This window comes from Streptomyces sp. NPDC001070, from assembly GCF_053598835.1.
In genome coordinates this window covers 1-53,829 of record NZ_JBSFLB010000011.1, presented here as the reverse complement: position 1 = coordinate 53,829, position 53,829 = coordinate 1, and the positions used below count along the sequence as shown (strand labels likewise).

59 protein-coding genes and 1 pseudogene (1 of these 60 only partly in view) are annotated in these 53,829 nt (G+C 72.6%); 41 read left to right on the top strand and 19 right to left on the bottom strand.

The window, feature by feature from the left end:
- From ACWDAS_RS15490 to ACWDAS_RS15440, 11 genes are all read left to right on the top strand, one after another.
- Nucleotides 1-366, top strand: partial view of a hypothetical protein gene (locus tag ACWDAS_RS15490; protein WP_450390227.1) — the 3' portion only. Its footprint begins 996 nt before the window's first position; only the last 366 of its 1,362 coding nucleotides appear in the window; the start codon falls outside the window, past its left edge; the stop codon is at nt 364-366.
- Nucleotides 363-902, top strand: a complete 540-nt coding sequence (locus ACWDAS_RS15485; RefSeq protein WP_450390224.1) for a hydrogenase maturation protease — start codon at nt 363-365, stop codon at nt 900-902. Before ACWDAS_RS15490 ends, ACWDAS_RS15485 begins: the two co-directional genes overlap by 4 nt.
- Before the next feature lie 30 nt (nt 903-932).
- The gene (locus tag ACWDAS_RS15480; protein ID WP_450390223.1) at nt 933-1,037 is read left to right on the top strand and encodes a DUF6893 family small protein; all 105 of its coding nucleotides are present in this window, start codon (nt 933-935) and stop codon (nt 1,035-1,037) included.
- A 148-nt stretch (nt 1,038-1,185) separates the two neighbouring features.
- Complete coding sequence (locus ACWDAS_RS15475) at nt 1,186-1,584, top strand: hydrogenase maturation nickel metallochaperone HypA/HybF (RefSeq protein ID WP_450390220.1); 399 nt, start codon at nt 1,186-1,188, stop codon at nt 1,582-1,584.
- Between the two features lie 5 nt (nt 1,585-1,589).
- A complete protein-coding gene (gene hypB, locus ACWDAS_RS15470; protein WP_450390218.1) occupies nt 1,590-2,396 on the top strand; it encodes a hydrogenase nickel incorporation protein HypB in 807 nt (268 codons plus the stop codon).
- On the top strand, nt 2,396-4,771 hold the full coding sequence (gene hypF / locus ACWDAS_RS15465; RefSeq protein ID WP_450390215.1) for a carbamoyltransferase HypF: 2,376 nt from the start codon (nt 2,396-2,398) through the stop codon (nt 4,769-4,771). The genes hypB and hypF overlap by 1 nt, the downstream gene beginning before the upstream one ends.
- Nucleotides 4,771-5,085, top strand: a complete 315-nt coding sequence (locus tag ACWDAS_RS15460; RefSeq protein WP_450390212.1) for a HypC/HybG/HupF family hydrogenase formation chaperone — start codon at nt 4,771-4,773, stop codon at nt 5,083-5,085. Before hypF ends, ACWDAS_RS15460 begins: the two co-directional genes overlap by 1 nt.
- Nucleotides 5,082-6,206, top strand: a complete 1,125-nt coding sequence (gene hypD / locus ACWDAS_RS15455; protein WP_450390209.1) for a hydrogenase formation protein HypD — start codon at nt 5,082-5,084, stop codon at nt 6,204-6,206. Before ACWDAS_RS15460 ends, hypD begins: the two co-directional genes overlap by 4 nt.
- 79 nt (nt 6,207-6,285) lie before the next feature.
- Entirely contained in the window at nt 6,286-7,275 is a 990-nt protein-coding gene (hypE, locus tag ACWDAS_RS15450) for a hydrogenase expression/formation protein HypE (protein ID WP_450390646.1), read from the top strand.
- Nucleotides 7,276-7,495: 220 nt separating this feature from the next.
- Entirely contained in the window at nt 7,496-7,867 is a 372-nt protein-coding gene (locus ACWDAS_RS15445; protein ID WP_450390207.1) for a low affinity iron permease family protein, read from the top strand.
- Between the two features lie 287 nt (nt 7,868-8,154).
- Nucleotides 8,155-8,580, top strand: a complete 426-nt coding sequence (locus tag ACWDAS_RS15440) for a sortase (protein WP_450390205.1) — start codon at nt 8,155-8,157, stop codon at nt 8,578-8,580.
- Here ACWDAS_RS15440 and ACWDAS_RS15435 read toward each other — a convergent pair.
- The gene (locus ACWDAS_RS15435) at nt 8,570-8,917 is read right to left on the bottom strand and encodes a phospholipase domain-containing protein (protein ID WP_450390202.1); all 348 of its coding nucleotides are present in this window, start codon (nt 8,915-8,917) and stop codon (nt 8,570-8,572) included. The genes ACWDAS_RS15440 and ACWDAS_RS15435 overlap by 11 nt on opposite strands.
- 321 nt (nt 8,918-9,238) lie before the next feature.
- On the opposite strand from ACWDAS_RS15435, the gene ACWDAS_RS15430 reads away from it, so the two are divergent.
- Nucleotides 9,239-9,700 (top strand): DUF5709 domain-containing protein, encoded by a 462-nt coding sequence (locus ACWDAS_RS15430; protein WP_450390199.1) that lies wholly within the window; start codon nt 9,239-9,241, stop codon nt 9,698-9,700.
- A gap of 33 nt (nt 9,701-9,733) precedes the next feature.
- On the opposite strand, the gene ACWDAS_RS15425 is transcribed toward ACWDAS_RS15430, so the two are convergent.
- Nucleotides 9,734-11,302 carry an MFS transporter gene (locus ACWDAS_RS15425; protein ID WP_450390197.1) on the bottom strand — a complete coding sequence of 523 codons (1,569 nt, stop codon included), beginning with the start codon at nt 11,300-11,302 and terminating at the stop codon, nt 9,734-9,736.
- A 167-nt stretch (nt 11,303-11,469) separates the two neighbouring features.
- Here ACWDAS_RS15425 and ACWDAS_RS15420 point away from each other — a divergent pair, with 167 nt between their 5' ends.
- Entirely contained in the window at nt 11,470-12,501 is a 1,032-nt protein-coding gene (locus ACWDAS_RS15420; protein ID WP_450390194.1) for an MsnO8 family LLM class oxidoreductase, read from the top strand.
- 113 nt (nt 12,502-12,614) lie between these two features.
- Here ACWDAS_RS15420 and ACWDAS_RS15415 read toward each other — a convergent pair whose 3' ends face one another.
- A complete protein-coding gene (locus ACWDAS_RS15415; RefSeq protein WP_450390191.1) occupies nt 12,615-12,812 on the bottom strand; it encodes a hypothetical protein in 198 nt (65 codons plus the stop codon).
- A 140-nt stretch (nt 12,813-12,952) separates the two neighbouring features.
- On the opposite strand from ACWDAS_RS15415, the gene ACWDAS_RS15410 reads away from it, so the two are divergent.
- Nucleotides 12,953-14,095: a glutathione-independent formaldehyde dehydrogenase gene (locus ACWDAS_RS15410; protein WP_450390189.1), complete on the top strand. Its 1,143-nt coding sequence runs from the start codon at nt 12,953-12,955 to the stop codon at nt 14,093-14,095.
- 16 nt (nt 14,096-14,111) lie between these two features.
- On the opposite strand, the gene ACWDAS_RS15405 is transcribed toward ACWDAS_RS15410, so the two are convergent.
- From ACWDAS_RS15405 to ACWDAS_RS15395, 3 genes are all read right to left on the bottom strand, one after another.
- On the bottom strand, nt 14,112-14,348 hold the full coding sequence (locus ACWDAS_RS15405) for a hypothetical protein (RefSeq protein WP_450390186.1): 237 nt from the start codon (nt 14,346-14,348) through the stop codon (nt 14,112-14,114).
- 108 nt (nt 14,349-14,456) lie between these two features.
- Nucleotides 14,457-14,696 carry a DUF397 domain-containing protein gene (locus tag ACWDAS_RS15400; RefSeq protein ID WP_450390184.1) on the bottom strand — a complete coding sequence of 80 codons (240 nt, stop codon included), beginning with the start codon at nt 14,694-14,696 and terminating at the stop codon, nt 14,457-14,459.
- A 5-nt stretch (nt 14,697-14,701) separates the two neighbouring features.
- Complete coding sequence (locus ACWDAS_RS15395) at nt 14,702-15,565, bottom strand: helix-turn-helix domain-containing protein (protein ID WP_450390182.1); 864 nt, start codon at nt 15,563-15,565, stop codon at nt 14,702-14,704.
- A 125-nt stretch (nt 15,566-15,690) separates the two neighbouring features.
- Here ACWDAS_RS15395 and ACWDAS_RS15390 point away from each other — a divergent pair, with 125 nt between their 5' ends.
- On the top strand, nt 15,691-16,125 hold the full coding sequence (locus ACWDAS_RS15390) for an ATP-binding protein (protein ID WP_450390180.1): 435 nt from the start codon (nt 15,691-15,693) through the stop codon (nt 16,123-16,125).
- A gap of 289 nt (nt 16,126-16,414) precedes the next feature.
- On the top strand, nt 16,415-16,585 hold the full coding sequence (locus ACWDAS_RS15385; RefSeq protein ID WP_450390177.1) for a hypothetical protein: 171 nt from the start codon (nt 16,415-16,417) through the stop codon (nt 16,583-16,585).
- Nucleotides 16,586-16,661: 76 nt separating this feature from the next.
- Here ACWDAS_RS15385 and ACWDAS_RS15380 read toward each other — a convergent pair whose 3' ends face one another.
- Genes ACWDAS_RS15380 through ACWDAS_RS15370 form a run of 3 tightly spaced genes read right to left on the bottom strand, consistent with a single transcriptional unit; the run spans nt 16,662 to nt 17,944 of the window.
- Nucleotides 16,662-17,051: a (2Fe-2S) ferredoxin domain-containing protein gene (locus tag ACWDAS_RS15380; RefSeq protein ID WP_450390175.1), complete on the bottom strand. Its 390-nt coding sequence runs from the start codon at nt 17,049-17,051 to the stop codon at nt 16,662-16,664.
- On the bottom strand, nt 17,048-17,434 hold the full coding sequence (locus ACWDAS_RS15375; protein WP_450390172.1) for a PPOX class F420-dependent oxidoreductase: 387 nt from the start codon (nt 17,432-17,434) through the stop codon (nt 17,048-17,050). Before ACWDAS_RS15375 ends, ACWDAS_RS15380 begins: the two co-directional genes overlap by 4 nt.
- Nucleotides 17,435-17,443: 9 nt before the next feature.
- Nucleotides 17,444-17,944 (bottom strand): GNAT family N-acetyltransferase, encoded by a 501-nt coding sequence (locus ACWDAS_RS15370; protein WP_450390169.1) that lies wholly within the window; start codon nt 17,942-17,944, stop codon nt 17,444-17,446.
- 71 nt (nt 17,945-18,015) lie between these two features.
- On the opposite strand from ACWDAS_RS15370, the gene ACWDAS_RS15365 reads away from it, so the two are divergent.
- The 6 genes from ACWDAS_RS15365 to ACWDAS_RS15340 all read left to right on the top strand — a co-directional run bounded on the left by ACWDAS_RS15365 (nt 18,016) and on the right by ACWDAS_RS15340 (nt 26,420).
- The gene (locus ACWDAS_RS15365; RefSeq protein WP_450390166.1) at nt 18,016-18,813 is read left to right on the top strand and encodes an exodeoxyribonuclease III; all 798 of its coding nucleotides are present in this window, start codon (nt 18,016-18,018) and stop codon (nt 18,811-18,813) included.
- An 86-nt stretch (nt 18,814-18,899) separates the two neighbouring features.
- Entirely contained in the window at nt 18,900-19,526 is a 627-nt protein-coding gene (locus ACWDAS_RS15360) for a GntR family transcriptional regulator (protein ID WP_450390164.1), read from the top strand.
- Between the two features lie 133 nt (nt 19,527-19,659).
- Entirely contained in the window at nt 19,660-22,335 is a 2,676-nt protein-coding gene (gene aceE, locus ACWDAS_RS15355; protein ID WP_450390163.1) for a pyruvate dehydrogenase (acetyl-transferring), homodimeric type, read from the top strand.
- Between the two features lie 171 nt (nt 22,336-22,506).
- Nucleotides 22,507-22,986, top strand: a complete 480-nt coding sequence (locus ACWDAS_RS15350) for a MarR family winged helix-turn-helix transcriptional regulator (protein WP_450390161.1) — start codon at nt 22,507-22,509, stop codon at nt 22,984-22,986.
- A gap of 31 nt (nt 22,987-23,017) precedes the next feature.
- On the top strand, nt 23,018-24,754 hold the full coding sequence (locus ACWDAS_RS15345; protein WP_450390159.1) for an MFS transporter: 1,737 nt from the start codon (nt 23,018-23,020) through the stop codon (nt 24,752-24,754).
- A gap of 139 nt (nt 24,755-24,893) precedes the next feature.
- Entirely contained in the window at nt 24,894-26,420 is a 1,527-nt protein-coding gene (locus ACWDAS_RS15340; RefSeq protein ID WP_450390643.1) for a glutamate synthase subunit beta, read from the top strand.
- On the opposite strand, the gene ACWDAS_RS15335 is transcribed toward ACWDAS_RS15340, so the two are convergent.
- The 4 genes from ACWDAS_RS15335 to ACWDAS_RS15320 all read right to left on the bottom strand — a co-directional run bounded on the left by ACWDAS_RS15335 (nt 26,389) and on the right by ACWDAS_RS15320 (nt 30,499).
- Complete coding sequence (locus ACWDAS_RS15335) at nt 26,389-27,426, bottom strand: Gfo/Idh/MocA family protein (protein ID WP_450390156.1); 1,038 nt, start codon at nt 27,424-27,426, stop codon at nt 26,389-26,391. The genes ACWDAS_RS15340 and ACWDAS_RS15335 overlap by 32 nt on opposite strands.
- Nucleotides 27,423-28,427 (bottom strand): Gfo/Idh/MocA family protein, encoded by a 1,005-nt coding sequence (locus ACWDAS_RS15330; protein ID WP_450390154.1) that lies wholly within the window; start codon nt 28,425-28,427, stop codon nt 27,423-27,425. Before ACWDAS_RS15330 ends, ACWDAS_RS15335 begins: the two co-directional genes overlap by 4 nt.
- Nucleotides 28,428-28,458: 31 nt before the next feature.
- Nucleotides 28,459-29,235 carry an SDR family oxidoreductase gene (locus ACWDAS_RS15325; protein ID WP_450390151.1) on the bottom strand — a complete coding sequence of 259 codons (777 nt, stop codon included), beginning with the start codon at nt 29,233-29,235 and terminating at the stop codon, nt 28,459-28,461.
- Between the two features lie 82 nt (nt 29,236-29,317).
- A complete protein-coding gene (locus tag ACWDAS_RS15320; protein ID WP_450390149.1) occupies nt 29,318-30,499 on the bottom strand; it encodes a phytanoyl-CoA dioxygenase family protein in 1,182 nt (393 codons plus the stop codon).
- 216 nt (nt 30,500-30,715) lie between these two features.
- On the opposite strand from ACWDAS_RS15320, the gene ACWDAS_RS15315 reads away from it, so the two are divergent.
- From ACWDAS_RS15315 to ACWDAS_RS15295, 5 genes are read left to right on the top strand one after another with little or no spacing between them, the layout of a single operon-like run.
- Entirely contained in the window at nt 30,716-31,765 is a 1,050-nt protein-coding gene (locus ACWDAS_RS15315; protein ID WP_450390146.1) for a LacI family DNA-binding transcriptional regulator, read from the top strand.
- A gap of 47 nt (nt 31,766-31,812) precedes the next feature.
- Nucleotides 31,813-31,977, top strand: a complete 165-nt coding sequence (locus ACWDAS_RS15310) for a hypothetical protein (RefSeq protein WP_450390143.1) — start codon at nt 31,813-31,815, stop codon at nt 31,975-31,977.
- Between the two features lie 14 nt (nt 31,978-31,991).
- Complete coding sequence (locus tag ACWDAS_RS15305; RefSeq protein ID WP_450390140.1) at nt 31,992-32,768, top strand: HAD-IIA family hydrolase; 777 nt, start codon at nt 31,992-31,994, stop codon at nt 32,766-32,768.
- 43 nt (nt 32,769-32,811) lie between these two features.
- Nucleotides 32,812-33,390, top strand: a complete 579-nt coding sequence (locus ACWDAS_RS15300; protein ID WP_450390139.1) for a helix-turn-helix domain-containing protein — start codon at nt 32,812-32,814, stop codon at nt 33,388-33,390.
- A 47-nt stretch (nt 33,391-33,437) separates the two neighbouring features.
- Complete coding sequence (locus ACWDAS_RS15295) at nt 33,438-33,977, top strand: GNAT family N-acetyltransferase (RefSeq protein WP_450390136.1); 540 nt, start codon at nt 33,438-33,440, stop codon at nt 33,975-33,977.
- Nucleotides 33,978-34,164: 187 nt separating this feature from the next.
- Here ACWDAS_RS15295 and ACWDAS_RS15290 read toward each other — a convergent pair whose 3' ends face one another.
- Together ACWDAS_RS15290 and ACWDAS_RS15285 are read right to left on the bottom strand one after the other, a co-directional pair.
- Nucleotides 34,165-35,439: a heparan-alpha-glucosaminide N-acetyltransferase domain-containing protein gene (locus ACWDAS_RS15290; protein ID WP_450390134.1), complete on the bottom strand. Its 1,275-nt coding sequence runs from the start codon at nt 35,437-35,439 to the stop codon at nt 34,165-34,167.
- Between the two features lie 161 nt (nt 35,440-35,600).
- Complete coding sequence (locus ACWDAS_RS15285; protein ID WP_450390131.1) at nt 35,601-36,452, bottom strand: GNAT family N-acetyltransferase; 852 nt, start codon at nt 36,450-36,452, stop codon at nt 35,601-35,603.
- Nucleotides 36,453-36,843: 391 nt separating this feature from the next.
- Between ACWDAS_RS15285 and ACWDAS_RS15280 the strand changes: the two genes are divergently transcribed.
- From ACWDAS_RS15280 to ACWDAS_RS15240, 9 genes and pseudogenes are all read left to right on the top strand, one after another.
- On the top strand, nt 36,844-37,338 hold the full coding sequence (locus ACWDAS_RS15280; RefSeq protein WP_450390130.1) for a hypothetical protein: 495 nt from the start codon (nt 36,844-36,846) through the stop codon (nt 37,336-37,338).
- 99 nt (nt 37,339-37,437) lie between these two features.
- Nucleotides 37,438-37,779, top strand: coding sequence for an ArsR/SmtB family transcription factor (locus ACWDAS_RS15275; RefSeq protein ID WP_450390129.1), 342 nt, complete (start codon nt 37,438-37,440; stop codon nt 37,777-37,779).
- 141 nt (nt 37,780-37,920) lie between these two features.
- Nucleotides 37,921-38,493: a hypothetical protein gene (locus ACWDAS_RS15270; protein ID WP_450390126.1), complete on the top strand. Its 573-nt coding sequence runs from the start codon at nt 37,921-37,923 to the stop codon at nt 38,491-38,493.
- 225 nt (nt 38,494-38,718) lie between these two features.
- Nucleotides 38,719-38,907 carry a hypothetical protein gene (locus tag ACWDAS_RS15265; protein WP_450390123.1) on the top strand — a complete coding sequence of 63 codons (189 nt, stop codon included), beginning with the start codon at nt 38,719-38,721 and terminating at the stop codon, nt 38,905-38,907.
- A gap of 66 nt (nt 38,908-38,973) precedes the next feature.
- Nucleotides 38,974-39,930 (top strand): alpha/beta fold hydrolase, encoded by a 957-nt coding sequence (locus tag ACWDAS_RS15260; protein WP_450390120.1) that lies wholly within the window; start codon nt 38,974-38,976, stop codon nt 39,928-39,930.
- Nucleotides 39,931-40,306: 376 nt separating this feature from the next.
- Nucleotides 40,307-41,050, top strand: coding sequence for an SDR family oxidoreductase (locus tag ACWDAS_RS15255; RefSeq protein WP_450390117.1), 744 nt, complete (start codon nt 40,307-40,309; stop codon nt 41,048-41,050).
- A 148-nt stretch (nt 41,051-41,198) separates the two neighbouring features.
- Nucleotides 41,199-43,886 (top strand): pyruvate dehydrogenase (acetyl-transferring), homodimeric type, encoded by a 2,688-nt coding sequence (gene aceE, locus ACWDAS_RS15250; RefSeq protein WP_450390114.1) that lies wholly within the window; start codon nt 41,199-41,201, stop codon nt 43,884-43,886.
- Nucleotides 43,844-45,253, top strand: a pseudogene (locus ACWDAS_RS15245) (2-oxo acid dehydrogenase subunit E2); the annotation flags it as partial. The gene aceE (ACWDAS_RS15250) and the pseudogene ACWDAS_RS15245, both read left to right, overlap by 43 nt.
- Nucleotides 45,254-45,352: 99 nt before the next feature.
- The gene (locus tag ACWDAS_RS15240) at nt 45,353-45,772 is read left to right on the top strand and encodes a hypothetical protein (RefSeq protein WP_450390112.1); all 420 of its coding nucleotides are present in this window, start codon (nt 45,353-45,355) and stop codon (nt 45,770-45,772) included.
- 23 nt (nt 45,773-45,795) lie between these two features.
- Here the strand turns inward: ACWDAS_RS15240 and ACWDAS_RS15235 are convergent, their stop codons facing one another.
- The 3 genes from ACWDAS_RS15235 to fdxA form a co-directional block, all read right to left on the bottom strand.
- Entirely contained in the window at nt 45,796-46,644 is an 849-nt protein-coding gene (locus ACWDAS_RS15235) for a PP2C family protein-serine/threonine phosphatase (protein WP_450390109.1), read from the bottom strand.
- A gap of 19 nt (nt 46,645-46,663) precedes the next feature.
- A complete protein-coding gene (locus ACWDAS_RS15230) occupies nt 46,664-47,074 on the bottom strand; it encodes an N-acetyltransferase family protein (protein ID WP_450390107.1) in 411 nt (136 codons plus the stop codon).
- Between the two features lie 202 nt (nt 47,075-47,276).
- Nucleotides 47,277-47,663, bottom strand: coding sequence for a ferredoxin (gene fdxA, locus ACWDAS_RS15225; RefSeq protein WP_450390104.1), 387 nt, complete (start codon nt 47,661-47,663; stop codon nt 47,277-47,279).
- 245 nt (nt 47,664-47,908) lie between these two features.
- Between fdxA and ACWDAS_RS15220 the strand changes: the two genes are divergently transcribed.
- The 5 genes from ACWDAS_RS15220 (at nt 47,909) to ACWDAS_RS15200 (ending at nt 52,907) form a co-directional block, all read left to right on the top strand.
- The gene (locus tag ACWDAS_RS15220; RefSeq protein ID WP_450390639.1) at nt 47,909-49,120 is read left to right on the top strand and encodes an NAD(P)/FAD-dependent oxidoreductase; all 1,212 of its coding nucleotides are present in this window, start codon (nt 47,909-47,911) and stop codon (nt 49,118-49,120) included.
- A 194-nt stretch (nt 49,121-49,314) separates the two neighbouring features.
- Nucleotides 49,315-51,015: an L-aspartate oxidase gene (locus tag ACWDAS_RS15215; RefSeq protein ID WP_450390637.1), complete on the top strand. Its 1,701-nt coding sequence runs from the start codon at nt 49,315-49,317 to the stop codon at nt 51,013-51,015.
- 197 nt (nt 51,016-51,212) lie between these two features.
- Nucleotides 51,213-51,959 (top strand): SDR family oxidoreductase, encoded by a 747-nt coding sequence (locus tag ACWDAS_RS15210; protein ID WP_450390101.1) that lies wholly within the window; start codon nt 51,213-51,215, stop codon nt 51,957-51,959.
- A gap of 98 nt (nt 51,960-52,057) precedes the next feature.
- A complete protein-coding gene (locus ACWDAS_RS15205; RefSeq protein ID WP_450390098.1) occupies nt 52,058-52,657 on the top strand; it encodes a YceI family protein in 600 nt (199 codons plus the stop codon).
- Between the two features lie 40 nt (nt 52,658-52,697).
- Complete coding sequence (locus ACWDAS_RS15200; protein ID WP_450390095.1) at nt 52,698-52,907, top strand: hypothetical protein; 210 nt, start codon at nt 52,698-52,700, stop codon at nt 52,905-52,907.
- Nucleotides 52,908-52,965: 58 nt separating this feature from the next.
- On the opposite strand, the gene ACWDAS_RS15195 is transcribed toward ACWDAS_RS15200, so the two are convergent.
- Nucleotides 52,966-53,568 carry a GNAT family N-acetyltransferase gene (locus ACWDAS_RS15195; protein ID WP_450390093.1) on the bottom strand — a complete coding sequence of 201 codons (603 nt, stop codon included), beginning with the start codon at nt 53,566-53,568 and terminating at the stop codon, nt 52,966-52,968.
- Nucleotides 53,569-53,829: the final 261 nt, after the last annotated feature.

The window sequence follows — 53,829 nt, the reverse complement described above, 5'->3', positions numbered from 1 at the left end:
GGCGCGGTCCGCGCGCTGCGCGAGGTCACCGGGCCGGACGCCGCACCCGTCGCCCCCGGCACCCCGTGGTGGGATCCGGGTGCCGACGCCGCCGTCGACCCCGGCCGGGACCGCGTCATGGTCGGGGACACCTGGGTGGCGGCCGGCAGCCGGGTCGTGCTGCGCCCCGGGCGACGGCGCACCGACGCCCAGGACCTGTTCCTGCACGGGCGCAGCGCCCAGGTGGAGGCGGTGCTGCACGACGTGGACGGCGGGGTGCACCTCGCGGTCACCGTCGACGGCGATCCCGGCGCCGAGATCCGCCGCGAGCAGGGCCGGTTCCTGTACTTCCAGCCCGACGAACTGGCTCCCCTGGAGGACGCGTGAGCAGCGGAGGCGTGCTGGTCGCCGGCATCGGCAACATCTTCCTGGGCGACGACGGCTTCGGCGTCGAGGTGGTGCGCCGGCTGTCCGGCCACCCGCTGCCCGACGGCGTCCACGTCACCGACACCGGTGTGCGTGGCGTGCATCTGGCCTACCAACTCCTCGACGGGTACCGCAGCGTGGTGCTGGTCGACGCCGTCGCCCGCGGCGGCGCCCCCGGCACGCTGCACCTCATCGAGGCGCCGGCGCCCGGCGCCTCCGACCCGGGCGAGGTGATCGTCGACGGGCACCGGATGACCCCGGACACCGTGCTCGCGCTGCTCGACACCCTCAGCGCCGGGACGGGCGCCCCCAGGCCATCCCGCTTCCTGGTGGTGGGCTGCGAGCCGGCCTCGATCGAGGAGGGCATCGGCCTGAGCGCCCCCGTGGCCGCCGCCGTGGACGAGGCCGTGCGCCTGGTGCTGCGGGTCGTCGCCGAGGAGTGCGGCCGGGCCGCGGACCCGCACGCGGTGGCCCGACCGGCCGCCCGTGCCCAATGAGCACCGACGAGCAGAAAGGAGCACCCCGCCATGTGGAAGATCGCCCTGGGCGCTGTGGGCGCGGCCCTGGCCGCCCTCGCCATGTCCCGCGTCCTGCCCGACGTGAAGCGGTACATGCACATCCGGTCCATGTGAGGCCGAACGGGTAGGCCGCCGCCGGGCCGGCGGCGTGGCGGGCCGGGTGCCCCCGGAACCGGGCCTCTAATGGAGCCGCGTGAGCCCGGGGCACCGCCCGGCGGTAGCCGGGGGCCCGGCCGGCACCCGCACACCGGAGAAGAGACCGATGCACGAGATGTCCATCGCAGTGGCGGTGGTGGAGCAGGTCGAGGAGGCCGCCTCCCGGCTCGCGGACGGCGCCGGGGCGGCTCCCTCCGCGGAATCCGTCCACCTGGAGGTCGGCGAACTCGCCGGTGTCGTGGCCGACGCCCTCGCCTTCAGCTTCGGCCTGGCCTGCACGGGCACCGTCCTGGAGGGCGCGGTCCTCACCACCGAGACCGTCCCCGGCCGGGCCCGCTGCGCGCGCTGCGAGCGGGACTGGCCCACCGGAATGCCCCCGCAGTTGAGCTGTCCCGGCTGCGGAAGCGCGGCGACGGAGCTGCTGTCGGGTCGTGAACTGCGGATCACCGAGGTGCGGTGGGCCGAGCCGCGCCCGCTGGCCGCCACACTCCCCGAGGAGCGCTGAGAGCCATGTGCAAAGTGACCAACCTGCGGCAGGCCGTGCTCGCCCGCAACGACCGCGGGGCGCAGGACCTGCGGGCGGAGCTCGCCGCGCGCGGGACCGTCATGGTGAACCTCCTGTCCAGCCCGGGCAGCGGCAAGACCGCGCTGCTGGAGTCCGAGCTGGGGCTTGCCCGGCTGCGCGGGGTGCCGGTGGCGGCGCTCACGGCCGACCTCGCCACCGAGAACGACGCGACCCGGCTCGCCCGCTCGGGTGCCCCGGTACGGCAGGTGCTCACCGACGGGCTGTGCCATCTGGAGTCGGAGATGGTGCGCTCGCACGTCGACGCCTGGCTGCCCGAGGGGACGCACCTGCTGTTCGTGGAGAACGTCGGCAACCTCGTCTGCCCCGCCTCGTACGACCTCGGCGAGTCGCTGCGCGTGGTGCTGGCCTCGGTCACCGAGGGCGAGGACAAGCCGCTGAAGTACCCGACGGCCTTCGGCCTGGCGCATCTCGTGGTCGTGACGAAGTACGACATCGCGGAGGCGGTCGGCTTCGACGAGTCGGCCTTCCTCGCGGCGGTCGCCCAGGTCAACCCGGGTGTGGAGGTGGTCCGTACGTCCTCGCGGGACGGCGAGGGCGCCGGGATCCTGCTGGAGCGGGCGCTGGCCGTGCACGCCGGGGCAGCGGCGCACCGGCCCGTGATGGCACGCACCGCGGTGGGGCACAGCCACGACGCGCACGCGCACGACGCCGGCCACACGCACGCGGCGGGGCACTCGCACCCGCACCCGCACTCCACCGGGCACACCCACTCCGTGGGCCACACGCACTGATGCCGGATCAGCCGGGACCGGCGGCGGAGGCCGCGCAGCGCCGCAGGGTGCTGGTGCGGGGCGTGGTGCAGGGGGTCGGCTTCCGGCCGTTCGTCTTCGGACTGGCCCGCGAGCTGGGGCTGGCCGGCCATGTCGGCAACACCGGCGACGGCGTCATCGCCGAGGTCGAGGGAGCCCCGGCGGCGGTCGCGGCCTTCTGCGACCGGATCGGCGCGGACGCGCCGCCGCTGGCCGTCGTCGAGTCGGTGTCGCACCGCCTCGTCCCGCTCGCGGGCGGCGCGGACTTCACCATCACAGCGTCCCGCCCCGGCGGCGCCGCCTCCCGCACCCTGGTCTCCCCCGACACGGCCACCTGCGAGGCGTGCCTGGCCGAGCTGCGCGACCCGGCGGACCGCCGTCACCGGCACCCGTTCATCACCTGCACCCACTGCGGGCCGCGCTTCACGATCGTCACCGGCCTGCCCTACGACCGCCCCAACACCACGATGGCCCGCTTCCCGATGTGCGCGAAGTGCCGGGCCGAGTACGAGGATCCCGCCGACCGCCGCTTCCACGCGCAGCCCGTCTCCTGCCACGAATGCGGTCCCCGGCTGCGGCTGGTGGTGCCGGGCGATGGATCCCGGGCGGTGACGGACCCGGTCGGGGAGGCGCGGCGGCTGCTGGGGGCGGGCGGGATCGTCGCGGTGAAGGGGCTCGGCGGCTACCACCTGGCCTGCGACGCGGGCAACGAGGAGAGCGTACGGCTGCTGCGGGCACGCAAGAACCGCGGCGACAAGCCGTTCGCGCTGATGGCCCGGAATGTCGCGGACGTCGAACGGCTGGTCCATGTCGGCCCGGCCGAAAGGGAGTTGCTGGGCGGCGGGCGGCGGCCGATCGTCCTGCTGCGGCGGCTGCGGCCCGCCGCCGAGGTGGCGGAGGCCGTGGCGCCGCGGGTCGCCGACCTCGGGGTCATGCTGCCGTACACGCCGGTCCACCATCTGCTGCTGGGGCTGCCGGGCGACCCCCCGGGACCCCGATTGCTGGTGATGACCAGCGGCAATCTGGGCGGTGAGCCCATCGTCACCGACGACGAGGAGGCACTGGAGCGGCTGGCGGGACTCGCCGACGCGTGGCTGACGCACGACCGGCCCATCCATGTGCCGTGCGACGACTCCGTGGTGCGGATCTGCGACGGCGAGGAGCTGCCGGTGCGGCGCTCGCGCGGATACGCACCGTTCCCGGTGCCGCTGCCCGTACGGGTGCGTCCGGCGCTGGCGGTGGGCGGCGACCTCAAGAACACCTTCTGCGTGGGCGAGGGCCGGCACGCCTGGATGTCGGCCCACGTCGGCGACATGGACGACCTCGCGACACTGGCGGCCTTCGCGGACGCGGAAGGCCAGTTGGAGGACATCACCGGCGTACGGCCCGTACTGCTGGCCGCGGACCGGCACCCTGGCTACCGCTCGGTGGGCTGGGCGCGGCGTTCGGCGGGGGCCCGGCCGCTGCGGCAGGTGCAGCATCATCACGCCCACGTCGCGGCGGCGATGGCCGAGGCCGGGCTGGACGGGACGCGTCCGGTCATCGGTGTCGCCTTCGACGGCACGGGCCATGGCGACGACGGGGCGGTGTGGGGCGGGGAGTTCCTGCTCGCCGACTACGACGGTTTCCGGCGCCCCGCCCACCTGGCGTATGTGCCGCTGCCCGGCGGCGACGCCGCGGTGCGCCGCCCGTACCGCATGGCGCTGGCGCATCTGCGTGCGGCAGGCATCCCCTGGGCTCCGGACCTGCCGTGCGCGGCGGCCTGCCCGGCGGGCGAGCAGCGGGTACTGGCCCGCCAGTTGGAGCGGAACCTGCACTGCGTGCCGACCTCCAGCATGGGCCGGCTCTTCGACGCCGTCGCTTCGCTGGCCGGGGTGTGCCACGAGGCGGGCTACGAGGCGCAGGCCGCGGTCGAACTGGAGGCGGCGGCCCTGACGGCCGGCGAACTTCCTTTGGAAGGGTACGAGTTCGCGCTGCGCGAGGGCGACGGGGCGGGCGGGGCGACCGCCTGCGACCCGGGCCCCGTGCTGGCCGGCGTGGTCGCCGACCTGCGCGCGGGCGTGCCCGCCGCGGTGATCGCGGGGCGCTTCCACCGGGCGGTGGCCGACCTGGTGCGGCGGGTGTGCGCCGCCGTACGGGAACGCGACGGCACCGGCACCGTGGCGCTCAGCGGCGGGGTGTTCGCCAACGCGCTGCTGTCCTCCGCGTGCGCGCGGGACCTGCGCGCGGACGGCTTCACCGTGCTGCGTCACCGCCTCGTGCCGCCCAACGACGGCGGCCTGGCGCTCGGCCAGCTGGTCGTCGCGGCCCGCGGCGGCCCGTCGACCACCCACCCCCCACAGCGAGGAGAGAGCTGATGTGCCTGGCGGTACCCGGCAAGGTGCTGGAGATCGAGGAACGTGACGGCACCAAGATGGCGACAGTCGACTTCGGCGGCGTGGTGAAGGACGTGTGCCTGGAGTACCTGCCCGACCTCCAGGTCGGCGAGTACGCCATCGTCCACGTCGGTTTCGCGCTGCAACGGCTCGACGAGGAGTCGGCGCGGCAGACGCTCGCGCTCTTCGGGAACCTCGGGCTGCTGGAGGAGGAGTTCGGCGACCCCTGGCAGCAGGCGGCGGCCGAGGCGGGAGCGACATCGGAGTCGGGAGCGAAGTCGGAGGCGGAGCGGTGAAGTACATCGACGAGTTCCAGGACCCCGGGCTGGCCCGGCGGCTGCTGGACGACATCCACGCGACCGTCACGCGGCCGTGGGCGCTGATGGAGGTGTGTGGCGGCCAGACCCACACCATCATCCGGCACGGGATCGACCAGTTGCTGCCGAAGGAGGTGGAGCTGATCCACGGCCCGGGCTGCCCGGTCTGCGTGACCCCGCTGGAGGTCATCGACAAGGCCCTGGAGATCGCCTCCCGCCCCGGTGTGATCTTCTGTTCCTTCGGCGACATGCTGCGTGTGCCCGGCACGGGGCGCGACCTGTTCGGCGTCCGCGGCGAGGGCGGTGACGTACGCGTCGTCTACTCCCCGCTGGACGCGCTGCGCATCGCCCGGGAGAACCCCGACCGCGAGGTCGTCTTCTTCGGGATCGGGTTCGAGACCACGGCCCCGCCCAACGCGATGACGGTGTACCAGGCGAGGAAGCTCGGCATCCGCAACTTCAGCCTGCTGGTCTCCCATGTGCGCGTCCCCCCGGCGATCGAGGCGATCATGCGCTCGGCGGAGTGCCGGGTGCAGGGATTCCTGGCGGCCGGTCATGTGTGCAGCGTGATGGGGACGGAGGAGTACCCGGAGCTGGCGGACGGCTTCGGCGTGCCGATCGTCGTCACCGGCTTCGAGCCGCTGGACATCCTGGAGGGCGTGCGCCGCGCGGTGCGCCAGCTGGAACGCGGCGAGTACCGGGTGGAGAACGCCTACCCGCGCGCCGTGCGCCCGGAGGGCAACCCGGCGGCGAAGGCGATGCTCGCGGACGTCTTCGAGGTCACCGACCGCGCCTGGCGCGGTATCGGCGTCATCCCCGACAGCGGCTGGCGGCTGTCGGAGCGGTACCGGGAGTACGACGCCGAGCACCGCTTCTCCGTCACCGGCATCACCACGCGGGAGCCGGCCGCCTGCCGCAGCGGCGAGGTCCTGCAGGGCCTGATCAAGCCCCACGAGTGCGAGGCGTTCGGCGGAGTCTGCACGCCCCGCACCCCTCTCGGCGCCACGATGGTCTCCAGCGAGGGAGCCTGCGCCGCGTACTACCTCTACCGCCGCCTCGGCGGCACCAGCGCACCCCTGGAGGCGAGCCCCGTTGGCTGAGATCGCTGACACCCTTGCCGCGGCGGACTTCGCCGGCTGGACGTGTCCCGCGCCGCTGCGCGACCAGCCGCGGGTGGTGATGGGCCACGGAGGCGGCGGCGCGCTCTCCGCCGAGCTCGTCCGCCACGTCTTCGCCCCCGCCTTCGGCGGCCAGGCGCTCGCCGGGCTCGCCGACTCCGCGGTCGTGACACTGGGCGGTGCCCGGCTGGCCTTCTCCACCGACTCGTACGTGGTGCGGCCGCTGTTCTTCCCGGGCGGCAGCATCGGCGACCTCGCCGTCAACGGCACGGTCAACGACCTGGCGATGAGCGGGGCCGGGGCCGCCTTCCTCTCCTGCGGCTTCATCCTGGAGGAGGGGGTGGAGATGCCGCTGGTGGCCCGGGTCGCCGAGGCGCTCGGCGCGGCCGCGCGCACCGCTGGGGTGGAGATCGTCACCGGCGACACCAAGGTCGTCGAGGCCGGGCACGGGGACGGGGTGTACATCAACACCGCCGGCGTCGGGCTGATCCCCGACGGCGTCGACATCCGGCCGCAGCGCGCCGAGCCGGGCGACGTCGTCATCGTCAGCGGGGAGATCGGGGCGCACGGCGTCGCCGTGATGAGCGTGCGGGAGGGGCTGGAGTTCGGGGTCGAGGTCGAGAGCGACTGCGCGGCGCTCGGCGGTCTCGTCGAGGCGATGCTCCGGGTCACCCCGGACCTGCACGTGCTGCGCGACCCCACACGCGGCGGACTCGCGGCCGCCCTCAACGAGATCGCGGCCGCCTCGGGCGTGGGCGTCGCCCTCCAGGAGCGGGCGGTGCCCGTGCCGTCCGCGGTGGCCAACGCCTGCGCGGTACTGGGCCTGGACCCGATGTACGTCGCCAACGAGGGCAAGCTCGTCGCCTTCGTCCCCCGCGCGGCGGCCGAGGAGGTACTCGCCGCGATGCGCGCTCATCCGCTGGGCGCGGACGCGGCCGTCATCGGCGAGTGCGTGGAGGATCACGCGGGGATGGTCGTCGCCCGCACGGGCCTCGGCGGGACGCGGGTGGTGGATCTGCCCCTCGGCGAGCAACTGCCGCGGATCTGCTGATCAGCCGGCCGGAACGGGCGGCGTACGGTGCGTGCGCCGCCCGCCGGCTGCCGGCAGCGGTCGGCGCTTCGCGGAGAGGAGTTCGCCGTGCCCCGCCCTCACCCGACGCTCCCGAACGGTTCGCCGGCGTGGACGCGGCCCGCCACACCTGCCGCGGCCCCGGCCCGGGAGATCGACGGGCCCGGTACTCCATGAGGCCCCCGTCCACCGGGAGGGTGGCGTGACGTTCCGGCACCCCGTTGAGCGCACCGGCGACGAGGACGGCCGGGGACGGTTCGAGCGGCTGGCCGAGCGGGCGTCCAACTTCACGGCGTCACCGGTCTTCTACGGCGTCTGCCTGCTGCTGGTGATCGCCTTCCTCGTCGTCCACGCTCTCGGCCTGCCCCTGCACTGGCAGCTCTTCACCGCGGATCTGATGACGGCGATCACCCTGCTGCTGCTCGCCCTGCTCAAGAACACCGAGCGCCGTGCCGAGCACGCCGTCCAGCGCAAGCTCGACGCGATCGCCGCCGCCCTGCTGGAGCAGGGCGCCACCTCCCACGAGGCGCGGGACGCGCTGCGCGAGGTGATCGGCCTCCACGAGGACGCCTGATGACCTGGCTCGTCGTCAATTCTGACGTATCGTCAAACATTGTCGGCGACAACGGGGCTGGCGGTGCATCACCTGATCGCCGGTACGCCAGGTCACTTTCGCGGCGCACCGCGCCCACGTCCCCGACCTGCGGTGACTACGGAAGGCGCGGGTGTCCGCGCCGCCGCACACCGCTCCACGCCCCCGCTTCGAGTGGCAGGCCCCGCGGGGTGCTGCTTTGCTCCGCGTGGAGCGGCCCGCCACTGGGACGACTCCCTCTCCCGCCGGTTCGACTCGGAGGCTGCCCCATGCCCACAACACGCGTTCTCGGCGGTGTCGCCGCGGCCGCGGCCGTCATCTGCCTCAACGTCCCCACGGCCGCCGCCACCGACTTCTCCGACACATGGGTGACGCCCTACTACGTCAGTCCCGGGATGCGGGTGACCGTGATCACCGCGGCCTGCGGCCGTGACGCCTATTACTCCAAGGGCCAGTCGGAGGCCGGCGGCCAGGTCAATCTGCTCCCCTCCGGGAGGCGTGGCCTGCTGTCCGGCAGCTTCCGGGTGCCGTACGACACCCCGCCCGGCTGGTACACGGTGACTCTGCGGTGCCCGCCGCGCACGCAGGCCACGGCCTCCTTCAAGGTGGTGCGTCCCCACCGGGGCGGCGGGATGTCCCGCGGGGGCGGCTGCGGTGACTTCGCCCCGGTGGAACGGCGCTCCGTCAGCCGGTGACGCTCGGCGCCCCCGTCTCGATGTGACCGGTGACGCACCGGGCCCATGAGGCGTGGGAGCCGATCGTGACCGTGAAGTCGTACCAGCCGGCGGAGCAGGCGACGGCGTCGAACCAGTCGTCGACGCTGCCGCCGGCCGGTACGGCGTAGGTCCAGGGCCCGTCGGTGCGGTACTGGTTCGCCTTGATCGTGAAGGTGACCGCGGCGGCCGAGGTACTGGTCATGCGGAACCGGACCGCCCGCTTGCGGGAGTCCGGCGCGGCGGCGTACGAGGGGACGGCCTCGCAGTAGTGGTCGAAGCTGCGGTTGTCCTGCATCAGGACCACCACGTGCTTCACATCGGTGATCGTGCCGGTGGCGGCGGTGGCGGCAGCCGACCTCCCCCGGGGCGGCGAGGGCCGGTGCTCCCGTCTGCGCGACGGCGGCTCCCGCGGACGGGGCGACGAATCTCCGGCGGCTGACACCCGTCGTTCACCCATTCCTTGTCGACCCGACGGCGGCGGGGACGGGGACGGCGGGTGAATGTCCGGGGAACGGCCCTCCGCCGACCTTTTTCGCGCTTCCGGGTGGCGATCGGCGTCCGGACGGCAGAGTCTGGAGGGCAGAGGGGGCGCGAGGCGGCGCCGACGGCGGTGGCGGCGCGTGAGCGAGGAGACGACATGCGAGAGAACGAGATGGGTGACGAGGTCTACCAGCCGGACGGGTCAGAGGTGCAGGACGACGCCGGGCTGCTGGAGCCCGAGGACACCCTGGACTACCACGGTGTCGACCAGATACTCGACGAGGGCTACTCACCGCCGGAGCGGCCCTGGGCGGTGAACAAGGCGGCCACCACCGCGGCGGGCCGCCTCCAGGGGGAGACGCTCGACGAACGCCTGGCCGAGGAGCTCCCGGACCTGCCGATCCCCGACGGGGACGGCATCGGGGACGCCTGGGACACCGACGGGGAGCTGATCGACGCCGAGGTCGGAGGGCCGCGCGCCGGGCGGCTGGTCGCCCCCGACGAGGGGGCGCACTACGAGACCGAGGGCATGGTGGCGCACGACATCGGCATCGACGGGGCGGCCGCCTCGGCCGAGGAGGCCGCGATGCATCTCGTTCCGGAGTCCGAGGAGTACTGAGAGTACTGCCGGCGCTGACCGCGTTCTCGCAGCTCACGCGGCCGGGGAATCGCCGGCCGTCCCTTTGTGGCCGCCATCGGCCCCGGACGGGGCCCGGAGGCTGCACTGCAGGGGCGGCGCCCCGATGGCGCAGTAGTGCTTGCACGGGGGCTCCGGCTTGACAGGCTCCTCGGGAGTTTCCTTGAGCACGTCGGAGCGGATGCCGAACCAGGCCAGCAGGGCCCCCACCACCAGCAGCCCGGCGCAGATCACGACCGCGACGTGGAAGCCGCGGCCGAAGGCGGCCGGGTCCTCGTAGTCCTCGCCGGAGAGCCCGGCCATCAGCGGCAGGGCGGCCACCGCCAGCAGGCCCGCCGCGCGGGCCACCGCGTTGTTGACGCCGGAGGCGGTGCCCGCGAGCCGTACGTCGGCGGAACCGAGGACGGTGGCGGTCAGCGGGGCGACGGTCGCGGCCAGGCCCAGGGCGAAGACGGAGACGGCGGGCAGGACGTCGGCGACGTAGGACGCGTCCGCGCCGATCCGCAGCATCAGCAGCAGGCCGACGGCGGAGATCGCCGGGCCCACGGTCATGGGGATGCGCGGGCCGATGCGCTCCGCGAGCCGCCCGGCGCGCTCGGACAGCGCCAGCATGATGACCGTGACGGGCAGCAGCGCCGTACCGGACGCCAGGGCGGAGTACCCGGCCTGGGTCTGCAGTTCCAGCACCAGGAAGAAGAACACGCCGCCGAGCGCCGCGTAGACCGCGAACGTCACCAGGTTCGCGGCGGTGAACTGGCGGTTCGCGAAGAGCCGGGGCGGCAGCATGGGGTGCGGGCTGCGCCGCTCGGTCACGACGAATCCGGCCAGCGCGGCCACGCCCGCCACCCCGGAGACGGCGACGGCCGCGATGTCGGGGTGGCTTCCCCCGGCGGCGATGAGGGCGTAGGTGATCCCGGCGAGCCCGAGGGCGCCCAGGGCGGCGCCCGCCACGTCGAAGCCGCCGGTGACGCTCTCGTCGCGGCTCTCCGGGACGTGCCGCGCCGCGACGGCGATGACCAGGGCCGCGAGCGGCAGGTTGATGAAGAACACCCAGCGCCAGCTGACGGCGTCCACCAGCCAACCGCCGAGCAGCGGCCCGAGCGCGCCCGCGATGCCGCCCAGCCCCGACCAGACGCCGATGGCGCGGGCCCGGTCCTGCGACGCGAAGGACGCCTGGATCAGGGCCAGCGACCCCGGGGTCAGCAGCGCACCGCCGACGCCCTGCAGGGCACGGGCGGCGATCAGCATCTCGATGCTCGGCGCGATGCCGCACAGCAGCGAGGCCAGCGCGAACCACACCGTGCCGATCATGAAGACCTTGCGCCGCCCGAAGCGGTCGCCGAGCGAGCCGCCCAGCAGGATCAGGGCGGCGAGGGTGAGGGTGTAGGCGTTGATCGTCCACTGGAGGCCGGCGAGCGTGGCGCCGAGGTCCTTGCCGATCGTCGGAAGGGCGACGTTGACGACGGTGCCGTCGAGCAGCGTCATCCCGGAGCCCAGGACGACCGCCGCGAGGACCCACCGCCCGGCGGACCCGCCCAGCGTCAGCGTCCCGGCCCGGTCCGTCGCGCGTACGGCTTCCGTCATCGCAGCCTCCGCCATCCCCCGTCGTCCCCGCGGGTCCTCACCGAATCTACCCCGGGGGCCGCGGTATCGCGTGGCGATGGAACAGGCCCGGAACGCCCCCTCGGATCTCCGGTTCCGATCATCGCGGGGCGCGGGAATCCCGCGCCCCGGGAAGCGTTGCATCAAGGGTGACCGCACTTCCGCTGCCCCGGATCCCGTTCTCCCTCCTCGACCGCTCCCCCGTTCGCAAGGGCGCGGAACCCGCGCAGGCGCTCCGCGACACGGTGTGGCTGGCGCGGCACGCCGAGGAGCTGGGCTACCACCGCTTCTGGGTGTCGGAGCACCACGGGGTACCGGGGGTGGCGGGTTCGGCGCCGGCTGTCCTGGCCGCGGCGGTGGCCGCGGCGACCGACCGGATCAGGGTGGGCACGGGCGGGGTGATGCTGCCCAATCACCGGCCGCTGGTCGTTGCGGAGCAGTTCGGGGTGCTGGAGTCACTCTTCCCCGGGCGGATCGACATGGGGCTGGGCCGGTCGGTGGGCTTCACCGACGGGGTCCGGCGGGCACTGGGGCGGGACGCCCGCGCGGCGGACGACTTCGAGGAACTCCTGGCGGAGTTGCTCGGCTACTTCACCGGCCGGCCCGGCGGCGGCACCGCGGTGCACGCGCGGCCTCCGGAGGGCATGCGCGTACCGGCGTTCGTGCTGGCCACCGGGGCGGGTGCGGCGACGGCCGCGGCCTTCGGGCTGCCGCTGGTGATCGCGGCGGTGCGCGGCGAGGAGCGCATGCGGGAGGCGATCGAGGGCTACCGGGCGGCGTTCCGGCCGTCGGCGTGGGCAGAGCGGCCCTATGTCGTGATGTCGACGACGGTTTCCGTCGCGCGGACGACGGAGGCCGCCCGGCGGTTGCTGGTGTCGGAGGCCTGGTCGCTGGCGCACTCGCGTACGCACGGCGAGTTCCCGCCGCTCCTGCCGCCGGACGAGGTGCTGGCGAGGCCGATGACGCCGCGCGAGCGCGATCTGTTCGAGGGCACGCTGTCGGGCGGCGTCCACGGGACCGAGGAGGAGGTGGCCGGCGCGCTGTCCGGCCTGGTGGGCCGCACCGGGGCCGACGAGGTGCTGGTCACCACGGCCGGCTACGACCGGTCCGCGCTGCTGGACTCGCACCGCCGCCTGGCACGGCTGGCGGGGCTCACCGCGGGGGCCGTGGCGGCGCGCTGACGGGCCGTCCGGGACGCCCGCCGCCGCACTTCCTGACGGCAGGTCATGAGGAGCACCTCATGAGAGGGCCCCGGACGCGGTCACGCATCCGGGGCCGGGACGAGGGGGCGCCCTCAGACCGAAGGACCCTCGTACACGTCGTCGTTGCGGCCCTCGGCGAACTCCCACCACGACAGCGGCAGCCAGTCGCCGTCCACGAAGGCGTCGACGGAGGAGCCGAGCCCGCTGATCGCCACGCGGGTGCCGACCGGGTACACCGTGCCGGACAGGCCGGGTACGGGGACGAGCAGCGTTCCTGAGCGCTGGGCCATTTTTCCCGCCTTTCCTCGCGGTCAATCGCAAATCGCCATATTTACCTGAAGAATAGCTGGCTTGTCTCGTACTGCCCAAGGAGGGAGCATGAGAAATAGGTCACATAAGCCACGAATCAGACATCAATCGGAGGTGTCACGTGAAGGCAGTCGTCTACAAAGGACCGTTCGAAGTAGCCGTCGAGGAGGTCACCAACCCCCGCCTGCAGCACCCCAACGACGTGATCGTCCAGGTGACGTCCACCGCGATCTGCGGCTCCGACCTGCACATGTACGAGGGCAGGACGGCCGCGGAACCCGGCATCGTCTTCGGTCACGAGAACCTGGGCATCATCGACCAGGTCGGCGAGGGTGTGACGACCCTCAAGCAGGGCGACCGCGTGGTCATGCCCTTCAATGTCGCCTGCGGATTCTGCAAGAACTGCTCGGCGGGTTTCACCGGCTTCTGCCTCACGGTCAATCCGGGATTCGCCGGAGGCGCCTACGGTTATGTGGCCATGGGCCCCTGGCCGGGCGGTCAGGCCGAATACGTGCGCGTACCGTACGCGGACTTCAACTGTCTGAAACTGCCGGAGGGCACGGCGAACGAGACCGACTTCGTGCTCCTCGCCGACATCTTCCCGACCGGCTACCACGGCTGCGAGCTCGCCCAGGTCTCCCCGGGTGAGAGCGTCTCGGTGTACGGCGGCGGCCCGGTCGGGCTGATGGCCGCGTACTCCGCCATGCTGCGCGGCGCGGCCAAGGTGTTCGTCGTGGACCGCGTGCCGGAGCGGCTGCAGAAGGCCGAGCAGATCGGTGCCATCCCGATCGACTTCACCAAGGGCAACCCGGTGGAGCAGATCAAGGAGCAGATGAACGGCCAGGGCACCGACAAGGGCGTCGACGCGGTCGGCTACCAGGCCCAGGCCGGCGGAGCGGGCCGCGAGGAGCCCGCGGCGGTGCTGAACTCCCTGATCGACACCGTGCGCGCCACCGGGGCGCTCGGCATTCCCGGTCTGTACGTGCCGTCCGACCCCGGGGGCCCGGACGACCAGGCCAAGAGCGGCCGGCTGCTGGTCGCGATCGGCCGGCTCTTCGAGAAGGGCCTGCGGCTGGGCACCGGGCAGTGCAACGTCAAGCGCTACAACCGCCAGCTGCGCGACATGATCATCGAGGGCCGCGCCCGCCCGAGCTTCGTGGTCTCACACGAACTGCCCCTGGCGGACGCGCCTTCGGCGTACGAGAAGTTCGACAAGCGGATCGAGGGCTACACCAAGGTCGTCCTCCACCCCGGGCAGGGGTGACCCGGCCCGCGAGTGGTCAGCAGGCCTCCGGCCCCTGGGCGTCATAGGGGCCGGACGGGCTGGCCTCCAGGGTGTACGTGTACAGGTCGAACTCGACCAACCCGTCCGCACCGGTGGTGACCCGTGGCGGACGGGTTCCGGGATACCGGGAGGCGATCACGTCGGCGACCCTGTGCGCGGTCGCGGCGTCGGCCGCGGCGATGCGCACGTAGGCCACTCCCGGTTCGTACAGCGGTCCGAGCTGTTCGGTCATGCTGCTCCCCTTGTCCCGTCCGTCCGGCGGATTACCGCTGGAGACAGCCCGTTGGTCGTCGCGGTTGCCCGCGCGGGCCGGATTCACTCGAAGATGTCACGCCGGGGCTCAGGACAGCAGGAAGTCGGCCTTCCCGTCCTTGGCGCCCTGGATGAACATCTTGATCTCGTGGTCCGTGTAGATCAGGGCCGGCCCGTCGGGGTCGGTGGACTGCCGCAGCGCGACCCTGCCGTCCGCCAGTTTCATGGCTTCCACGCAACTTCCCCCGTTGCCGCCGCTCCACGGCTTGTGCCAGCCCTCGGTACCGAGGTCGAGGGCGCGCATGCCGTTGTATATGCGGTCGTCCATGTGTGTCAGATCTCCTTGCGGATGCCATCGAGGATGGCTGCGGTGCTGTGTGCGGGCGCGGCTTGCGCGCACATCCGGTCAAGGGCCTCGAGGAAGGCCGAGACGTCGTCGCGGTCGTCGAGGTAGGCGGCGCCCACCAGGCTCTCGGTGAACACGACGTCCGGCAGTTCGCGGACCTGGAACCGGAAGATGTGGAAAGGCCCGTACATCGCCGGGTGCGGCCCGGCGTCGAAGGGCATGATCTGCAGTCTCACCTGCGGCATCGCGCACGCCTCGGCCAGCCGGTCCAGCTGGGCGCGCATGACCTCGGGGCTGCCGATGGGACGGCGCAGCACGGTCTCGTCCATCACCACCCACAGCAGCGGGGCGTCCGGCCTGGCGATCAGCGCCTGCCGCTCCAGCCGGAGTGCGACGAGGCGGTCGATCTCCTCCGCCGGGGCTCCCGGTCGGCCGGCCCTCAGCACGGCTTGTGCGTACTCCTCGGTCTGCAGCAGGCCGGGGACGTAGTGCGGCTCGTAGGCGCGGATGATGACCGCCTCGCCCTCCAGGCTGACGAAGGCGCTGAACCAGGACGGCAGGACGTCGCGGTAGCGGTGCCACCAGCCGGGGCGGTTGCCCTGCCGGGCCAGATCGATGAAGGCCGCGGCCTCGGCGGCGTCGACGCCGTACAGCGCCAGCAGCTTCTCGACATAGGGGATGCGCAGGCCGACCTCGGCCTTCTCCATCCGGCGCACGGTGGCGTGCGTGACGTCCAGCGCCCGCGCGGCCTCCTCGTACGAGTGGCCGGCCTTCTCCCGCAGGTCGTGGAGGCGTTTGCCGAGGATGACGCGGAGAACCGTCGGCGCCCCGCCCGCCCTCGCCTCACCCACGATGCATCTCCCGCATGGCAGCAGTGTGCCATGTCAGGAATGGAACAGACACCCTGTACCGACGATTGTGCAATTTGCAGAATGGCCCCTTGCCTTCTGTGCAAGCAGTGGCCATAGTTGCCTGTGTGCTCTATGCCCTCAGCGCCCGGGACACCTTCCGGCTCCGACTGCCGGCGCAGGCCTCGTCGGTCGGCGTCGCACGCCGCCAGGTGCGCTCCGCGCTGAGCCGGTGGGGTCTGGAGGGGCTGGGCGACGACGCCGGCCTCGTGGTGAGCGAGCTGTTCACCAACGCCGTGGTGCACAGCGGCAGCGACCACGTCGCGTGCCTGCTCTGGACGGCCGCCGGGAAGCTGCACGTCGAGGTCGTCGACGAGGGCCGCGGCCCCGCGGGCCCGCTGGCACGCCGGGCCGCCGACGGCGACGAGAACGGCCGCGGGCTCGCGCTCGTCGCCCATTTGGCCGAAGGCTGGGGAGTACGGCCCCCGGCGCACGGCATCGGTCGCACCGTGTGGGCGATCCTCTCCTGCGCCCGTGCCGAGGCCTCCCGCCGCAGCGGCTGAACACCCGGTGACGCGCGGCCGGCATCCGCGGGAAAGCAGCCGACGGCGAGGCGCACCGTATTGGGATGGTGGCACCCCGCATCCGGGCATAAGGTTGCCCTGACGGAAAGGCCCCCGGGGGAGCACCAACACCCCCTGCCTCCGCCCCGGGAGGAACCGCTCACCGCGGTCCCCGCCCGGTTCCGCAACCGGCGCCACCGCGTCCGCTCAGCCATCAGCCCGACCGGGCGGTCGGCGTCCGGCAGCGGCCGGGCCGGCGTCCGGCTCACCCGACACGAAGGAGTGCGCGGTGACACCCGAGAAGTCAAAGCGGAACCAGCTCGCCAAGGAGCCTGACGATCAGCCCGCGCAACAGCGGGAGGTGCGCAACCTGGACGTCTGGGCCAGGTCCGCGCCGATCCGACTGGCCGGCTACGAGGACGATCTGAACGAACCGCACATCCTGCGCGGTATCGACTGACCCTCCGGCACGGCCGGTTCACGGGCCGTACGGGCAACGAAGCCCGTACGGCCCCTACCGTGTCCGGGGACCGCGTTCAGCCCGCGTCGCCGGCCGGGACGCCCTGCGGGGGCGGCGTGACGGCGTACAGGTCCAGGACGGGGGGCGGCGCGGCGCGGCCCGGTCCCCCGGCGCGCACCCAGGCGGCGATGTCGCCGATGACGTCGGGATCGTTGACCAGACCCAGCCAGACCGGTCGCCCACCGGCCGCGCGACCCTCCGGGGAGGGCTGCACGACGAGGACGTCGGCCTGCTCGCACATGTCGAGACAGGCGGTGACCCGCACCCGGCAGACCCCGGCGAGTTCCTTGCGCAGCCGGTCGAGCTGCGCCTCGTGATCGACGCCGGGGACCTTGTCCGTACCGCAGCAGCAGTCGCGGCAGACGCTCACCGTACAGGCACCCTGCCGCGGCACACCGGCGCTCACGTGAGGGTGATCCGCACGCCCACCGTGCCCTCGCGGCCGCGGCGCAGCCGGCTGCCGAACAGCGTGAGCCGGCCCATCAGCCCGTACTTGCGGGCGACCAGGGAGCGGTAGCGCTCGGTCTCCTCAGGTCCGAGGATCTCGGCGTGCGCGGGCACCTGCTCCCCCGTGGGGTTGCCGCGCACGTCGCAGGGGCCGACCAGCACGTCGGCGCGGTTGCGGATCCGCTTGACCTTGCCGGAGTCCGCCGCCGTCCACGCGCCGAGCGCCTCGCCGTCGCGCACCACCCAGACCGGGGTGGGGACGGTGCGGCCGTCCCGCCGGTAGGTGGTGACCAGCAGATACTTGCCCGCCGCGAGCCGGGCGGACGCGCTGTCCTCGATCATGGACCAAGGCTACGCGGGAAGGGCCTCCACGGCGGGCGCGGTGAGCGATTTGCCGAGGCACACGTTGAGCGGACTGTCCTTGTAGTGACCGAACTTGGTGACCGGGGTGTAGCCGCAGGAGGTGTAGAGGGAGATCGCCTCGGGCTGCATCGTCCCGGTCTCCAGCACCATGCGGGTGCGGCCCGCCGCGGCGGCGCCGGCCTCCAGCTCGGCCAGCACCCGCCGTGCCAGGCCCAGCCCCCGGGCCCGCGGCACCACGTACATGCGCTTGAGCTCAGCGTCGCCGTCCTCGAAGCCCTCGCAGGAGGCGTCCCGCCCGCGCCAGCCGCCGGTCGCCACCGGGGCGCCGTCGAGGTAGCCGACCACGAACTCGCCGTGCGGGGCGTCGAAGTGGTCGGCGTCCACGGCGGTCTCGTCGGGGCCGCCGTACCGCTCGACGTACTCCTGCTGCACCTGCTCGGTCAGCAGCACGGCGTCGGGGTGGTCGTAGCGCGTCATCCGGATCTCCACCGGCACATCGTACGCGTGTACGGCGTACGCCCCGGTCCGGTGCGCTCCGGCGGGCCGGTATCGTCCCGGTCATGCTCACCGTGACCACCGTGAATGTGAACGGGCTGCGTGCCGCGGCCAAGAAGGGCTTCCTCCCCTGGCTGGAGGCGACCGCGGCCGACGTGGTGTGCCTGCAGGAGGTCCGCGCCGAGGCCGCCCAGCTGCCCGAGGAGGTCCGCGCTCCCGAGGGCTGGCACGTCGTCCACGCCCCCGCGGCCGCCAAGGGCCGGGCCGGGGTGTCCGTCTACTCGCGCCGGGAGCCGGCCGCCACCCGGATCGGCTTCGGCTCCGAGGAGTTCGACGGCTCCGGCCGCTACGCGGAGATCGACCTGCCCGGTGTCACGGTCGCCAGCCTCTACCTGCCCTCCGGTGAGGTCGGGACGGAGCGGCAGTCGGAGAAGGAGCGCTTCATGGCGGCGTTCCTCGACCACATGGTCAAGCTCCGGGAGAAGGCCGCAGCCGACGGCCGCGAGGTGCTGATCTGCGGCGACTGGAACATCGCGCACACCGAGCGCGACCTCAGGAACTGGCGGGCCAACCAGAAGAGCGCCGGTTTCCTCCCCGAGGAGCGGGCCTGGCTGTCCCGCGTCTACGACGAGGCCGGCTACACCGACGTCGTACGCCACCTCACCCCCGAGGGCGAGGGCCCCTACACCTGGTGGTCCTACCGCGGCCGCGCCTTCGACAACGACAGCGGCTGGCGCATCGACCTCCACGTCGCCACCCGCGGTCTCGCCGCCCGGGCCGCCTCGGCCCGCGTCGAGCGCGCCGCCACCCACCCCGAGCGCTGGTCCGACCACGCGCCGGTGACGGTCGCGTACGACGTCTGAAACCAGCTCCGGGCTTCCGGATGAGGCCGTCGAACGGCGTCGCGGCCGTATCGTCTAGTCAGCTGCCGTTTCCCGGAGGAGTCCCCATGGCGCCGCCCGTCGTCCGCTCTCTGCGCGAGCAGATCCGCGAGTTCATCGTGGACGGCATCGTCAGCGGGCGGTGGAAGCCCGGGGAGCGGATCGTCGAACGGGGCATCGCCACCGAGCTGGAGGTCAGCCAGACGCCCGTGCGGGAGGCGCTGCGCGAGCTGGAGGTCATGCGGCTGATCGAGTCCGCGCCGAACAAGGGCGTCCGGGTGCGCAGGCTGACCGCGGCGGACCTGGAGGAGATCTACCCGGTGCGGGCCGGCCTGGAGCAGATCGCCGCGGAGCTGGCGGCTCCCCGGCTCCGGGAAGGGCTGTCCGCCCTGGAGGCCGAGGTCGCGCTGCTGCAGAAGGCGGACGCCGAGGGCGACGCCCAGGCGCAGGTGCGGCACACCGTGGCGTTCCACCGCGAGCTGGTGCGGGCCTCGGGCAACAGCGTGCTGCTGCACACCTGGGAGTCGCTGGGCATCGAGGTCTGGACGGCGCTGTCGATCCGCTGGCTGGGCACCCGCCAGCGGTTGTACGCCGAGGAGCACCAGGCGGTCGTGGAGGCCTTTCGCAGGGACGATCCGCGGGTGGGCGAGCTCGTCAAGGAGCACGTGCTGGGCTGCGCGCCGCAACGCGGCTGACGGCGCCCGGGGCACAGGGGTTCACCTCAGGCGTGACCCTCGTCACACTCCATTTGATCGATCATCGATCAGAATTACTCTGTGAGAGACGGGGACACCCTGCCCGCACGGAACCATCTGGAAGGCGTTCACCATGACCGACGCCACGCTGAGCGCACTCGATCACCTGCCGGACCCCGACCCCGAGGAAACCGGTGAATGGGCCGCCTCACTCGACGCGGTCACCCGCGCCGCCGGCCCTGATCGCGCGGCGTACCTGATGCGCCGCACCTTCGACCACGCGCAGACGTCCGGTCTGGCGGTGCCGTCGCTGCTGGAGACCGAGCACATCAACACCATCCCGACCGCCGCGGAGCCCGAGGTCCCCGGTGACGCGGAGATGGAGCGGCGCATCGCCGGGTGGAACCGCTGGAACGCCGCGGCCATGGTGACCCGCGGCAGCCGCCTGGGCCTGGGCGGCCACATCGCCACCTTCGCCTCCGCGGCCTGGCTCTACGAGACGGGCTTCAACCACTTCTTCCACGGCAAGGAGGGCGACGGCTCCGGTGACCAGCTGTACGTCCAGGGCCACGCCTCCCCCGGCATCTACGCCCGCGCGTTCCTCGACGGCCGGCTGACCGAGCGGCAACTGGACAACTTCCGCCAGGAGGCCGGCGGCGACGGCCTGCCGTCCTACCCGCACCCGCGGCGGCTGCCCTGGCTGTGGGAGTTCCCGACCGTGTCGATGGGCCTCGGCCCGCTCGCCGCGATCCAGCAGGCGCGCTTCAACCGCTACCTGACGCACCGCGGCATCAAGGACACCTCCGGCTCGCATGTGTGGGCCTTCCTCGGCGACGGCGAGATGGACGAGCCGGAGTCGACCGCCGCCCTCGGCCTCGCCGGACGCGAGGGGCTGGACAACCTCACCTTCGTGATCAACTGCAACCTCCAGCGCCTCGACGGACCGGTCCGCGCCAACTTCAAGATCGTCCAGGAGCTGGAGGCGAAGTTCCGCGCCGCCGGCTGGAACGTCGTCAAGTCGCTGTGGGGCTCCGCCTGGGACGAGTTGTTCGCCCTCGACACCACCGGCGCGCTCGTCCGGCGGCTGCGCGAGGTACCCGACGGACAGTTCCAGACCTACGCCACCCGCGACGCCGCGTACATCCGCGAGCACTTCTTCGGCGCCGACCCGGCACTGGCCGAGATGGCGAAGCTGCTGACCGACGCCAAGATCACCGAGTGCTTCCACACCTCCCGCGCGGGCCACGAGCCGCGCAAGGTGTACGCCGCCTATCGCGCGGCCACCACGCACAAGGGCGCGCCGACCGTGATCCTCGCGCAGACCGTCAAGGGCTGGACGCTGGGCTCCGGCTTCGAGTCGCGCAACGCCAACCACCAGATGAAGAAGCTCACCCTCCCCGAGTTCCGCGCCATGCGCGACCTGCTCGAACTGCCCATCCCGGACAGCGCGCTCGCCGGCGACCTGGTGCCGTACGCCCACCCGGGCGCCGACTCCCCCGAGGTGCGCTACCTGCAGGAGCGCCGTGCCGAACTGGGCGGCCCCGCCCCGGCGCGCAGGGTGCACCCGGTGGCGCTCCCCGAGCCGTCCGCCAAGCCCTTCGAGGCCCTGGCCAAGGGCTCCGGCAGCCAGGAGATCGCGACCACGATGGCCCTGGTCCGGCTGATGAAGGACCTGATGCGGGAGAAGGAGAGCGGGCGCCGCTGGGTGCCGATCGTGCCTGACGAGGCGCGCACCTTCGGCATGGAGTCGCTCTTCCCCAGCGCGGGCATCTACTCGCCGCTCGGCCAGACCTACGACCCGGTCGACCGCGACATGCTCCTGTACTACCGGGAGGCGGAGAACGGGCAGATCCTCAACGAGGGCATCACGGAGGCCGGTTCGATGGCCTCCTTCACCGCCGCGGCGACCTCGTACGCCACGCACGGCGAGCCGATGATCCCGCTCTACATCTTCTACTCGATGTTCGGCTGGCAGCGGACCGCGGACCAGATGTGGGCCCTCGCCGACCAACTCGGCCGCGGCTTCCTGGTCGGGGCGACCGCGGGCCGCACGACGATGACGGGTGAGGGCCTGCAGCACGCCGACGGCCACTCGCACCTGATCGCCTCCACCAACCCGGCGGCGGTCTCGTACGACCCGGCCTTCGCCTACGAGGTCGGCGTCATCGTCCGCGAGGGCCTGCGCCGCATGTTCGGGCCGGACGCGGAGGACGTCTTCTACTACCTCACGGTCTACAACGAGCCGAAGGTGCAGCCCGCCATGCCCGCGGAGCCGGGTGTCGAGGAGGGCATCGTCAAGGGCCTCTACCGCTTCCGCGCCGCCGACACCGCCGGGCTGGCCGCCGACGCGCCGCGGCTGCAGCTGCTGGCCTCCGGCACGGCGATCCACTGGGCCCTGGAGGCTCAGGCACTGCTGGCGGCCGAGTGGGGCGTGGCGGCGGACGTGTGGTCCGCGACCTCCTGGAGCGAGCTGCGCCGGGGCGGTCTCGCGTACGACGCGGCGCGTCTGCGCGGCGAGGACGCCCCGCTCCCGCACGTCACACGGGTGCTGGACGGCGCCCCCGGTCCCGTCGTGGCGGTGAGCGACTGGATGCGCGCGGTGCCGGACCAGATCAGCCAGTGGGTTCCGCAGGACTGGCACTCGATCGGCACCGACGGCTTCGGCCTGTCGGACACCCGCGAGGCGGCCCGCCGGCACTTCGGCGTCGACCCGCAGTCCGTGGTCGTGGCCGCGCTCGCCGCGCTGGCCGGACGCGGGGAGGTCAAGCGGGAGACCGTCCAGGAGGCCCGCGCCCGCTACGGGCTCTGAGCCCCGCCCCGGGCAGGGGGAGGAGGGCCGGGCGCGCCGTCGAAGGCGCGCCCGGCCCTTTTCCGTGTCCGCTCCCGTTTCCGCCGCCCGTGACCGGCGCCCCGTGACCGGCTCGCTCGCACCCCTGGGGGGCCTCCCGGCAGATACATAAGGCAGTGATATAAATTCCTTATGCATCTTCCCGACGACGACCTGGCAGGCACCCACGCCGTCGAAGTGGCGAGGGCCCTGGAGCGGCTCTACCGCATGCTGCGCAGGCTCAGTCAGCCCAGCGAACTGTCGCTGACCACCGTGGCGACGCTCTCCACACTGGAGCAGTCCGGCCCGCTGCGGCTGACCGAACTGGCGACCCTCGAGGGGGTCACGCAGCCCGCGATGACGCAGGTCGTGTCCCGGCTGACGGATGCGGGGCTGGCCGGGCGCGCGGCGGATCCGGCGGACGGGCGCGTGGTGCTCGTCCACATCACCGACGACGGGCGGGCGGCGCTCGCCCGGCGCCGTGCGGCGCGGGCCGAGCATCTCGGGGAGTTGCTGGAACAGCTGAGCCCGGACGAGCGGGCGGCCCTGGTCGCGGCGCTGCCGGCCGTGGAGGCCCTGACCCGGCTGGGGCCGCCCCCGGCCGGGTCGCGTCTCGCCCAGCGGAGCAAATGATCAGGCATCGGTTCTACGTCGGAGCATCTTCATGACCGCGCACGCGCAATCATCCCGTTCCGTGAATCCGTTCAAACAGCCGAAGGCCGTGTTCGCGGTCGCCTTCGCCTGTGTGGTCTCGTTCATGGGGATCGGTCTGGTCGACCCGATCCTGCCCGCGATATCGGAACAACTGGACGCCACTCCCAGCCAGGTCACGCTGCTGTTCACCAGCTACCTGGTGGTGACCGCGCTCGCCATGCTGATCACCAACTGGGTCTCCAGCCGGATCGGCGCCAAGCGGACGCTGATCGCCGGCCTCGCCCTGATCGTGGTGTTCGCCGCGCTGGCCGGCGCGTCGGGCAGCATCGGCGGCATCGTCGGTTTCCGCGCCGGCTGGGGCGTCGGCAACGCCCTGTTCATCGCGACCTCGCTGGCGGTGATCGTCGCGTCGGCCAGCGGCGGCTTCGCGGGCGCGATCATCCTGTACGAGACGGCGCTGGGCGTCGGCATCGCCGTCGGGCCGCTGCTCGGCGGCCTGCTGGGTGAAGTGAGCTGGCGCGGCCCGTTCTTCGGGGTGGCCGTGCTGATGGCGATCGCGCTGATCGCCACCGTCGTCCTGGTCGAGCCGACACCGCTGCCCGCCCGGAGGACCGGGCTGACCGAGCCGCTGCGCGCCCTGCGCCACCGCGGCCTGCTGACGATGTCGCTGACGGCCCTCTGCTACAACTGGGCGTTCTTCACCGTGCTCGGCTACGCGCCCTTCCCGATGGGGCTCGGCGCGATCCAGCTCGGCCTGGTCTTCACCGGCTGGGGCGCGCTCGTGGCGGTGTTCGCCGTCTTCGGCGCGCCGTGGCTGCAGGCCAGGCTGGGCATCGCGCGGACGCTCTACGCCAACCTGGCGCTGTTCGCCCTCACCGTGCTCGCCATCGCGATCTGGACGAACAACCGGACCGTGCTGATCGTCTGCGTGATCGTCGCCGGTGTCTTCATCGGTGTGAACAACACGGTGACCACACAGGCGGTCATGACGGTGGCGCCGGTGGACCGCGCCGTCGCCTCCGCCTCGTACGGCTTCGTCCGCTTCATCGGCGGCGGCCTGGCACCCTACGCGGCCGGCAAGCTGGTCGAGTCCTTCGGCATCCATGTGCCGTTCTACATCGGTGCCGGCGCGCTCGTGCTGGGCATCGTGATCCTTTCCACCGCCCACAAGCTGCTGGGCCAGGCCGAGCAGGTCCAGGCGGAGCAGGTCCGCTCGGCCCCGGAGGCCGCCCGCGGGTCCGCCGCGGCCCCGTCGCTGGTACGGGTCGCGCACGACGCCGTCGTGCGCGTCGACGCGGCGAAGGGCGCGATCGTCGCCGCCGTGGACAGATCCCCGAACGCCGAGCGGGTCACCGAGGCGGCCGGCCGCCTCGCGACGATCAACGGCCGTACCGTGCACGTGGTCCACGCCGAGGAACCCGCCGTCGCCGGGGACGCGGCGGCCGACGGCGAGGACCTGGAGTCCGCCCGGATCGCCGTCCGCAAGCACCTGGACCGGCTCACCGCCCTCGGCATCCCGGCGGTCGGGCACATCCTGCGGAACGCCACCGGCCACGGGGAGGTGGGCCGGATGGTCGCCGAGCACGCCGAGCACAGCGGGGCCCGGGCCATCGTCGTCGGGGCGCCCACCCACGGCGGGCTGTCCGCGCTGATGGACGCCAGTGCCGGTCAGGCCCTCATGCGGTACGCGACCTGCGACATCGTACTGATCAACCCGCGTTCCGCACCGGTGGGCGCCGCGGCCTGAGTCCTCGAGGGAAGATCACAGTGGCCGCACCATCGAAATCCACACGAACCCGACGTATGGTGGCGAGACGGTGCCATGTGCCGGGGGACCGCGGCCACCGTGACTCCCCATGATCGTGACGGCGGCGCCGGAGGCGGCCATGGCCGATCCCAAGGGCTTTCTCACCACCCCCCGTCGCACCCCCGCGCGGCGCCCCGTCTGCGAGCGCGTGGAGGACTGGCACGAGGTCTACACCGGCCAGAGCCTGCTGCCCATCATCTCCGCGCAGGCCGGCCGGTGCATGGACTGCGGCATCCCGTTCTGCCACGACGCCTGCCCGCTGGGGAACATGATCCCCGACTGGAACGACCTGGTGTACCGCGAGGACTGGGCCGCGGCGTCGGAGCGCCTGCACGCCACCAACAACTTCCCCGAGTTCACCGGCCGGCTGTGCCCGGCGCCCTGCGAGAGCGCCTGCGTCCTGACCATCAACGCGGACCCCGTCACGATCAAGAACGTGGAGGTCGCCATCGCCGACCGGGCGTGGGCGGAGGGCTTCGTCGTCCCCCATCCCCCGGAGCGGCGTTCCGGCCGGACGGTCGCGGTGGTCGGCTCGGGTCCCGCGGGACTCGCCGCGGCCCAGCAGCTCACCCGGGCCGGGCACGAGGTGACGGTGTACGAGCGCGCCGACCGGCTCGGCGGGCTGCTGCGCTACGGCATACCGGAGTTCAAGATGGAGAAGCACCATCTGGACCGGCGCCTGGCGCAGATGCGCGCCGAGGGCACGCACTTCCGCACCGGCGTCGAGGTGGGCGCCGACCTCGACGCGGACCGCGTGGTCGCCGAGCACGACGCGGTGCTCCTGGCGGTGGGCGCCACGGCCTGGCGCGAGCTGCCGGTGCCGGGGCGCGAACTGGCTGGCATCCATCAGGCGATGGAGTACCTTCCGCTGGCCAACCGGGTACGGGAGGGCGATCTGACCGAGTCACCGGTCAGCGCCGAGGGCAAGGACGTGGTCATCGTCGGCGGCGGCGACACCGGCGCCGACTGCCTGGGCACCGTGCTGCGGCAGCACGCCGCCTCCGTCGTGCAGCTCGACATCAACCCGCTGCCCTGCGAGTGCCGCCCCGAGCACGAGCCGTGGCCGGTGTACCCACGCGTCTACCGGGTCTCCCCCGCCCACGAGGAGGCCCGCGAACTGGCCCGGCGTGGGGCCTGGGACCCCGCGGAGCACGGCGGTGTGCCGCTGCCCGGCCCGGAGGGGGACGTACGGGTGTTCTCCGCTTCGACCTTCCGGTTCGAGGGCGACGACGAGGGGCACGTCTGCTCGCTGCACCTGGTCGGCGTGGAACCGCAGCGCCGCCGCCCGCAGCACGGCACGGAGCGGGTGATCCCGGCGCAGCTGGTACTGCTGGCACTGGGGTTCTCGGGCGTGGAGCGCGACTCGGGACTGGTGACCCAGCTGGGCCTGGAGCTGGACCGGCGCGGCCATGTCGTCCGCGACGACGGCTTCGCCACCGGGGTGGAGAAGGTATTCGTCGCGGGCGACGCGGGCCGCGGTCAGTCGCTGATCGTCTGGGCGATCGCCGAGGGCCGTTCCGCCGCGGCCTCCGTGGACCGCCTGCTGACCGGCGGTACCTGCCTGACGGCGCCGATCACGCCGACGACCCGGCCGCTGGTGGTGTGACGGCGGCGGAGCGGGGGCGGGGGGCGAAGCCGGCGGCCCGGTAGCTCGCGTCGATCAGGCGCATCGACTCGACCGCGTCGTCGGCGTCCGTTTGCAGCGGGGTGCCGCCGCGCAGACTCTGTGCGAAGGCCTCCAGCTGGTAGGTGTACGAGGAGCGCCTGCCGAGCTCCTCGACCCGCTCGCCGTCCGAGGTGGAGACCAGGACCCGGTCGTCCAGGTGCGGCAGCACGAAGGAGGGCGCGGTGGCCTCGCCCCGGCTCCCGACGATGCGGCAGCTCATCTCCATGACGTCGGCGTCCATGTGGCAGCGGGCGGAGGCGGTGGCGCCGCCGGGGTACTCCAGGTCGGCGTCCAGCCACTCGTCGACGCCCGGCGCCGCGGCGCGCTCGCCGCCGCGGGCGGCCACCAGGCGCGGGGCGCCGCCGCCCCAGGGCGCGAGGGCCCGGGCCGCGTGCAGGGAGTAGCAGCCCAGGTCCATCAGGGCGCCGCCGGCCAGCGGCAGCGACCACCGGGGGTCGTCGTCCGCGGGGGCGGGGATGTTCACCACGGTCTCCACGTGCCGCAGCTCGCCGAGTTCACCGGACTCCAGCAGCTCGTGGAGGCGCCGGGTGACCGGGTGGTACAGGTAGTGGAACGCCTCCATGACGACCACGCCCGCCTTGGCGGCCGCGTCCCGCACCTCGACGGCCTCCTCCAGGTTGCTCGCGAAGGGCTTCTCGCTCAGCACGTGCTTGCCCGCGGCGACGGCGGCGAGGTTCCAGGGGCCGTGCAGGCCGTTGGCGAGCGGGTTGTAGACCGCCTCCACCTCGGGGTCGGCGATGACGTCGGCATACGAGTCCAGCACGCGCTCGGCGCCGTGCTCGGCCGCGAAGTCCGCCGCCCGCGAGCGGTCGCGGGCGGCGACGGCGACCAGCCGGTGGCCGGTCGTGCGGGCGGGGCCGGCGATGGCGGCCCCGGCGATGCGCGCGGCGCCCAGCACGCCGATGCGCAGCGGTTCGGTGGTCATGCGGTGCGTACCTCTTCCATGCGTACAGGTCGGTGGTCCCTCAGGGACAACGTGCAGGCCTCGGCGATCCATCCGGCCTCGACCGCGTCGGCGACGGTACACGGCGAAGACGAACGGCCCGCGACGACGTCGGTGAAGGCGGCGAGCTCGGCGCGGTAGGCGGCGCGGAAGCGGTCGAGGAAGAAATGGTGCGGCGGCCCGGCGGGGAAGCGGGCGCCCGGCTCGACGGAGCGCAGCGGCAGCCGGTCCTCCAGGCCGACGGCGATGCTGTCCCTGGTGCCGTGCAACTCCATGCGGACGTCGTAACCGCGCGGATTGTGACGGCTGTTGGAGATCAGCACCAGGGTGCCGTCGTCGAGGGTGAGCACGGCGGCCGTGGTGTCCGCGTCCCCGGCGTCGGCGATGTGGTCGGCGCCGCGGTTGCCGCCGACGGCGTACACCTCGGCGACCTCGCGGCCGGTGACCCAGCGGACGATGTCGAGGTCGTGGACGGAGCAGTCGCGGAAGATGCCGCCGGAGACGGCGACGTAGGCGGGCGGTGGCGGCTCGGGGTCGAGGGTGGTGGAGCGCACGGTGTGCAGCAGGCCGAGCTCGCCCGACCGGACGGCAGCCCGGGCGGCGGCGAAGCCCTCGTCGAAGCGGCGGTTGTAGCCGATCTGCACGGGGACGCCGCTGCCCTCCACCGCCCGCAGCACCTCCACGCTCTCCTCGATGGTGCGGGCGACGGGCTTCTCGCAGAAGACCGGCAGTCCGGCCTTGACGGCGTCGAGTATGAGCCGCGGGTGGGCGTCGGTCGCCGCGGCGATCACGACCCCGTCGACACCGGCGGCGAACAACGCCCCGGGCGAGGCGGCGATCTCCGCCGCGTGCCGCGCGGCGACGGCCTCGGCCGCGGCGGGAACGGGGTCGCTGACGACGAGGGACTCGACGGCCGGTGACGCGGCCAGGGTCTCGGCGTGGAGGGAGCCGATCCGGCCGAGGCCCAGGAGGCCGATGCGCATGGGGTGCTCCTTGGGTGGTGGGTGGGAGGGGTCAGTCGAGTCCGCCGAGGACGTTCTGGTCCCAGTCGATGACGGAGCCGGTGACGACCCCGCTGCGGTCGGAGAGCAGCAGGACGACGAAGTCGGCGATCTCGTCGGCCCGGCCGAGCCTGCCCATGGGCAGCCGGCGCCCCGCCTCCTCGCGCCAGCCGTCGTCGGCGGCGTGGAAGGCGCGCTGGGTGGCGTCCTCGCCTTCGGTGTCGGTCCAGCCGATGTTCAGCCCGTTGACGCGGATCCGGTCCCAGCGGTGGGCGTGGGCGACGTTGCGGGTGAGACCGGCGAGCCCCGCCTTCGCGGCGACGTACGGCGCGAGGAAGGGCTGCCCGCCGTGCTCGGAGGAGGAGATGACGTTGACGATCGTGCCGGGCGCCTTGCGGGCGGTCATGTCGGCGACGGCGGCCTGCATCGCGAAGAAGGGACCGCGCAGATTGATCGCGATGTGCGCGTCGAACAGCTCCGGGGTGGTGTCGAGCAGGGTGCCGCGCGCGGTGAGCCCCGCGGAGTTGACCAGGCAGTCGATGCGCCCGTGCGCGGCGACCACGCCCTCCACGGCGCCGCGCGCCTGCGCGGGGTCCGCCACGTCGCAGCCCACGTACGCCGCCTTGGCACCGCCCGCGGTCAGCTCCGCCACCAGGGCCTCGCCCGGTCCGCGGCGGCGTCCCGTCACGGTGACCACGGCCCCCTCGCGGGCGGCGGCACGGGCGACGGCGGCGCCGACGCCCTGGCTGCCGCCGTTGACCAGGACGATCTTGTCCTCCAGCAGTCCCATTCCGGCTCTCCTCGGTCGGCTCTCACGGCTCTCACGGCTGTCACGGATCTGTCGGCTTGTCCGCTTGTCGGCACCGCCGGCGCTACCGGCTCGTACGGCGCTCGGCCCCCGCGCGCAGGGCGCCGCGCAGTGCCTCCGGGTCCCACTCCTCACGGAGTGCGCGGCGCACCGTGTCGGCCTGCGAGGGCGGGGCGAGGCCGTCCACCGGCGGATCGAGGTCGAGGTTGGTGGGGAAGGGGTAGCCCTCGGCGCAGGCGGCGACGACGGTGTGCAGCGTGGCCTCCTCGGCGCCCGCGGCCTTGAGCCGCAGCAGCACCGGATAGACGGCGTTCGCCATGGCCTCGTGGTCGACGCTCTCCATGGCGCGGCCGAAGGCGGAGGAGATCTGCAGCAGGTTGGCCATGCGCCGGATGTCCGCGGAGCGGTTGTGCCCGGCGGCGTGGAAGAGCGCGGGGTTGAAGAAGACGGCGTCGCCCTTGGCGAGCGGCAGTTGGACGTGGTGCTCCTCGAAGTACGCGCGGAACTCCGGCAGCCGCCAGGCCAGATAGCCGGGCTCGTACTTCTGGGAGTGCGGCAGGTAGAGCGTCGGCCCGCTCTCCACCGGCATGTCGCAGTGGGCGACGGCGCCCTGCAGGGTGAGCACCGGCGAGAGCCGGTGGACATGGGCCGGGTAGCGGGCGGCGACCTCGTTGGAGAGGAAGCCGAGGTGGTAGTCGCGGTGCACGGTCTGCGCGGCACCGCCGGGGTTGACCACGTTGATCTGCGAGGTGATCTGGTGGTCCGGGCCGAGCCAGGCGGTCGCGGCCAGGGCGATCATGTCGTTGGCGTAGTACTCGGCGAAGACCTCCGGAGCACCGAGCGCCAGCTTCTCCATGGCGTTCCAGACCCGGTCGTTGGCGCCGGGCTTGGCGAAGTGGTCGCCGGCGGCGGTGCCCGCGGCGCGCTGCTCGCGGATGAGTGCGTCGAAGGCGGCGGTGGCGCGGTCGACGACGTCCGGGGCCGGGAAGGCCCGCTTGAGGACGACAATGCCGGGTCCGCCCATCAGGGCACGGGCCAGCTCGGACCGCACCGCGCGCAGGCCCTCCGCGGTACGGGCCAGGGACCGCAGCCGCTCGCTGTCGTACAGGGGGACGCCGCGCTCCACGGCGTCGGCGTTGGGGTGATCGGCCGGGTCGGTGCCCTGCTCGGTCAGGGCCCGCAACTCGTCGAGGCGGCAGTCGTCCTCGGTCAGCCACATCCGTGGTCCCGCGGCGGTCAGAGACATGGCAGGCCCTTTCGGAAGTCGGGGATTTCCTGAAAGTCTAGGAACCACGAACCCTCAATCAACCGCAGGAACCCATCAAAAACCCCTCAGGAACACCGCACGAATCACCGCACGAACGACCGTACGAAGCATCGCCGGAATCCCCTCTCAAGCCGCCCTGCCGCGCGCCCGGTCGGCGCCGGGAGTCCCTGTGGCGATCCCTCCAGGAAGCCCTCGATGAGCCACCCCTTCCCGATCCGCGAGATCGCCCGCCAGGCCGGGCTGAGCGAGGCCACCGTCGACCGTGTCCTCAACCGGCGCGGAGGGGTCCGCGAGAGCACCGCGCGCGAGGTCCACCAGGCCATCGCCGACCTGCAGCGGCAGCGCTCGCAGATCCGGCTGGGCGGCCGCACCTTCATGATCGACATCGTCATGCAGACCCCGGAGCGCTTCTCCACCGCCGTACGGGGTGCCCTGGAGGCGGAGCTGCCCTCGCTGCGGCCGGCCGTCATGCGCTCGCGCTTCCACTTCCGCGAGTCCGGGCCCGTCGCGGAACTGGCCGCGGCGCTCGACCGGATCGCGGCGCGCGGCTCGCAGGGTGTCATCCTCAAGGCCCCCGACGTACCCGAGACGGCGGCCGCGGTCAGCAGGCTCATCGCCGCCGGGGTCCCCGTGGTGACCCTGGTGACCGACCTCCCGGCCAGCGGCCGCCTGGCGTACATCGGCATCGACAACCGCGCCGCGGGCGCCACGGCGGCGTACCTGACCGGGCAGTGGCTCGGCGACCGGCCCGGCAATGTGCTGGTCACCATCAGCCGGGGCTTCTTCCGCGGCGAGGAGGAACGGGAGATGGGCTTCCGGTCCACGCTGCGCGCCACGGCCCCGCACCGCGAACTGGTCGTGCTCACCGGCAGCGACGGCCTCGACAACACGCAGCGCGACCCCGTGCTCGATGCCTTGCGCCGGGACCCGGACATCCACGCCGTCTACTCCATCGGCGGCGGGAACCTGGCCACCGTCGAGGCCTTCGACGCGCTCGGCCGCGAGTGCCGGGCGTTCGTCGCGCACGACCTGGACCACGACAACACCCGCCTGCTGCGCGCCGGCCGGCTGTCGGCGGTGCTCCACCACGACCTGCGGCAGGACATGCGGCAGGCCTGCCAGATCATCATGCAGGCGCACCGGGCGCTGCCCGGCCCGATCCGCTCCTGGCCGTCCCCGATCCAGGTGATCACCCCGTACAACACCCCGGTGGCGTTCCCGCGCCCCACGAGTGAGCGTGGATAGGGTGCGGTGCAAGCCCAGTGCCCTGCCCAGCCGACGAGGTGGCAGCCATGAGTCCGAGCATCCGCAGCCGGTTCCCAGCCACCGGCGTGGACGTCGCGATCGAGGCCCCGGCGGCGGTCACAGGGGACGCCGCGGACGGATTCGGCATCGCGGCCGGCACGCCGCTCGTGGCGCCGGTGGCGTCCACCGAGGTCGCGCTCGCGACCGTCTGAGGACGGCCCGTCCCGTGCGCGCGGCGCTGATCGACATCGACGGCGTCCTCACCGTCTCCTGGCAGCCGATCGCGGGCGCCGTCACGGCGCTGGAGCGGCTGCGCACGGCCGGGCTCCCGCTCGCGCTGCTGACCAACACCACCTCCCGCACCTGCTCGGCCATCGCCCGCACCCTCGCCGACGCGGGCTTCCCGGTGGACGCCGACGACATCCTGACCGCGCCGGCCGTCACCGGTCGCCATCTCGCCGCGCACCATCCCGGGGCCCGGTGCCTGCTGCTGAACAGCGGGGACATCGCCGAGGACCTCGGGGACGTCCGCCTCGTCGGGCCGGACGAGGACGCGGACGTGGTCGTCGTCGGCGGCGCGGGGCCGGAGTTCGGGTACGCGGCACTCGACGCGGTCTTCCGGCAACTGCAGCGCGGCGCCGACCTGGTGGCCATGCACCGCAACCTGTACTGGCGGACCCGGCACGGCCTCCAGCTGGACACCGGCGCCTTCCTGCTCGGCCTGGAGCGCGCGGCGCGCGTGGAGGCGGAGGTCGTGGGCAAGCCCTCGGCCGCCTTCTTCGCCACCGCGCTGGAGCGGCTCGGGGTTCCCGCCCGGGACGCGGCGATGGTCGGCGACGACATCGAGGCCGACGTCCTCGCCGCGCAGCGGCACGGCGTCACCGGTGTGCTGGTGCGCACGGGGAAGTACCTGCCCGAGACCCACCGGGCCGCCGACCCTCGGCCCGACCATGTGCTGGACTCCTTCGCGGACGTGCCCCGACTGCTCGGCCTGGACGACTGAACGCCGCTTGGCGACGTCCCGGATCTAGGATACTGTCCCAGATATGAGAGATCCCGACCCCGCATCCGTCGACGCCCGGCTCGCCGCGCGCCTCGCCGAACTGCGCGACGAGCGCGGCTGGTCCCTCGACGAACTCGCCGCGCGCACCGGCATCAGCCGCTCGACGCTGTCCCGGCTGGAACGCGCCGAGATCAGCCCCACCGCCACCCTCCTCGGGCGTGTGTGCACCGTGTACGAGCGCACCATGTCCCAGCTGCTGGCCGAGGTCGAGAGCGGGAGCGAGGCCGCGCAGCTCATGCGCGCCGCCGATCAGCGGGTCTGGACCGACACGCCCTCCGGCTTCGAACGGCGCTCCGTCTCGCCCCCGCATCCGGGACTGCGCGCCGAGATCGTCGAGGGGGTGCTGCGAGCGGGCGCGGACATCGCGTACGACGGACCGCCGGTCGCCGGCCTCGAGCACCACGTGTGGGTCCGCGAGGGCGCCCTCGAGGTCACCGTCCAGGGCCGGTCCCACGACCTCGGCCCCGGCGACTGTCTGCGCTACCGCCTCTGGGGCGCCTCGCGCTTCCGCTGCACGGGCCCGGGCGCGGCGCGCTACGCCGTCGTGGTCGTACTGCCCTGAAGGACATCGAGCAGATCGAGCAGATCGAGGACATCGAGGAAGCCGTCATGAAGGAAGCCGTCACGCACGCGATCGCGCCGCTCTCCCCCGAGGCCCTGCTGGACTGCGCCGGCGAACTGGCCGCCCTCCTCGTGGACGCCGTCGAAGGCGGCGCCTCCCTCGGCTTCGTCGCACCCTTCCACCACGCCGAGGCGTTCGCGTGGTGGCGGACCCGCGCCGGCGCCGTCACCGACGGGCGGCTCACCGTCTGGGCCGCCCGCGACGCCGCCGGCCTCGCCGGCACGGTCAGCCTCGCCCTCGAGGCCAAGCCCAACGGCCGCCACCGCGCCGAGGTCCTCAAGCTCATGGTCCACCGCCGCGCCCGCGGGCACGGCCTCGGCCGCGCCCTCCTCACCGTCGCGGAGCAGGCCGCGGCGGACGCCGGGGCGGGTCTGCTGCTGCTCGACACCGAGACCGACAGCCCGGCCGAGCACCTCTACCGCTCCGCCGGCTGGACCCCCTACGGCGTCGTCCCGGGCCACGCGGCCAACCCGGCGGGGGTGCTGCGCCCGACGACCTTCTACTTCAAGGCGCTGAGGTCCGCTTGACCCGTCCCACGGGGCCCACGGGACGGGGGGACACGGAACGCCACTCGAATTCGCGCCAGGCGCTGTGGCGAGTCGACGACAAGCCGGTGCGGGTGACCACGCGGCCGATGCCGGAGGTCTCCCGTCACTTCGGCATGGGGGGACGACACCTGAACGCTCACTCGGCCCCGGGGAGACTCCCGCCCGGTCAGGTGATCAGGCGGGCGGGGGCGGTGGCGGAGTGCATCAGGTACTCCAGCGGTCCGCGGCGGAAGATCCGGGTCCAGGCCAGGGCGAGCAGCATGGCTGCCGCGGCGAAGCAGAGCAGGACCGGCAGCGAGACGGAGTCCGGCAGATCGTCGACGCCCGCGGCCTTGATGGCGACGATGTGGCCGACGTAGGCGGTCAGCGAGATCGAGCCCACCGCGATCACGGGTGCGGGCAGCCACCGCACGCGTGCCGAGCGCGCCATCGCGGCGAGGCAGAAGGCCAGCACCAGGAGCGCGACACCCGTGTTGCCCAGGATCGAGAAGGTGGTCTGGCTGTGCGGCGCGGCCACCAGCAGCCAGGACGGGGTGTCGACGACCTGATCCCCATAGGCCTGCGACACCGTGTCCGACCACCAGGCCGACGCGGCCGGCGCCCCGGACGTGGCCGCGCTCACCGCCGCGTGCGCACCCGGGACGAAGTGCAGGGCCAGCCAGGAGCCGCCGTAACCGAGCGAGGCCAGTGCGCCGCCGCACAGGGCGACCTTTGCGCGGACGCCGGGCCTGGTCAGGTCGAGACGGGCCACGGCCATCCCGGCGACCAGGAAGGACACCCAGGTCAGCACCGGGTAGTCGCCGGTGACCAGCAGTTCCAGGATCCCGTCGGAGCCGGTCAGCCGGGCCAGCGGATCGTGCGCGATCACCGTGTCGCTCCAGTTGCCGTCGTCGATGGCGACGCGGAGCACGTACAGGATCTGGGGCAGGACGAGCGCCGTGGCCGCCGCGATGAGCGCCAGGGTGCGGGCCCGCAATCGGTACAGCGGCAGTACGAGGACGAAGGCGAGTCCGTAGTAGGTCAGGATGACGTCGACGGAGGTGTCCAGGGCCGTCAGGAGGTAGCCCAGGACGATCAGTACGGCGGCCCGGATCAGCACCCGGCCCACGGCCTGCCGTCCCGCTCGTCCCCTGCGCGGTTCCGGCCGGCCCGTGAGGAGGACCAGGGAGAATCCGGCGAGGAGCGCGAACAGCGCGGACGAGCGGCCCCGGGCCAGCTCCATCACCCAGCCGAGCGGCCCGCCCACCGAGGGGTCGGGGCCGACGTGAGCCGCGAACATGCCCAGTACGGCGAGACCCCGCGCGAGGTCCACGCCGATCAACCTGCCCGCCGCGGCGGGGCGGAGCCGGAAACGGCCGGCGCGGGCTCCGTCCGGTGTACGCGGGGCCGGCACGGTGGCCGGCGCTGTGGCGGGAGCCGGGGCCTGGGCAAGGTTGGTCATGCACTCCACAGTTGTGGCGTCCGCCGCTCGGCACCATCCGGCGAACGTCAGGTCTTCCCCCGCCGAGTGGCTGGGACGAACGTCCCTCATACCCCCACGGCGCCTGCCGTCACCGGCCGACCGGCCCGCGGCCGTCCAGGCGGGCTCCGGGGGCCGGTGGGTCAGTCGGGCAGTGTGAAGAGGCGGTACTCGCAGACCCCGGCGAAGCCGAAGCGCCGGTACAGCGGCTCGCCGGCCGGGCTCGCCACGAGTGCGGCCAGCCGCATCCCGCGTTCCCGCCCGACCCTCAGCGCGGCCGACGTCAGCGCCCCGCCGACTCCGCGCCGACGATGGGACTCGGCCACATGGACGAGGAAGATCCCGGCCACGTCGTGCGCCGTGATCACTGTGGTCGTACCCACCACGCGGCCGTCGAGCACCGCTGCGAGACGAACGATGTCGGCGTTGTCCGCGCGCTGCGCCTCGATCCGTACGAGGTCGGCCTCCAGACCGGGCGCGACGCCCATGGAGGCGCTGTAGGTGCGGACCAGGTCCGTCAGCCGGCCGGGCCCCCCGACCGTCTCGATCCGCAGACCGGCCGGCGGCCCCTCCGGGGGGTCCTCGGGGTCCTCGGGGTCCTCGTCACGGTCGAGCAGCCGCACCATCACCGGGAGCGCGCCGAGCGCCACGGCGCCGTGCCCGGCGAGGGCGGCCGAGGTACCCTCCGGGCTGTCCGGGCCGACCCACCACCACCAGGGGACGCCCGCGAGCCTGGTCCGCGCCGCCGCCACGGCCTGTCCTATCACCTCCAGGGACCGCACCCGGACCACACCGTTGAACTGCGGCTGGGCGAGCCCGCTGCGGAAGTGGTCGAGGTCACCGGCGCCGCGCTCCGCCGCACCCCACCCCATCAGGTACTGACGGAAGTTGGCGGTCACCCGCGCCGTGTCCTCGGCGTCGACGACGGTCTTGAGGGGTACGGCGTCCGGCGTGCCCGCCGTTCCGGGCGTGCGCGCCCCACGCGGTGCGTTCACTGCAAGCAACCCGTCCGCTTCGTCCGCGACGTCCGTCAGGCCCGATGTCACCGCTGCCCACGTCCCACGTCGTCCGATCGACAGTGCACCTTCCGGCGCGCACTGAGATGCAGTGACTCTACCGTGTGAGTGGTGGCACGCCGGGCCCGCCGGCCGCCATGGCGTGATGGTCGTCGTTCGTACGCCCCAGGTGCCCCCCGGGGCGTAAATTGGCATGTGAACAGTGCGGGGCACTCGGCCGGCCCGTGCCGTCGGCTCCGCCCGGCGCGCACCCTGACCCGGAGACTGCGACGAAGGTACGATCCCACCATGTGCATCCGTGTGGACGCGGGCGTGCGGCGGTGCGGCCATGCGGGGACGCGGCAGGAGAGCTTGAAGGTGAGGGGAACGCATGGTCTCTGTGACCCACACGGCGAGTAACGTCGAGATCACCGCAGAGAGCCTCCATGAGGAGCTGGTTCGCCTCGAGGCCCAGAAGCAGGCCCTGGAAAGGGAACTCGCGGCGGTCGTGGCGCATCTCGGCTCGGTGCAGCAGGCTCTCGGCACCCTTGAGGCCGTCATGGGCAAGGCCGGGTCCGCCGCCACCGCTCCGCAGGTCCCGGCCGCCGCACCCCCCGGGCGGTCCGGGGCCCCGGCCCCCGCCGAGCGGCCGGCGGAATCCGACGAGCCCGGCACGACGTCGTACGGGAAGCTCACCGAGCAGATCATGGACTTCTTCGACAAGGCCGGTGGCCTCGAAGTCCGCGCTCGCGACGTCGCCGCGGCCCTCGGCCGTGACCGCGACAACGGCAGCATCAACGCCGTCCGCAGCACACTGGACCGCCTGGTGGGAGCCTCGCGCATCCAGCGCGCGGGCCGCGGCCTCTACCGGGCGCACCCCTCCTGACCCACCGGTGACCGGTCCGCCACCGGCCGTGGCCGGACGCCTCGCGGCGGCGCGGGGAGAGGTTCGACATCGATCGAACAGTCGGGTTATCGTGACTCCATGCCGGACCAGCACTCCCCGGAGCCGGGGGAGATGACCCTGCCGCGCCTCCTCTCCGCGCTCAGCGATCCGACGCGGATCGGGATCGTCCGGGTCCTCGCCGACGGCAAGGAGCGCGGATGGGGCCAACTCCGGGCACCCGTCGCCAAGTCCACGCTCAGCCACCACCTGAAGATCCTGCGCGAGGCCGGTATCACCCGCACCCGCCAGGAGGGCACTCGCTGCTACGTCACGCTGCGCCGCGCCGAGCTGGACGCACGGTTCCCCGGTCTGACCCAGTCCCTGCTGGCGGCGGCCGACGCGGACGATGTCGGCGACCACGTCACCGAGGTCGAGTCCTAGAGTCCCGCGGGCGGCGGGGCCCGTCCGCCCCGGGCACGCGCAATGCCCCTGAAGGGCTTGTTCCCCCGTACTAATCTGTGTCCGCACACGTTGGCCCGTGCGATGCCGAGTCCGGCACGAGGGCCGGGAATGAGAGGACACATGGTCTCAGCGGCGCACACGACCGAGGATCTCCAGGTCACGGCCGGGGCCCTGCAGGGGGAATTGCAGCGTCTCGAAATGCAGAAGCAGGCCCTCGAAAGGGAGTTGGCTGCGGTCGTCGCGCACCTCGGGTCGGTACGCAGGGCTCTGGGCGCTCTCAGCCATCTGAAGCTCACCGCTCCCCTCGCCGCGGCCGCCGGTGTCCGCGAGGAGGACCGGCAGCCTCCCGCTGCCGCCGGTGAAGAGGCCGAGCACACGGCGGACGATGCCGAGGCGCCGGAGCGCACGTCCGCCGAGCCGGCCGGGCACCCCGCGACTCCGCGGCGGAACCGCACGGCGGATGACAGCGGCGGCCTGTCCGCGGCCGGCAACTACGGCAGGCTGACGGAGCAGATTCTCGAATACCTGGCCACCACGGGTGGCGCGGAGGTCAGGGCGCGGGACGTCGCCTCCGCTCTCGGCCGGGACGAGAGCGCGGGAAGCATCAACGCGGTCCGCAGCACGCTCGACCGGCTGGTCGGCGCCTCCAGGGTCCGGCGGGCCGGACGCGGCCTGTACCGCGCCGCCGTCTGACGGAACCGGGACGCCCGGCCGAGACGGGCCTGCGCAGCCGCCCCGCCCGGGGCGGCTGCTCCCCGGCGCTCCGCGGTGTCACAATCCGGGCGGCTGCCCTGTCGAGACTGTGCATGATCCGCGCCACGGGCTGCGGAGAGCGGTCGGAGGAACGGATGCGCAGGCATCCGGTTCCTCCGGTCGTTCCGTCTCGACCGGCCGAACCGTCCGTCCAGAAGGGCCCCCATGCTCCGGAACACCGATGCCGCCCCCGACCTCCAGGCGACCGTCATGTCGCTCGCCGCGGAGGCCACGTCCCTGGAGGCACACATCCGCCGCCTCCGCCAGGAGATCACCGCGGTGGACGCACGGCTGGACACCGTCACCGACACCCTCCGCCGCCTGCCGGGCCCGGGCCGTCACTCGCCGGCGTGAGTGACGGCCCGAAGGGAATGACACCTTCTTCAGTAGACTGACACTGTGACACAACATTTGGACAGTGTGAATGCTTCCACCGAACCCGCGACTCTCCCCGGTGCCGCCAGCAGTGCCGGCTCACCCCTCGCGCCGGGCACCCACACGATCGACGTCCGCCACAAGTCGTCCCTCGTACCGCAGCGGTATCACGTCGCCGGCACGAAGGGCCCCGTGTGCATCGCCTATTCGGGCGGCCCCGGCATCAGCTGGGAGTATCTCCGTGCACCGCTCCTGGAGCGCCACCTCACGATGGTGTACCTGGAGCCCGTCGGCACCGGCGGATCCGGGCGCCTTCCCGACGCACGTGACTACAACATGGCCACGTACACACACTTCCTGAACGCTGTGATCGACCACCTCGCACAGCCGAAGGTCACGCTGCTCGGTCATTCGTACGGCGGCTTCGTCGCCCAGCGGTACGCCTTGGACCACCCGGAGCGCGTCGCCTCGCTGGTCCTGTACGACACGTCGCCGGTGACCGGTGAGGACTTCTGGGCCGATGCCGTCTCCAATATGGAGCGGTTCGCCGCACGTCACCTCGCCGAACACCCCGAGGTGGCCCGCTACGTGGAGTCGCTCACCGCGCCGCTCGACCGGCTCGACGACGACGCGGCGACCGAGGTCCTCCGTACGATGCTGCCGGCGTACGTCTTCGACTACTGGGGGCGGGAGGACGAGTTCGGGCCCGCGCGTGGGTCGCTGCGCATGTATTCGGGTCCCTCACGCGGCGAGAGCCCCGCCTTCGACGTCCGGAAGGAGTTGCCGGCCGTGACGGCGCCCACGCTGGTCCTGGTCGGCGCGCAGGACTTCATCTGCGGACCGCGATGGGCGCGGATGATCCACGAGGCGATCCCCGGGGCCCGGCTCGCCGTCCTCGATGAGACCGGCCACCTGGCCCATCTTGAGCGTCCCGAGGAATTCGCCGCCACGGTGGGCGACTTCGTCACGCGGTCGACGCCCGCGACGGATCGAGAGCCGTAAGCCGGCCGGCCGGTCCATGGGGAAGCGCGGCCGGCGAGCCGATGTCCGACCCGCCGGCCACGACACAGGTCACAGGCCCCCCTTCACGGCCGGGCCGTCCGCATACCCGCCGGATCAGACGCGGGCTCATCCGCTCGGCAAACCACCAAATGGCCCCCGGCAGCGGGCGGCTGAGCCCCGCCGCAACCGCGATCACTTCCTCAGCGGTCACGGCGTCGCCCACCTGCCCCGCCCGGCCCACTCCCCGCCTCCCCCACGAGCTCCCGGAACGGTGTCACAACGACGGCACCGGCGCGGTCACAGGTGGTGGACCGGCCGGATCGGCCGTCACGAGGACACCAGTGGGGTCGCCGACCCCGGGAGAAGGGGGAGCCGGATGAGAGTCGTTGTCGCGGGGGCCACCGGCCTGATCGGCTCCAGGACGGTCGCCAGGCTGCGGGACCACGGTGTCGAGGTCGTCCCCGTGCCACGCCGCGACGGCCCTGACTCCACCACGGGAGATGAGCTCGACGACGCACTGCGTGGCGCGGACGTCGTCGTGGACGTCACCGACGCGCCCTCGCCGGCCGAACGGGTCAGCCTCCAGTTCTTCCGCACGGCCACCACCGGCCTTCTGGCCGCCTCGGAGGCGGCGCGGGTCGAACAGCACGTGGTCCTCTCCGTGGTGGGGGCCGAGCGGCTGCGGTCCGGCTACTTCCGCGCGAAGCTGCTGCTGGAGGACCAGGTACGGAACTCTCCGATCCCCCATTCGATCGTCCGTGCCACGCCGTCGTTCGAATGCGTCGAGGCCATGGCCCTCGCGGAGGAGCACAGGGACGGCGGCGTGCGCGTCGCGCCCGCCCTGGTGCGGTCCGTGTCGGCCGACGACGTCGCCACCACGGTCGCCCACGTCGCCGTCGGAGTGCCGCTGTTCGACACCCTCGAGATCGCGGGCCCGGACGAGCACCGCCTCGACGAACTCACCGCGAGGCTGCTGGCTGCCAGGGGCGACACCCGGGACGTCATCACCGACCCGCACGCCTGGTTCTTCGGCGCCGAGCTGCAGCAACGGACGCTGCTCCCCGGGGCGCACGCGCGCGTGGGCTCCACGACATTCGGTGAGTGGCTCACGCAGCGGTGACACCCGCGGTGCCGACCGCGCGTCCGTCGCACATGCCCCTACCCGACTCCCCGACTCTCCGACTCTTCGACTCTTTGACGGCCGCCGTCGGCGGGTTCCTCCCCGCGGTCGCCGTCATCCCCTCTCAACCCCCGGCAGGAAGGCCGTCATGAGTGATCCGGCACAGTCCGCACACGTCTCCCCGACAAGCGAGCTCGACCAGCTGCCCGACCGCGACACCGAGGAGACCGCGGAATGGCGGGCCTCACTCGACGCCGTCATCAGGCACGCCGGACCCGAGCGCGCGGTGTACCTGCTGCGGCGTGTGCACGAGTACGCGGCCGCCTCCGGGGTCACCCTGCCCGGGCTCCTCTCCTCCGACTACATCAACACGATCCCCGCGTCGTCCCAGCCGGCCTTCCCCGGCGACATCGCCATGGAGTCCCGGATCACCGCACTGAACAGGTGGAACGCGGCGGCGATGGTGAGCCGTGCTTCACGTCTGGGCCTCGGCGGCCACATCGCGACCTACGCGTCGGCGGCATGGCTGTACGAGGTCGGGTTCAACCACTTCTTCCGGGGAAAGGGCGAGGGAGGCTCCGGGGATCAGCTGTACGTGCAGGGACACGCGTCGCCCGGCATCTACGCGCGCGTGTTCCTGGAGGGACGGTTGCGCGAGGAACAGCTGGACGGTTACCGGCGGGAGGCCGACGGCCACGGTCTGCCGTCCTACCCGCACCCCAGGCGGCTGCCGTGGCTGTGGGAGTTCCCGACGGTCTCCATGGGCCTCGGCCCTCTCGCCGCCGTCTACCAGGCCAGGTTCAACCGCTACCTCCACGCCCGGGGCATCAAGGACACGTCGGGTTCGCGTGTGTGGGCCTTCCTCGGGGACGGAGAGGTGGACGAGCCCGAGTCGCTGGCCGCGCTGGGGCTCGCCGCGCGTGAGGGTCTCGACAACCTCACCTTCGTGATCAACTGCAACCTCCAGCGCCTGGACGGGCCGGTGCGGTCGAATTCCAGGATCGTGCAGGAACTCGAGAGCCGGTTCCGCGGTGCCGGCTGGCACGTGGTGAAGTCCCTGTGGGGCGAGGCCTGGGACCCCGTGCTGGGGCAGGACGCCGACGGGGCCCTGGTGCGCCGTCTCGGCGAGGTGCCCGACGCCCAGATGCAGACGTACGCCGCGCGCGACGCCGCCTACATACGCGAGCACTTCTTCACCGGCGAGGCGCTGTCCCGCATCGCCGCCGGCCTGAGCGACAGCCTGCTCACGGAGCTGTTCGCCGAATCCCGTGGCGGGCACGAGCCCCGCAAGGTGTACGCCGCCTACCGGGCCGCCGTCGAGCACCGGGGGCAGCCGACCGTCGTCCTCGCCCAGACGGTCAAGGGACACACGCTGGGCTCGGACTTCGAGTCGCGCAACGCCAACCACCAGATGAAGAAGCTGACCACGGCCCAGTTCCGCCGGATGCGCGACGCACTGGAACTGCCCATCCCGGACAGCGCGCTGAGCGGGGACCTGGTGCCGTACTGGCACCCCGGCGAGGACTCGGAGGAGGTGCGGTACCTGCGTGACCGGCGCGCCGCCCTGGGCGGCCCCGCCCCGGTGCGCACGGTGGTGGCCAAGCCGTTGAAGCAGCCGCCGACCGGCCCCTTCGAGGCCCTGCAGAAGGGCTTCGGCAAGCAGGAGGTGGCCACCACCATGGCGCTCGTCCGGCTGGTCAAGGACCTGATGCGCGACGAGGAGACGGGGCGGCGCTGGGTGCCGATCGTCCCCGACGAGGCGCGTACGTTCGGAATGGAGTCCCTGTTCCCGACGGCCGGGATCTACTCGCCGGCGGGCCAGAACTACGACCCGGTCGACGCCGGCCAGCTGCTGCACTACCGGGAGGCCGAGAACGGCCAGCTCATCGACGAGGGCATCACCGAAGCCGGGTCACTGGCCGAGTTCACGGCCGCCGCGACGTCTTACGCCACGCACGGCGAACCCATGATCCCCTTCTACATCTTCTACGCCATGTTCGGGTTCCAGCGGACGGGCGACCAGTTCTGGGCCCTGGCCGATCAGCTGGGACGCGGATTCGCGATCGGCGCGACGGCCGGTCGCACGACGATGACCGGCGAGGGCCTGCAGCACGCCGACGGGCACTCCCACCTGCTGGCCTCCACCAATCCGGCCGCAGTGAGCTACGACCCCGCCTTCGCGTTCGAGATCGCGGTGATCGTCAGGGAGGGGCTGAGGCGGATGTACGGCGACCGGCCCGAGGACGTCTTCTACTACCTGACGGTCTACAACGAGCCCAAGCGGCAGCCGGCCATGCCCCCCGGGCCGTCGGTCGAGGAGGGCATCCTCCGCGGCATGTACCGCTTCCGGCCGTCGGCGTCCCCCGGCGCCGGGCCGCGGATCCAGCTGCTGGCCTCGGGCACGGCGATCCACTGGGCGCTGGAGGCCCAGGAACTCCTCGCCTCCCAGTGGGAGGTGCACGCCGACGTCTGGTCGGTGACCTCCTGGACGGAACTGCGGCGCGACGCGCTGAGCGCCGACAGGGCGCGGCTGCGCGGCGAGGAGCGCGTCCCGTACGTGACCGCGGCGCTGTCGGGCACGGACGGGCCCGTGCTGGCGGTCAGCGACTGGATGCGGCAGGTGCCCGATCAGATCAGCCAGTGGATCGAGCAGGACTACTCGTCCCTCGGCACGGACGGCTTCGGCCTGTCGGACACACGAGAAGCGGTGCGCCGCTACTTCCGGGTGGACGCCGAGTCGATCGTGGTGGCCGCCCTGGACCGGCTGGCGCGGGCCGGCGCGGTCGCCCCGGAGACGGTCGCGAAGGCCCGCGATCGCTACGACTGGCAGGCGTGACGCCCCGTGGCACACGCGGCGCGCCGGAGGTGAACCCGCGGACCGCGGGCCCGGAGAGAACGAGGGTGCCGCGGCGCCCTGCCGATGCAAGAGGAGCAACCGAAGACATGACCGTTTCCGTAACCCTGCCGGCCCTCGGCGAGAGCGTCACCGAGGGCACGGTCACCCGATGGCTGAAACAGGTCGGCGACACGATCGAGGCCGACGAGCCCCTGCTGGAGGTCTCCACCGACAAGGTGGACACCGAGATCCCCTCCCCCGCCTCGGGCGTGGTCCTGCAGATCATCGTCAAGGAGGACGACACCGCCGAAGTCGGCGCCGAACTCGCCGTAATCGGCGAGCCGGATGCCGCCGCGCCGGCCCCGGCACCCGTCCCGCCGTCCCCCGCGCGGGAGGCTCCCGTGCAGGAGGCCCCGGCGCCCACGCCGCCGGCACCCGCCGATCCGGTCCCGGCGCACGCGGCCCGGCCCTCGCAGCCGTCGGCCCCGGCGGCAGTGCCCGCCGCGCCGGCTCACGCCGCCGGCTCCGTCGACGCCGTGGCGGATGTCCGGACGACGGCGGACGCGGTCGCGGTCGCGGTCGCGGCGACGCAGCCCGGTCGGCAGGCTGCGGTGCCGGAGGCGTCGCCGCTGCGGGGCCGGACGGTCGCGATGAGCCGTGTTCGCAAGGTGATCGGCGAGAACCTCAAGAAGGCCCTCCAGGAGCAGGCCCAGCTGACCACGGTCGTCGAGGCCGATGTCACCGAGGTGATGCGGCTGCGCGCCCGGGCGAAGGACGCTTTCGCCGCCCGCGAGGGTGTGAAGCTCTCCCCGATGCCGTTCTTCGTCAAGGCGGCGGCCCAGGCGCTGAAGGCGCACCCCGTCGTCAATGCCCGGATCAACGAGCACGACGGCACCGTCACGTACTTCGACACCGAGAACGTCGGCATCGCGGTGGACACGGAGCGCGGGCTGATGACCCCGGTCATCAAGGGGGCGGGCGACCTGAGTATCGCCGGCATCGCGAGGGCGACGGCCGAGCTGGCCGGCAAGGCGCGCGACGGCGGCCTCGCCCCGGACGACGTGTCGGGCGCCACCTTCACCGTCTCCAACACCGGCTCCCGCGGCGCCCTGTTCGACACGGTCATCGTGCCGCCGTCCCAGGTCGCCATCCTGGGCATCGGCGCCACGGTCAGGCGCCCCGCGGTCGTCGACACCCCCGAGGGTCCCGCCATCGGCGTCCGCGACCTGGTGCACCTGTCCCTGTCGTACGACCACCGCCTCGTCGACGGCGCCGACGCCGCCCGCTACCTGACCGCGGTCAAGGCGATCCTGGAGGCCGCGGTGTTCGCCGGCGATCTGCCCGCCGAGAGCCTCTCGGAGTCCTGATGCCGCCGGTGCGGTCCCGGGGGCGCGGCGGCGTTCCCGGAACCGCACCGGTCTCCTCCCCGCGGTCCGCTGCCAGGGGCCGGGCCGAGGGTGCGTGGGGTGAGTGACCACTACGACCTGCTCCTGGCCGTGGACCGCCAGGCGGAGATGCCGCCGGCGCCGGTGTCGGCCGGCTGGGAGTCATGGGGCTGTCCGTGGGCCGTCCTCGCCGGCGGTGGGGCGAGCCACGCGTTCGCCGGGGCCGAGGTCAGCCTGCCGGTGCCCGCCGTGGACCGGCCGCAACTCGACGGCGGCGTGCCGTGGTCCCCGACCGTCAGGGCCTGTGTCCACGAGGACGTGTACGGGGTGAAGCCGGAGGCCGTCGAGTGGGTGCTCCGGCAGGCGACCACGCAGGGGTGGGCCGGGTTCGTCCGCGGCCCTGCGCCGGACGACGTCCGGCATGTCGTGCGCCGTCAGGACGGGTTCGGCCTCGTCGACGGCCGTACGGCCCGGAAGCAGATCCGGGCCGCCCGGTCCTGACGGCGGCCCGCCGCCGGGCGAGGTCATCGCAACGCGTTCCAGCCCAGGTGGAGGACGGTCACGTCGTCCGCCGGTCCTCCGAAGGGCGCGGCCTTGGACGCGGCGCCCTCGACCAGGGCGTCGATGAACTCCTGGGCCGGCAGGTGCGCGTTCTGGGCGGCCAGCCGCAGGAGACCTTCCTCACCGAGCCGCGTGGAGGAGTCGGTCCTTCCCTCGAACAGTCCGTCGGTGAGGAGGACCAGGCCGTCACCGGGCCAGAGCTGCATGTCCGCCTCCACCCAGTCCTCGTGGCCGGGGAACAAGCCCAGCGCGATGCCGGTCGGCGGCTCGATCCACCGGATTCCCCCGGATCTCCGCAGGAGGAATCCCGGGTGGCCCGCGTTCACCGCTCTCACGTAGAGGCCCCCCGGTGGGAACACCAGCGAGACCGCGGTGGCGTATATGTCGTCGTCCGGTCGCTCGTCGACCAGGATCCGTTCGAGAAGGCGTAGTTGCTGGAACGAGGTCATGCCGCACAGCACGGCTGTCCGCCAGGCGACACGCAGGCACACGGCGAGAGCGGCCTCCGCCGCCCCATGTCCGGAGACGTCCCCCATGATGACGTGGACGGTGGAGTCCTCGGTCTGCACGACGTCGTAGAAGTCACCGCTCAAGATCGCGTGGGACCGCCCCGGTTCGTAGCGTACGGCCACGAGGAAGTCGTCCCCGCGCAGTGCCGGCGTCGGGAGGAGCCCGCGTTCCAGGCCTGCGTTCCCCTGGGGCATCAGCGTGTCGGGCCCCATGGCCGCCGTGGCCGGCGCCGGGTGCCTGCGCAGCAGGTCGTCACGCGTCCGATCGCCCCGTGCCCCCGAACCGATCAGCTTCCCGTCCATGTAGCCCTGCACTCCGCACTCAAGAAGTAACTCCCCACTCGTCGGGGGCCGGTGGGACCCCCGCGGCCGCGATGTCACCGGTCTCGGCCCAGACGGTCGTCATGCCCTCCTCGTACAGGGAGTGGATCGGTACGGAGGCGTGCGACAGGATGGCGGGAATCCTCTCGTCACCGGGCAGTACGAGCCCGTAGACCTCCTTCCACCCGCCGCTGACGGCGCGGTGCCCGAGGTGGCGCAGGAGGAGAGAGCCGAGACCGTTGTTCTGCCACGCGTCCTCGACGAGGAGCGCCGCCTCCGCGTTCCCCTTGTCCTTCCGGTCCGGCATCAGGTGCCCCACGGCGACGATGTCACCGGCCGTGTGCTGCACGGCGAGGTGCACGGCCCCTGGTCGGACCAGCAAAGTGCGCAGGTACGTCCGGGGGTCGCCCATCGCCCTGTGGTACCGCCGCCACAGAGTGTGGGTCGAGCATCTGCGGTGCATCGCCACGGCACGTTCGATGTCCCGGGGGCCCATTTCGACGACCCGGGATCCGTACCGCGCGGGCCCGCTGTTCCACCGCAGTGCCCGTTCGGGGGACATCACCGGGCCTCGTCTCCCCGGAACGCCGTGCGGCGGCACCGTCCGGTGCCGGTCACGACGGGAACCAGAGGTCGGCTTCGGCAGCCTCTTCCTTGCCTATGGCGAAGACGGCCATGTCCTTCTTCCGCGAGCGCTGCGGGGGCAGTTGGGCGACCAGGGGGTGGTCACCGTCGCCGGCGGACGGCCGGCCCCGTTCACCGCGGGACGGCACGAAGTACTCGGCGTTGACGGATGTGTACCGGGCCCACCGCTCGGGGAGGTCGTCCTCGTGGAAGATGGCCTCGACGGGGCAGACCGGCTCGCACGCGCGGCAGTCCACACACTCCTCCGGGTTGATGTAGAGCGTCCGGTTGCCTTCGTAGATGCAGTCCACCGGGCATTCGGTGACACACGCTCTGTCCTTGACGTCGACGCAAGGCTGCGCAATGACGTAGGTCATCTTGTCCTCCTTCGTCGCAGCGGAGTCGATCACCGGTGCGCCGGCTGCCGCGGTCGTACTTCGACCAGGGGTATGACCGGGAAGCCCGGGACGTTGTGACAGTGGGGCGTATTCCACGGGCCGACGGCGGGACGCGCGGTGTCACAGAACGGGGTCGCGAGCGGTCTGGTGGTTGACTCTCCGTACATGGCTCGCAGCATGCGACACCCGAATTGAGGCGCATTGTGTCCCCTGTGAACACTTTCATGATCGTCGGAGCCGGTCTGGCCGCGGGCAAGGCGGCGGAGGCGCTCCGGGAGCACGGCTACGACGGCCGGATCGTCATCGTCGGCGACGAACGGGAGAAGCCCTACCTCCGCCCGCCGCTCTCCAAGGGCTACCTGCTCGGCAAGGAGGCGCGCGACTCGATCTACGTACATCCCGACGACTGGTACGACAAGCACGACGTCGACCTGCTCCTGGGCACGGCGGTGACCACTCTCGACCCGGGAGCCCGGGAGGCGGAACTCGACGGCGGGCGCCGCATGCCCTACACGAAGCTGCTCCTGGCCACCGGTTCGTCCCCGCGTCGTCTGCCCGTGCCCGGAGCGGATCTGGACGGTGTGCTCTACCTGCGCCGTGTGGGCGACAGTGAACGGCTCAAGGCGGCGTTCACCCCGGGCGCCAGGATCGTCGTCATCGGCGCCGGATGGATCGGCCTGGAGACCGCTGCGGCCGCCCGGCTGGCCGGGGCGGAGGTGACGGTGCTGGAGCACGCGGAGCTGCCGCTGCTGAACGTCCTGGGGCGTGAGGCAGCCGAGGTCTTCGCCGCCCTTCACGCCGATCACGGCGTCGACCTGCGTCCCCATGTGCAGGTCGAGCGCATCACCGGTGCGGACGGCCGCGCGGACGGGGTCCGGCTCGCCGACGGCACCCGGCTCGCCGCGGACGCCGTGGTCGTCGGTGTCGGCATCACGCCCAACGTCCAACTCGCCGAGGCGGCCGGGCTGGACGTGCGCAACGGCATCGTCACCGACGCGCACCTGCGGACCTCGGTGCCCGACGTCTACGCCGCGGGGGACGTCGCCAACGCCTACCACCCGTTCCTCGACCGCCACATCCGCGTCGAGCACTGGGCCAACGCGCTGAACCAGCCGGGCACGGCCGCGCTGAGCATGCTCGGCGCCGACGCCGTCTACGACCGGCTGCCGTACTTCTACACGGACCAGTACGACCTCGGCATGGAGTACACGGGTTACGCCGAACCCGGGGGCTACGACCGCGTGGTCTTCCGGGGGGACCGGGCCGCACGGGAGTTCGTCGCCTTCTGGATGGCGGGGAACCGCGTGCTGGCGGGCATGAACGTCAACGTGTGGGACGTGGTCGAGCCGATCAGGACTCTGATCACCTCCCGCTCCGAGGTCGACGACGCGCTCCTCGCCGACCCCGACGTCCCCCTGGACCACGTCCTGGCCTGACGTTCCGGCCACGTGGGCGAGGGACGACCGCATCGCGGCGCGTCCCTCGCCCACGGCGCTTTCCGCGCCCGCGCGCGAGGCCCCTGAGCTGCGGCGGAACGCTGTCACAAATGCCCGGATCGCTCGGTCTTAGTCAATGACCACCAAGAGGATCGGAGCAGAGCGTGGCTATCACCGAACGACGTCTGTCCACCATGGTGCTGGTGATCGGCACCGGCGGAGCCGGACTGCGGGCGGCAATCGAACTGGCCGAGGCCGGTGTCGACGTCCTCGCCGTCGGCAAACGGCCGAAGGACGATGCCCACACGGCACTCGCCGCCGGAGGAATCAACGCGGCGCTGGCCACGATGGACCCCGAGGACAGCTGGCAGCAGCATGCCGCCGACACCCTCAAGGAGAGCTACCTGCTCGCCGATCCCCGCACCGTGGAGATCGTCACCCGGGGCGCCGCCCTCGGCATCGACGACCTGGAGCGGTACGGCATGACCTTCGCCAGGGAGGAGGACGGCCGGATATCGCAGCGCTTCTTCGGCGCGCACAAGTTCCGGCGCACCGCCTTCGCCGGCGACTACACCGGCCTGGAGATCCAGCGCACCCTCATCCGGCGCGCCGAGCAGCTCGACATCCCGGTGCTCGACGGCGTCTACATCACCCGGCTCCTGGTGCACGACGGCGCCGTTTTCGGCGCCTACGGCTTCGACCTCACCGACGGCACGCGCTACCTCATCCATGCCGATGCGGTCATCCTCGCGGCGGGCGGCCACACGCGCATCTGGCGGCGCACGTCCTCACGACGCGACGAGAACACCGGCGACTCGTTCCGCCTGGCCGTGGACGCCGGGGCCCGTCTGCGCGACGCCGAGCTGGTGCAGTTCCATCCCTCCGGGATCATCGAGCCGGAGAACGCGGCCGGCACCCTCGTCAGCGAGGCCGCGCGCGGTGAGGGCGGAATCCTGCGCAACGCGCTCGGAGAGCGGTTCATGACCCGCTACGACCCCGAGCGCATGGAGCTCTCCACCCGCGACCGCGTGGCCCTCGCCTCCTACACGGAGATCAAGGAGGGCCGCGGAACCCCCAAGGGGGCCGTGTGGCTCGACGTCTCCCACCTGCCCCGACAGACGATCATGACGCGGCTCCCCCGGGTCTACCAGACCCTGCTGGACCTGCAGATGCTGGACATCACCCGCGACCCGATCGAGATCGCGCCCACCGCGCACTACTCGATGGGCGGGGTCTGGGTACGGCCCGAGGACCACAGCACCGATGTCCGCGGCCTGTACGCCATCGGTGAGGCGTCCAGCGGGCTGCACGGCGCGAACCGGCTGGGCGGCAACAGCCTCATCGAGCTGCTGGTCTTCGGCCGGATCACGGGGCAGGCGGCCGCCGCCTACTCGCAGGCACTGACCTCGCAGCCGCGGTCGGCGTCGGCCGTGGCACAGGCCCGGGCCGAGGTCGAGGACCTCCTCGCGGCGGACGGGCCGGAGAACGTCCGCGCCCTGCAGCGCGCCATCCGCAACACCATGACCGAGCACGCGGGGGTCGTGCGCGACGACGAGGGGCTGCGGGCCGGGCTGGCGGAGCTCGACGTGATCGAGAAGCGGATGGAGTCCGTCGGCGTCCACCCCGACATCGCCGGCTACCAGGACCTCGCACACGCCTTCGATCTCAAGTCCGCCGCCCTGGCCGCACGGGCCACGCTCGAATCGGCGCTGGAGCGGCGTGAGACCCGCGGCTGCCACAACCGCAGCGACTTCCCGGACATGGATCCCGCCCTGCAGGTCAACCTCGTGTGGTCCCCGGCCACCGGTGTCACCCGCGAGAGCATCCCGGCCGTCCCGGACGAGATCTCCTCCCTGATGGAGGAAGTGTCGACCGAGGGAAAGCTCGCCGAGTGACGCCCGGGCTCGCGCACCCGGCGCGAGCCCGCGCATCCGGGAATCCGCCCGCGTCCATGTGGGGGAATTCCCCGTGCGCCCGCGGGCCCCTGTCACAAACAGTGCCACTGCCCGGTCTGTGCAGGGAACCCATTCGACCGGTGACGGTGGGCGACCGGAAATGCCCGCCGCACAAGAACTTCCGAGAGGACTCCATCATGAAGGTCGTAGTGATCGGCGGAACCGGGCTCATCGGCTCGAAGCTGGTCGGCAAGCTCAACGAGCACGGGCACGAGGCGGTCCCGGCCTCGCCCAACACCGGCGTCAACACGCTGACGGGCGAGGGACTCGCCGAGGTCCTGCAGGGTGCGCAGGTCGTGGTCGACGTGTCCAACTCGCCCTCGTACGAGGACGAGGCCGTGATGAACTTCTTCCACACCTGCACCTCCAACCTCCTGGGGGCGGCGGCGAAGGCCGGGGTCCAGCACTACGTGGCCCTGTCCATCGTCGGCACCGACAGGCTCCCCGACAACGGTTACTTCCGTGCCAAGCAGGCCCAGGAGGACCTGATCAAGGCGTCCGGCCTCCCGTACTCCATCGTCCACGCCACGCAGTTCTTCGAGTTCGTGCAGGGGATCGCGGACTCGGCGACCGAGGGCGACACGGTGCGCATCGCTCCCGTCAAGTTCCAGCCCATGTACTCCGACGACGTGGCCGCCGCCGTCGGCCGCGCCGCGGTCGGGGCACCCGTCAACGGTGTGGTGGAGGTCGCCGGCCCCGAGGTGTTCCGGTTCGACGAGCTCGTCCGCAAGGTGCTGGCGGCCGGCAACGACCCCCGCACGGTCGTGGCGGACCCGCACGCCCGGTACTTCGGTTCCGAACTGCAGGAGGACTCGCTTGTGCCGGGTCCCGGCGCGCACCTCGCCGAGACCCGGTTCGACGACTGGTTCGCACGGCAGCGGTGACGCCCGCGGGTGGCCCCTGCCCCTCCGCAGGGGCCACCGCCGCATCGTCCACCAAGGCCGTCCCCTCGGCCGAACAGCACGAAGAAAATCGACTCGCCATGTTCAGGAATCCCGCGGAAACCACCGTCCCGGGCACCGGCCCGCACGAAGCACTGACCGGCGCGTACATCATCGACCCGGTCCACAGCGCGCTCGGCTTCTCCGTCCGGCACGCCATGATCACGAACGTGCGCGGGAGATTCGCCGCGTTCGAGGGGCTCCTCAAGCTCGACGGGCGCCGGCCGGCCCGCTCCGAGGCCCACATGAGTGTGCAGACCGGAAGTCTGAACACGGGTGTGCGGGAGCGGGACACGCACCTCACCGGCCCGGACTTCTTCGACTCGGTGACGTTCCCCCTCATGGTTTTCCGCTCCACCGCGGTCGTCCCCGACGGGGAGGGCAGGTTCCGCATGTCCGGGAACCTGAGGATCAAGGACATCGAGCTGCCTCTCCGCATCGACCTCGTGTCCGGAGGGTCCAGCCGGGACGTCCACGGTCAAAGGCGCGTCGGCTTCGAGGGCACGGCCACCTTGCACCGTTCCGATTGGGGCCTCGACTGGAACGCGCCCCTGGCGTCGGGCGGCCTTCTGATCAGCGACAAGGTCAAGCTGACGCTCGACATCTCCGCGGTGCGGCTCGGCCCGGAAGCCGCCGCCTGACGATCGCACGGCCCGCTACGGCTCCGTCGAGGAAGGGCACATGATGACCCCAGCCGCAGAGAACCAGCCCGATGTCACGGCCATCGCCATGGCGCTGGCCGCTCAAGCCGTCCAGCTGGAGACGCGTGTCAGAGAGCTCCGCCAGGAACTCGCGGACCTCGGCGCGCGGATGACCGCCGTCGCCGACGCGCTGCACCGGCTTCCCCGTTCGGAGGTCCTCCCGGAAACCGCCACGGGCGAAGAAGCCTGAGCGGGCATCCGCGATCCGCCTGGCGTACGCGAGACCCCGCGGGCAGGCGCCGCGACGTTCAGCGGCCGCTCGTACTCCCGGTCGATCCGCTCAGGGGCGCGGCGCCGGCGTTCGCCCGCCACTGGTCCGCGGTCATCCGCCAGACCACCTCGATCCCCACTTCGCCGGGGGCGGACGGCCCCTCCGGCCTCGGTACGCGTTCGATCTCGGTGAACCCCAGGCGACGGGCGACGGCGCCACTGGCCGGGTTGGCGGCGTCGTGATGGATCTCCAGACGGCCGATGCCCGGCAGCGCGAAACCCTGGCCGGCGAGGGCCGCCACGGCCATGGTGACCAGACCCCGTCCGGTCCGACGAACGTGCAGCCAGTAGCCGATCTCGAGGCCGCCCTCGCCGATGCGGCGCATGAGGCCGCAGCCGCCGATCACCGCGCCGTCCGACGTGATGGCATAGCCGAAGGCCTGCCCGGTCTCCCACTCCTCCACGCTCCGGGCCAGGAATTCGGCGGTCCCCTGTCTGTCGTGGTCGGCCGCCCAGGGCATCCACGGCACCAGATGGTCCAGGGATTCGCGGATCGCCCGTTCCAGGGCATCGAGATCGCTCAGGCGCCATCGGCGCAGTTCAACCCGGTCGGAGCGGAGAATTTCGGCAGGCTCTTCCATGCCCGCGATGCTCTCTCGGCGCGGCCCGGGCCGACAACAGATTATCTCCGGGCCACCGCAGCAGCCCCGCGGCGCCTCCTCCTGCCGGCGCAGGTCCGTCCCCGCGGGACGACGGCCCCGCGTGCGAACGGGCTCGCTCACGACGACGAGCGGGCGGGGCGGCGCAGATGCGCCGAAGCTGGTGAGCAGTCGTCCGTCGGCACGCCACAGGGAGGCATTCCGTGACATCCATGAGCGAGGACGTCACCGCTCACGACTCCG

Excerpts from the sequence above, each read along its gene's own strand:
- ACWDAS_RS15480 (WP_450390223.1), top strand. The coding sequence starts at position 933 with ATGTGGAAGATCGCCCTGGGCGCTGTGGGCGCGGCCCTGGCCGCCCTC.
- ACWDAS_RS15475 (WP_450390220.1), top strand. The coding sequence starts at position 1,186 with ATGCACGAGATGTCCATCGCAGTGGCGGTGGTGGAGCAGGTCGAGGAG.
- hypB (WP_450390218.1), top strand. The coding sequence starts at position 1,590 with ATGTGCAAAGTGACCAACCTGCGGCAGGCCGTGCTCGCCCGCAACGAC.
- hypF (WP_450390215.1), top strand. The coding sequence starts at position 2,396 with ATGCCGGATCAGCCGGGACCGGCGGCGGAGGCCGCGCAGCGCCGCAGG.
- ACWDAS_RS15460 (WP_450390212.1), top strand. The coding sequence starts at position 4,771 with ATGTGCCTGGCGGTACCCGGCAAGGTGCTGGAGATCGAGGAACGTGAC.
- hypE (WP_450390646.1), top strand. The coding sequence starts at position 6,286 with ATGGGCCACGGAGGCGGCGGCGCGCTCTCCGCCGAGCTCGTCCGCCAC.
- ACWDAS_RS15440 (WP_450390205.1), top strand. The coding sequence starts at position 8,155 with ATGCCCACAACACGCGTTCTCGGCGGTGTCGCCGCGGCCGCGGCCGTC.
- ACWDAS_RS15430 (WP_450390199.1), top strand. The coding sequence starts at position 9,239 with ATGCGAGAGAACGAGATGGGTGACGAGGTCTACCAGCCGGACGGGTCA.
- ACWDAS_RS15425 (WP_450390197.1), bottom strand. The coding sequence starts at position 11,302 with ATGACGGAAGCCGTACGCGCGACGGACCGGGCCGGGACGCTGACGCTG.
- ACWDAS_RS15415 (WP_450390191.1), bottom strand. The coding sequence starts at position 12,812 with ATGGCCCAGCGCTCAGGAACGCTGCTCGTCCCCGTACCCGGCCTGTCC.
- ACWDAS_RS15405 (WP_450390186.1), bottom strand. The coding sequence starts at position 14,348 with ATGACCGAACAGCTCGGACCGCTGTACGAACCGGGAGTGGCCTACGTG.
- ACWDAS_RS15400 (WP_450390184.1), bottom strand. The coding sequence starts at position 14,696 with ATGGACGACCGCATATACAACGGCATGCGCGCCCTCGACCTCGGTACC.
- ACWDAS_RS15375 (WP_450390172.1), bottom strand. The coding sequence starts at position 17,434 with ATGATCGAGGACAGCGCGTCCGCCCGGCTCGCGGCGGGCAAGTATCTG.
- ACWDAS_RS15365 (WP_450390166.1), top strand. The coding sequence starts at position 18,016 with ATGCTCACCGTGACCACCGTGAATGTGAACGGGCTGCGTGCCGCGGCC.
- ACWDAS_RS15360 (WP_450390164.1), top strand. The coding sequence starts at position 18,900 with ATGGCGCCGCCCGTCGTCCGCTCTCTGCGCGAGCAGATCCGCGAGTTC.
- aceE (WP_450390163.1), top strand. The coding sequence starts at position 19,660 with ATGACCGACGCCACGCTGAGCGCACTCGATCACCTGCCGGACCCCGAC.
- ACWDAS_RS15350 (WP_450390161.1), top strand. The coding sequence starts at position 22,507 with ATGCATCTTCCCGACGACGACCTGGCAGGCACCCACGCCGTCGAAGTG.
- ACWDAS_RS15345 (WP_450390159.1), top strand. The coding sequence starts at position 23,018 with ATGACCGCGCACGCGCAATCATCCCGTTCCGTGAATCCGTTCAAACAG.
- ACWDAS_RS15340 (WP_450390643.1), top strand. The coding sequence starts at position 24,894 with ATGGCCGATCCCAAGGGCTTTCTCACCACCCCCCGTCGCACCCCCGCG.
- ACWDAS_RS15335 (WP_450390156.1), bottom strand. The coding sequence starts at position 27,426 with ATGACCACCGAACCGCTGCGCATCGGCGTGCTGGGCGCCGCGCGCATC.
- ACWDAS_RS15330 (WP_450390154.1), bottom strand. The coding sequence starts at position 28,427 with ATGCGCATCGGCCTCCTGGGCCTCGGCCGGATCGGCTCCCTCCACGCC.
- ACWDAS_RS15325 (WP_450390151.1), bottom strand. The coding sequence starts at position 29,235 with ATGGGACTGCTGGAGGACAAGATCGTCCTGGTCAACGGCGGCAGCCAG.
- ACWDAS_RS15320 (WP_450390149.1), bottom strand. The coding sequence starts at position 30,499 with ATGTCTCTGACCGCCGCGGGACCACGGATGTGGCTGACCGAGGACGAC.
- ACWDAS_RS15315 (WP_450390146.1), top strand. The coding sequence starts at position 30,716 with ATGAGCCACCCCTTCCCGATCCGCGAGATCGCCCGCCAGGCCGGGCTG.
- ACWDAS_RS15310 (WP_450390143.1), top strand. The coding sequence starts at position 31,813 with ATGAGTCCGAGCATCCGCAGCCGGTTCCCAGCCACCGGCGTGGACGTC.
- ACWDAS_RS15300 (WP_450390139.1), top strand. The coding sequence starts at position 32,812 with ATGAGAGATCCCGACCCCGCATCCGTCGACGCCCGGCTCGCCGCGCGC.
- ACWDAS_RS15295 (WP_450390136.1), top strand. The coding sequence starts at position 33,438 with ATGAAGGAAGCCGTCACGCACGCGATCGCGCCGCTCTCCCCCGAGGCC.
- ACWDAS_RS15290 (WP_450390134.1), bottom strand. The coding sequence starts at position 35,439 with ATGACCAACCTTGCCCAGGCCCCGGCTCCCGCCACAGCGCCGGCCACC.
- ACWDAS_RS15280 (WP_450390130.1), top strand. The coding sequence starts at position 36,844 with ATGGTCTCTGTGACCCACACGGCGAGTAACGTCGAGATCACCGCAGAG.
- ACWDAS_RS15275 (WP_450390129.1), top strand. The coding sequence starts at position 37,438 with ATGCCGGACCAGCACTCCCCGGAGCCGGGGGAGATGACCCTGCCGCGC.
- ACWDAS_RS15270 (WP_450390126.1), top strand. The coding sequence starts at position 37,921 with ATGGTCTCAGCGGCGCACACGACCGAGGATCTCCAGGTCACGGCCGGG.
- ACWDAS_RS15265 (WP_450390123.1), top strand. The coding sequence starts at position 38,719 with ATGCTCCGGAACACCGATGCCGCCCCCGACCTCCAGGCGACCGTCATG.
- ACWDAS_RS15255 (WP_450390117.1), top strand. The coding sequence starts at position 40,307 with ATGAGAGTCGTTGTCGCGGGGGCCACCGGCCTGATCGGCTCCAGGACG.
- aceE (WP_450390114.1), top strand. The coding sequence starts at position 41,199 with ATGAGTGATCCGGCACAGTCCGCACACGTCTCCCCGACAAGCGAGCTC.
- ACWDAS_RS15235 (WP_450390109.1), bottom strand. The coding sequence starts at position 46,644 with ATGGACGGGAAGCTGATCGGTTCGGGGGCACGGGGCGATCGGACGCGT.
- ACWDAS_RS15230 (WP_450390107.1), bottom strand. The coding sequence starts at position 47,074 with ATGGGCGACCCCCGGACGTACCTGCGCACTTTGCTGGTCCGACCAGGG.
- fdxA (WP_450390104.1), bottom strand. The coding sequence starts at position 47,663 with ATGACCTACGTCATTGCGCAGCCTTGCGTCGACGTCAAGGACAGAGCG.
- ACWDAS_RS15220 (WP_450390639.1), top strand. The coding sequence starts at position 47,909 with ATGATCGTCGGAGCCGGTCTGGCCGCGGGCAAGGCGGCGGAGGCGCTC.
- ACWDAS_RS15215 (WP_450390637.1), top strand. The coding sequence starts at position 49,315 with ATGGTGCTGGTGATCGGCACCGGCGGAGCCGGACTGCGGGCGGCAATC.
- ACWDAS_RS15210 (WP_450390101.1), top strand. The coding sequence starts at position 51,213 with ATGAAGGTCGTAGTGATCGGCGGAACCGGGCTCATCGGCTCGAAGCTG.
- ACWDAS_RS15205 (WP_450390098.1), top strand. The coding sequence starts at position 52,058 with ATGTTCAGGAATCCCGCGGAAACCACCGTCCCGGGCACCGGCCCGCAC.
- ACWDAS_RS15200 (WP_450390095.1), top strand. The coding sequence starts at position 52,698 with ATGATGACCCCAGCCGCAGAGAACCAGCCCGATGTCACGGCCATCGCC.
- ACWDAS_RS15195 (WP_450390093.1), bottom strand. The coding sequence starts at position 53,568 with ATGGAAGAGCCTGCCGAAATTCTCCGCTCCGACCGGGTTGAACTGCGC.